Raw genomic sequence first — 56,848 nt, forward strand, 5'->3', positions numbered from 1 at the left:
AGCTCTCGACTGATCGTCGAGGCTGAGCGGCACAGCCGGCGCCCGATCTCTCGCACCCCGAGCCCGCTGTCGTGAAGCCGGGCGATCTCGTAGCGCTCGTCACGGCTGAGGTAGCGCTGGACCTGGCACGGTTCGAACTCCACCCCGCCAACCTCGGCGCGCCAACGCCCGATCGCCCGGGCCGACACGCCCGTGACCGACGCGGTCTGCTTCTGCGACCAGCCTCGAGCCAGCAACGCGAACACTCGCTGACGGACCCCCACTCCGAACGTCAACATCCACCTCCACCAATAGAGGCGTTGCAACGATCACGAGAACCCAACGAGGCCCTTCGACAGGCTCAGGGGGCGTTCGGCAGGCTCAGGGGGCGTTCGGCAGGCTCAGGCGGCGTCCGACCCCTCGCCTACAACCCCGCGCGCTCGAGGGCCTCGTCGTACAGCTCGAGGGCCTCGTCGGAGCTGACGCCCGCGGCGACGGCCTCGGTGTAGACCGACTCCAGCGTCGGGGCGACCTCGGCGTAGCGGGCGTCCCAGCGCTCGGAGTCGACGCGCCAGTAGCCGAGGGTGCAGGCGCGCGCGGTCGGCCAGCCGCGCACCTGGCGCAGGTGCTTGCGGACCGCTCGGGAGGCGCTCGCCTCGCCCGCGAACCACACGTACCCGGGTCCCTCCGGCGCCTCGAACCGTTCCACGGCCTCGGGCAGCAGGCTGGGTCCCGCGTCGTTGCCGCAGCCGACCAGCCAGGTCCAGCGCACGTCGGCCGCGCTCTCGACCTCGATCCGGTCGTCCGGTCCGGGGACCTCGACGACGGCGTACGCCTGCGCGCCGGCGGGCAGGGCCTCGACCGCGCGGGCGAGGGCGGGGAGCCCGGTGAGGTCGGCGACGAGGAGCTGCCACGCGGTGCCGGCCGGCGGCCGGTACCAGCCCATCGCCTCGGTCAGGTAGATCACGTCGCCCGGTGCGGCGGCCTGGGCCCACGTCGAGGCCACGCCGCCCTCGTGCACGACGAAGTCCACCGTCATCCGCAGGGCCTCCGCGTCCCACGCGCGGACCGTGTAGCTGCGCATCGGTGGCTGGTCGTCGGGGTCGGGGTAGTCCTGGGTGCCGTCCGGCATCGTCGTGGGCTCGGCCACCGCCGACGCGCCTGGAGCGGGCAGGACCAGGACCAGCCGTTCGTCGGGCACGCCGCTGGACGACCAGCCGCGCAGGCCCTCTCCGCCGAGCTCGATCCGCAGCAGGTGCGGCGTCAGCCGACGCGTCGAGACGACGACCGCCCGGTGGTAGACGTCGTAGTAGCCCATGCGCTCTCCGATGCTCGAGGTAAGGCGACCCTAACCTCTCCGCGCGCTGGTGCCTGCCGCCGGCGCCCCACCCGGACAGGCCCCTGGACCGTGGCGCCGCACCTGGACGGGACCGGCGCACCCTCCGGAGCGTCGAGGGCGACGTGCCCCCGACGGCAGGAGGACCGATGTCCACGCCCCAGCAGGTCGCCGAGGCCTTCTCCGGCCACCGCTTCGCCGAGGCGTACGACGCCCTGGCCCCCGACGTCACCTGGTCCTCGTCGGCGAGGGCACCGTCCTCGGGCGGGACGCCGTCGTCGAGGCCTGCGACGAGCTGACCGCCGAGCTCGAGGGGACGGCCGTGGAGACCCTGCGCAGCCTGAGCGTGGTCGGCGACGAGGCCGTGGCGGTGGACAGCGTCGTGGCCTACACCGGGCCCGACGGCTCCCGCAGCGTGGTGTCGTCCTGCGACGTGTACGAGCTCGACGCCGGCAGCGTCGTGCGGATCACGTCCTACAACGTCGAGCTGGACGACGCGGCCGTCGCAGGGGTCGTCGCAGGGTCGTAACGCGAACGACGCACCCCGGCCGTGGGCGACGTGCGAGACTGGACAGCGATGTCTGAAGCCGTCGACGACCACCTGCGCCGCGCCCGCATCGTCGCCGAGGTCGACGCCGTGCACGACCGCCTCGTCGCCATCCGCCGCGACATCCACGCGCACCCCGAGGTCGGCAACGCCGAGCACCGCACCACCGCCAAGGTGGTCGAGGTCCTCGAGTCGTGCGGCCTGGTGGCCAAGGTGCTGCCCATCGGCACGGGCGCGTGGTGCGACGTGCTCCCGTACGGCGACCCGTTCGACGACGCCGGCGCAGGGATGATCGGTCTCCGCGCCGACCTCGACGCCCTGCCGATCCCCGACGGCAGCGCCGTCGACTTCGCCTCCAGGGTGCCCGGCGTCGCGCACGCCTGCGGGCACGACGTGCACACGACGATCGTGCTCGGCGTGGGGATGGTGCTGGCCCGGCTGCGCGAGGACGGCCTGCTTCGTCGTGGGGTGCGGCTGATCTTCCAGCCCGCGGAGGAGACCAGCCCCGGCGGCGCGGTCGACGCCATCGACGGCGGCGTGCTCACCGACCTGTCCGAGATCTACGCGCTGCACTGCGACCCGCGCACCGACGCCGGCCAGATCGCGCTCAAGACCGGACCGGTCACCTCGGCGGTCAGCCAGATCAGCGTGACGCTCACCGGCAGCGGCGGGCACACCTCCCGCCCGCACCTCACGCAGGACGTCGTCGCGGCCCTCGGGGCGCTGGTGACCCAGACCCCGCTGGTCTTCTCCCGGCGCGTCGACCCGCGCAGCGGCGTCTCGATGATGTGGGGCAAGATCACCGCCGGCTCGGCCCCCAACGCGATCCCGAGCAGCGGCCAGGCGCTGGGCACGCTGCGTGCGCTCACCACGTCGGGCTGGGAGCAGGCCAAGGCGATGCTGCCCGAGGTCGCCACGCAGATCGTCGCCCCGTTCGGGGTCGACGCACGCGTGACGATCAACGAGGGCACGCCGGCGGCGGTCAACGCGCAGTCCGGCGTCGACCGGCTCGCCGCGGCCGGCGAGGCCATGCTCGGCCCCGGCGGCGTGACCGCCACCGAGCAGTCGCTGGGCGGCGAGGACTTCTCCTGGATGCTGCAGCAGGTGCCCGGCGCCATGGCCCGGCTCGGCGTGCGGACCCCGGGCAGCGCGTCCTGGCCCGACATCCACCACCCGAGCTTCCGGGTCGACGAGGCCTGCATCGACGTCGGCCTCAAGGTGCTCGCCGACGTGGCCAGCAGCCTCCCTGGCGACGTGGCCTCCGGCGCCCCGGTCCTGCTCTGACCGCGGCCGCCCTGCACCTGAGCCCGCGCGCCGACGCTCTCGACCTGGGCGGGCCCGCGGAACGGGCATGATCGGCCCGCCGTCGTCGTAACCCGATGGTGACCGCCAGGATTCGGGGTCGGGGGGTGGCGAGGCACTAGAGTGCTCTGCGCCGGGGTGACCCCCTGGCGGCGCGAGGTTTCCTCGCCGCGGCCCGTGCGGGCCGCACGATCTCTTGGCTCACGACGCAGGACCGAACGAGGAGACCCACCCGTGAAGAAGACCCTGACCCTGGTGGGGGCCCTGGCGGCCTCCGCCGCCCTCGCCCTGTCCGGCTGCGCGCAGGCGCCCGGCACCGACGCGGGCAGCTCCGGCAGCGCGGCAGCCCCCAGCGGTGGCGCCTCCTCCGGCGGCACGGACGCCTCCGGCTTCAAGGCCTGCATGGTCTCCGACTCGGGCGGCTTCGACGACAAGTCGTTCAACCAGACGGCGTACAAGGGCCTCACCGACGCCAAGACCGCGCTCGGCATCGAGACCGGCCAGGTCGAGTCGAACGCCGCCGCCGACTACGCCAAGAACGTGCAGTCGATGGTCGACGCCAAGTGCAGCATCATCGTGACCGTCGGCTTCGCCCTCAGCGACGACACCCTGGCCTCCGCCAAGGCCAACCCCGACATCAAGTACGCGATCGTCGACAACAACGACCCGAAGGCGTACCCCGCGGCCAAGAACCTCAAGCCGCTGGTCTTCAACACGGCGCAGTCGAGCTTCCTCGCCGGCTACGTCGCCGCGGGCATGAGCCAGACCGGCAAGGTCGGCACCTTCGGCGGCCAGAAGTTCCCGACCGTCACGATCTTCATGGACGGCTTCGCCCAGGGCGTCGAGTACTACAACAAGCAGAAGAGCAAGAACGTCTCGGTGCTCGGCTGGGACGAGGCCAAGCAGGACGGCCAGTTCGTCGGCAGCTTCGAGGACCAGAAGGGCGGCCAGCGCGTCGCCCAGGGCCTCGTCAGCCAGGGCGCGGACATCCTCTTCCCGGTGGCGGGCCCGGCGGGCCTCGGCGGCCTGCAGGCGGCCAAGGCCAGCGGCGGCAAGGTCAACGCGATCTGGGTCGACACCGACGGCTGCGTGAGCGCCGAGACCTACTGCTCGAACATCATCACGAGCGTCACGAAGGGCCTCGACGTCTCCGTCACCGACGCCATCAAGGCGGCCAAGGACGGCTCGTTCGACAACAGCCCGTACGTCGGCACCCTCGAGAACGGTGGCACCGGGCTGGCGCCGTTCCACGACTTCGACTCGAAGGTCCCGGCCGAGCTGAAGACCGAGGTCGACCAGCTCAAGGCCGACATCGTCTCGGGCAAGATCACCATCGAGTCCAAGTCGCAGCCGACCTCCTGACGTGAGCTCTCGCACCACCGAGGCCTCGGTGACCGAGGCCGACCCCGCAGCGCCGCCCGAGTCCGGGCTGGCGCTGCGGGGCATCACCAAGCGCTTCGGGTCGCTCGTCGCCAACGACCGGATCGACCTCGACATCCGGCCCGGTGAGATCCACTGCCTGCTCGGCGAGAACGGGGCCGGCAAGTCGACGCTGATGAACGTCCTCTACGGGCTGCTCACGCCCGACGAGGGCGGGATCTTCGTCGACGGGGCGCCGGTCCTGGTGCGCAACCCCAAGGAGGCCATCGCCGCCGGCATCGGCATGGTCCACCAGCACTTCATGCTGGTCGAGGTCTTCACGGTCGCGGAGAACCTCGTGCTCGGCCGCGAGGGCAGCGCCGGCTTCCTGAGCATGCGCAAGGCCCGCCGTACCGTGCGCGAGCTGAGCGAGCGCTACCGCTTCGACGTCGACCCGGACGCGGTCGTCGAGGAGCTGCCGGTCGGGGTCCAGCAGCGCGTCGAGATCCTCAAGGCGCTGGCCAACGACGCCAAGTTCCTGATCTTCGACGAGCCGACGGCCGTGCTCACGCCGCAGGAGATCGACGAGCTCATGGTCGTCATGCGCTCGCTGCGCGACGAGGGCAAGGCCGTCGTCTTCATCACCCACAAGCTCCGCGAGGTCCGCGAGATCGCCGACCGGATCACCGTGATCCGCCGCGGTGCGGTCGTCGGCACGGCCGACCCGACCGAGCCCGAGGGGCGGCTGGCCGAGCTCATGGTCGGGCGTGCGGTGAGCCTCGTGGTCGACAAGCAGCCGACCGAGCGCAGCGCGACGCCGCGCCTCTCCCTGCAGGGCGTGTCGGTGGCCAACGCCGGCGGCCAGGTCGTCGTCGAGGACCTCGACCTCGACGTGCACGGCGGCGAGATCGTCTGCGTCGCGGGCGTGCAGGGCAACGGGCAGAGCGAGCTGGCCGACGCGCTGCTCGGCACGCTCCCGGTCACGACGGGCACCGTCACCCTCGACGGCGCCCGGATCAGCGGGCGCTCGCCGAAGGAGATCATCGACGCGGGGCTCGGCTTCGTGCCGGAGGACCGCCAGCACGACGGCTTCGTCGGCAGCTTCACCGTGGCGGAGAACCTCGTGCTCAACCACTTCGACGAGACGCCGTTCGCCAGGGGCATCCGCCTCGACCTCGCCAGGATCCGTGGCAACGCCGACGAGCGGGTGGGGGAGTTCGACATCCGTACGCAGGGCATCGACACGCCCGTGAGCGCGCTGTCGGGCGGCAACCAGCAGAAGGTCGTCCTGGCCCGCGAGCTGTCCCGCCCGCTCGCCGCGCTCGTGGCCAGCCAGCCCACCCGCGGCGTCGACGTCGGCGCCATCGAGTTCCTGCACAAGCGCCTGGTCGCCGAGCGCGACCGCGGCACCGCCGTGCTCATCGTCTCCACCGAGCTCGACGAGGTGGCGGCGCTCGCCGACCGCATCGCCGTGATGTACCGAGGCCGGATCGTCGGCGTCGTGCCGCCCGACACCTCCCGCGAGGCGCTGGGGCTGATGATGGCCGGCGTGCCGACCGAGGAGGCGCTCGCCGCCGCCGCAGCCGCCCACCGGGGTGCGGCGGACGACGGCGTCCCCGCCGGAGAGGACCTGACGTGAGCACCGCGACCACACCGCCCGCCGGCCCCGGGGCCGGCGAGGAGGCGACCCCGCCGACCGGACCCGCCCCTGCGACGGGCGCACCCCGTACGGCGGCGGGCCCGGCGCGACGCTTCCCGTGGACCGACGTGGTCACCACGGTCGCCGCCTTCGTCCTGGCCTTCCTGGTCGGCGCGGTGCTGATGATCGTGTCGGACTCCGACGTGCGCTCGAAGTTCGCCTACTTCTTCGCCCGGCCCTCCGACGCGCTCGCGGCCTCGGCCGACAAGGTCGGGGGCGCGTACGGCGCGCTGCTGGCCGGCTCGCTCGGCGGCGTCGGGCCGATCACCGAGACCACCGCGCAGGCCGCGCCGCTGATCTGCGCCGGCCTCGGCGTGGCGCTGGCCTTCCGGGCCGGGCTGTTCAACATCGGCGGTCAGGGCCAGGCGATCCTCGGCGCGCTGCTCGCCGCGTACGTCGGGTTCACCCTGCACCTGCCGCCCGGCCTCCACCTGCTCGTCGCGATCGTCGCGGGCCTCGTCGGCGGCGCGCTGTGGGGCGGCCTCGTCGGCTGGCTCAAGGCCGTCGCCGGCGCGCACGAGGTCATCGTCACGATCATGCTCAACTACGTCGCGGCCGGCCTGCTCGCGTACCTGCTCACCACGACCGCCTTCCAGCGGCCCGGCCGCACCGATCCGATCTCGCCGATCGTGGACTGGAACGCGACGTTCCCGCGCCTGGCCGGCACGCAGCTGCACCTCGGGTTCGTGGTCGCCCTGCTCGCCGCCGTCGTCGTGTGGTGGCTGCTCGAGCGCTCGACCACCGGCTTCGCCATCCGCGCCGTCGGGGCCAACCCGCACGCGGCGGCGACCGCCGGCATGAGCGTGGCCCGGACGACGATCATCACCATGGCGCTCGCCGGCGCCCTCGCCGGCCTCGCCGGGGTCCAGGCCGCGCTCGGCCCGTCCGCCTCCGGGCTGCCGGTGCCGCTGTCGGCCGGCATCGTCGGCTCGATCGGCTTCGACGCGATCACCGTCGCCCTGCTCGGGCGCTCCACGCCGCTGGGCACGGTGCTCGCCGGGCTGCTGTTCGGCGCGCTGCACGCCGGCGGCCTGGCCATGCAGTCGGTCGCCCAGACGCCGCTCACGCTGACCACCGCCCTCCAGGCGCTGATCGTGCTGTTCGTCGCGGCCCCCGCGCTGGTCACCAAGCTCGTCCCCTTCGTCCGCACCCGCAAGGCCCACACCTCGGGGCCGGTCCCGCAGGGAGGACTCGCCTCGTGACCGCTCTCGACCCCGCACCCCGGACCGACGCCGTGGTGCCGACGACGACCGAGACCGTCGAGTCGCCGGAGAAGCGGCGGCAGCGACTGTCGACCGGCGTGCTGATCGCCGTGGTCGGCGTGCTCCTGCTGGTCTCCCTCGGCTCGACCACCGGCGTGGCGCGCTTCGCGCTGAGCGACGCCTTCGACGAGGTGCAGCTGGGGACCGTCCCGCTGCCCGGGCTGCCGACCGTCGCCGTGTGCGCGGTGCTCTGCCTGCTCGCCGCGGCCGCCTTCCTCAGCGGCCGGGTGCACGGCCGGCTCGCCGCGCTCGCCGCGACGGTGGCCGGGCTCGCCGTCGTCATCGGCTTCCTCACCTGGGCGGCCGCGGGCCGTGACCTGCCGTTCCCGGTCAGCAACCAGTTCGCCGGGACGCTCTCGCTGGCGACCCCGCTCGTCTTCGGCGCCCTGTGCGGCGTGATGTGCGAGCGGGCCGGTGTGGTGAACGTGAGCATCGAGGGGCAGTTCCTCGCGGCCGCGTTCGCCGCGGCCGTCGTCGGCAGCGTCACCCAGTCGGTGACGTGGGCGATCCTCGCGGCGGTCGTCGCCGGGGTGGCCATGGCCGCGCTGCTCGCGGTGTTCTCCATCAACTACCTGGTCAACCAGGTCGTCCTCGGCGTCGTGCTCAACCTGCTCGCCGTCGGCGTCACCGGCTTCCTCTTCGACCAGCTCGTCCAGCCCGCGGCGTCGACGTACAACAACGCCCCCGTGCTCGACTCGATCCCGATCCCGGGGCTGTCCTCGATCCCGTTCTTCGGGCGGGTGCTCTTCGACCAGAACATCCTGGCCTACATCGCCATCGTCGCCGTGGTCGTTGTGTCCGTCGTGCTCTACCGCACGACCTTCGGGCTGCGGGTCCGCTCCGTGGGCGAGCACCCGCAGGCCGCCGACACGGTCGGCATCAGCGTGCGAGGCGTGCGCTGGTCGGCGGTCCTCTTCGGCGGCGTCCTCGCCGGTCTGGGCGGGTCGTTCTTCACGCTGGCCTCGACGGGGCAGTTCACCAAGGAGTTCACGGTCGGCAACGGCTTCATCGCGCTGGCCGCGCTGATCATGGGCCGCTGGCGCCCGGTCCTGGCGACAGTGATGTGCCTGTTCTTCGGCTTCGTCACCCAGATGGCGTCGCAGCTGCAGACGCTGAGCACGCCGATGCCGAGCCAGCTGCTGCTGGTGCTGCCCTACATCGCCACGATCATCGCCGTCGCCGGGCTGGTGGGACGCGTACGCCCGCCCGCCGCCGACGGCGTGCCCTACGAGAAGTGAGCGGCAGCTTGCTCGACCTCAGCTTCCGCGCGAGCGGTAGGTTGCCGCGCGAATCCGAGCCCGAACGGTGCGGCAACCTACCGGTCGCGGGGGTCTGAGGGTGACGGACGAGATCGACTGGACGCCGCTGCGCGAACGGGCGCGGGCGATGATCGAGCGGGCGTACGCGCCGTACTCGGGCTACCCCGTGGGCGCGGCCGCCCTGGTCGACGACGGCCGTGTCGTCGCGGGCTGCAACGTGGAGAACGCGGGCTACGGCGTGACGCTGTGCGCCGAGTGCGGCCTGGTCTCCGACCTCGTCGCCGGCGGCGGCGGGCGTCTGGTCGCCTTCACCTGCTGCGACGCGAACGGCGCCAAGATCATGCCGTGCGGGAGATGCCGCCAGCTGCTGTGGGAGCACGGCGGCGCCGCGCTGCTCGTCGACACCCCGGAGGGCGTGCTGCCCATGACGGAGGTGCTGCCGCAGGCCTTCGGCCCCGAGGACCTGGCGCGCGTCGGTCCCCGGGACACTGGGTCGCATGACTGAGCTCGACCTCCACCGGATCCGCGCCCTGCCCAAGGTGTCCCTGCACGACCACCTCGACGGGGGCCTCCGCCCGGGAACGGTGCTCGAGCTGTCCCGCGAGAACGGGCACGCGCTGCCCGCCGGCAGCGACACCGACGCCGCGACGCTCGGGCGCTGGTTCGTCGAGGCGGCCGACTCGGGCTCGCTGGTGCGCTACCTGGAGACGTTCGACCACACGATCGCGGTCATGCAGACCACCGCGAACCTGCGCCGCGTCGCGCGCGAGTTCGTCGAGGACCTCGCCGCCGACGGCGTCGTCTACGGCGAGGCCCGCTGGGCGCCGGAGCAGCACACCCAGCAGGGGCTGACCCAGGCCGAGGCGGTCGCCGCCGTCGCCGCCGGGATCACCGACGGCATCGAGGCGAGCCGCGCCCGCGGGCACGTGATCGTCGTCCGCCAGCTGCTCACGTCCATGCGCCACGTCGAGCCCAACCTCACTGCCGCCGACCTCGTGCTCGACGACCGCAGCGGGACGGTCGCCGGCTTCGACATCGCCGGTGCCGAGGACGGCTTCCCGCCCGAACGCTTCCTGCCCGCCTTCGTCCACCTGCGGACGCACGGCCGGCCGTACACGATCCACGCCGGCGAGGCCGCCGGCGTCGACTCGATCGCCGGGGCGGTGCTCGCCTGCGGCGCGAACCGCGTCGGGCACGGCGTCCGGATCGTCGAGGACATCGAGGCCGGGCCCGAGGGTGACAGGCTCGGTGAGGTCGCCGCCTACGTCCGCGACCGCCGGGTGCCGCTCGAGCTGTGCCCGTCGAGCAACGTCCAGACCGGGGCGGCGGCCTCGGTGGCCGCGCACCCGATCCGTCGCCTCGACGAGCTCGGCTTCCTCGTCACCGTGAGCTGCGACAACCAGCTGATGAGCGGCACGAGCCTCAGCCGCGAGATGAGCCTGCTGGTCAGCGAGCTCGGCTACGACCTCGCCGGGCTGCGCCGGCTGACGGTCAACGCGGCCGAGAGCGCCTTCTGGTCCTACCCCGAGCGCCGTCGGCTGGTCGAGGACGTGATCCTCCCCGCGTACCGGTGAGCCGGGCGCCCCGGATCTACCCCTACCGGGTGTCCTACCGGCTCGCGCTCGGGCCCGACGGGTCGGTCTACCGCGTCGAGGACGTGATCAGCAAGCAGCCGCACCTGCTCGTCGTCTCCGCCGAGGACGAGCGGTCGGCGACCGACCGGGTGGCCGCGCGGCTCGCGGGGCTCGACCCGGACCTGGTGGTCCGCACGGGCGCCGGCCTGGACCAGCTCTGGGTCGCGCTCGTGCCGGAGGAGGAGCAGCGGGCGGTCGAGCTCGTCGGGCTGGGCGGAGTGCCCCCGCAGAACTGGCTGGCCGAGGCGCACGGCTGGCGCTCGCCGCACGCACGGTCCTGGGCGCTGGTCGGCCTCCGGACCCTGCTGGCGGTCGTCGTGCTGGGCGTGCTGCTCTGGGTCGCCCACCTGCTGCGGACCTGAACGTCCTGGTCGGGCTCGCGGCCCGACCGGCTCAGGCCACGCCCGCGCGCAGCAGGTCGACGAACACCTCGGCGGCGGTGACGACCTCGGCCAGCGGCACGGACTCGTCCGGCCCGTGCGCCAGGCGGACGTCACCGGGGCCGTAGTGCAGGGTCGGCACCCCGGCGGCGGCGTACTGGCGCAGGTCGCTGCCCCAGGGCGCGCCGACCTCGGGCGGCTGCGAGCCTCCCGTGACGCGTGCGTGCGCCGCCGCGACCTGGTGCCCGAACGGGTGCCCGGCGGGCAGGTGCCCGCCCCCGAAACGGCCCCCGGGCCAGGTGACGACCGGCGGGTGGTCGCGCAGCCACGGGTGCGCGGCGGCCGCCTCCGCGACGACCTCCTCGAGCTCGCGCCGCGCGGCGGCGGGGTCCTCCTCGACCCGCAGCCCGTAGCGGCCCTCCGCGACCAGCAGGTCGGGCACGCTGCTGGCCCAGTCGCCGGCGCGCACGCGCCCGACGGACAGCGGGTAGGGGACGGGCAGGTGGTCGAGCAGCGGCTCGCGCACCCGGTTGCGGCGCTCGGACAGCGCCGCCAGCGCGGCGTGCAGCGGCAGGTAGGCGTCGACCGCCGACACCCCCGCGTACGCCGTGCTGCCGTGCGTGGCCAGGCCCGGCACCTCGAGGCGGAAGGTCAGCGAGCCGGCATTCGCCGTGTTCAGCCGCAGGGCCGTCGGCTCGGGGATCACGCACGCGCGGCCCGTGTGACCACGGACGAGGGTCCCGTACGCGCCGAGGCCGCCGTCCTCCTCGCCGATGGTGCAGTGCACGGCGAACGGCGGCACCCGGCTGACGTCGGCGCCGAGCGCGGCGACCGCCGCCAGGCTCGCCGCGAGGCCGCCCTTCATGTCGCACGCGCCGCGACCGACCAGCTGGCCGTCGGCGACGACCGGGGTGAACGGCTCGCCGCTCCACGCCTCGAGGTCGCCGGGCGGGACGACGTCGACGTGGCTCGACAGGACGAGGCCGACGTCCTCGCCGGGGTGGCTCACGGCGACCAGGCCCCAGGCGGCCGTGCGCTCCACCTCCTCGCCCGGGTACGCGTCCTGCGCGCGCAGGGCGTCCAGGTCCAGCGGCCACAGGTCGACGCTCAGGCCGAGGTCGCCCAGCCGCTCGGCCAGCACGTGCTGCACGCGCAGCTCGTCGGCGGTGCCGCCCACGCTGGGCACCGCCACCAGGTCCTCGAGCGTGCGGACCAGGGCGTCGTGGTCGACGGTCACGGGCGGGCTCCTCGGCACGACGGTGGGCGCGCACGTGTGGTGTGCGCACTGGGGGTGATCGTGCACCACCACGGTGCAGGATCACCCCCGTTCTCGCGGCCGGGTCCCGGGCGGAGGTCAGCCCATCGTCTTCTGCCCGTCGATCGCCTCGCGGATGATGTCGGCGTGCCCGGAGTGCTGGGCGGTCTCGGCGAGCACGTGCGCGAGCACCCGCCGGTTGCTCCACGCCTCGCCGGGCGTGAACCAGGGGGCCTCCGGCAGCGGGTGCGCCAGGTCGAGGTCGACGCTGCGGGCGAGGGCGGCGGTGCGCGCGCCGACGGCGTCGTACGCCTCGAGCACCTCGGCGAGCGTCTCCTCCTCCAGCAGGCGGAAGCCGTTCGCGTACGCCTCGACCACGGCGGGGTCGGCGTCCTCCCAGCTCGTGCCCCCGCCCTCGGGGGCGCCGTGCTCCACGAAGTCGAGCCACGAGGCGACCGTCGCGGTCACGTGCTTGACCAGGCCGCCGAGGCTGAGCGCGCTGACGGTCGGGGTCAGGCGGGCCTGCTCGTCGGTGAGCCCGCGCACGGTGGTGAGCAGGAACCCTCGCTGCCGCTCGAGGACCGCGACGAGCTCGTCGCGCTCGGACAGACGGATCGGGGTGGGCTCGGTCATCTGCGGCTCCTTCGGCGGAGGTCTCGTCGGCGGTCGACGGGACGGGTCCCACGCTAGAGAGGACCTCTGACAGCTCCGTCCCCGCCGAAACCGGTCCGGCACCACCGCGGACGCCGACTAGGCTCGCCGGTCGTGGCTCGCATCCTGACCGCCGTCGCCTGGCCGTACGCCAACGGCCCCCGACACATCGGTCACGTCTCCGGTTTCGGTGTTCCCTCCGACGTGTTCAGCCGCTTCATGCGGATGAGCGGCCACGACGTCCTCATGGTCTCCGGCACCGACGAGCACGGCACGCCGATCGGGGTGCAGGCCGAGCGCGAAGGGCTGACGAACCGTGAGGCGGCCGACAAGTACAACCGGGTCATCGTCGAGGACCTGCAGGGCCTCGGGCTCTCGTACGACCTGTTCACCCGCACCACGACGCTGAACCACTACGCCGTCGTGCAGAACCTCTTCCTCGCGCTGCACCGCAACGGCTACGTGGTGCCGCGCGTGCAGATGGGCGCGATCAGCCCGTCGACGGGCCGGACGCTGCCCGACCGCTACATCGAGGGCACCTGCCCGATCTGCGGCTACGGCAGCGCGCGCGGCGACCAGTGCGACAACTGCGGCAACCAGCTGGACCCGATCGACCTCATCGACCCGCGCTCGCGGATCAACGGGGAGACGCCGGAGTTCGTCGAGACCGAGCACTTCTTCCTCGACCTGCCGTCGCTGGCGGGCTCGCTGAGCGCGTGGCTGCAGACGCGGACCGACTGGCGGCCGAACGTGCTCAAGTTCAGCGAGAACCTCATCGCCGAGCTCAAGCCGCGCGCGATCACCCGCGACATCGACTGGGGCGTCCCGATCCCGCTCGAGGGCTGGAGCGAGCAGCCGATGAAGCGGCTGTACGTGTGGTTCGACGCGGTGATCGGCTACCTCTCGGCCTCGATCGAGTGGGCGAAGCGTTCCGGCGACCCTGAAGCCTGGCGGAAGTGGTGGACCGTCGGCGACGAGTCGCAGGCCCGCGGCTACTACTTCATGGGCAAGGACAACATCGTCTTCCACTCGGTGATCTGGCCGGGGATCCTGCTCGGCCACAACGGGCAGGGCGACCACGGCGGGGAGCCGGGGGAGGAGTACGGCGTCCTCGACCTGCCGAGCGAGGTCGTCTCCAGCGAGTACCTGACGATGAGCGGTGCGAAGTTCTCGACGAGCCGCAACCAGGTGATCTACGTCGGCGACTTCCTGCGCGAGTTCGGTCCCGACGCGCTGCGCTACTTCATCGCCGTCGCCGGGCCCGAGACGACCGACTCGGACTTCACCTGGGACGAGTTCGTGCGCCGGACCAACTTCGAGCTGGCCAACGAGTGGGGCAACCTGGTCAACCGTTCGATCTCGTTGGCCTGGAAGAACAACGGGGCCATCCCGACACCGAACGCGCTGCAGGACGTCGACCGCGCGCTGCTCGAGACGGCCGCCAGGTCGTACGAGGTCGTCGGCGAGCTGCTCGGGCGCAACCGCTTCAAGGCCGCGATCAGCGAGGCGATGCGGCTGGTCCAGTCGGCCAACCGCTACCTCTCCGAGACCGAGCCGTGGAAGCTCAAGGACGACCCCGCCCGGCGCGACACCGTCCTGCACACCGCGCTGCAGGTCGTGTCCGACGCCAACACGCTGCTGACGCCGTTCCTGCCGCACGCGGCGCAGAAGGTGTTCGAGGCGCTCGGCGGCGAGGGCGTGTGGGCGGCCCAGCCGCAGATCCGTACGGTCTCGGAGGAGGGCGGGCCCGACTACCCGGTGCTCATGGGCGACTACGCGAACGAGCAGGCCGTCTGGGCCAGCCGGCCGATCGTCCCCGGGACGCCGCTGGTCAAGCCGACCCCGCTGTTCACCAAGCTGGACGAGGAGCTCGGCCGCACCGGGCCCTCCTGGGCCCGCATCGACGCCTGAGCCCCTCGGGTCCGTACGCGCCGCACCCCGGAACGGTCACGGCCTACGATCCCCGGCGTGAGCAGCGCTGCGCGGACCGACGCCGGACCCTCCACCGACGACCTCGACGAGGAGGCGCGCGGCATCGTCGAGGGCCTGTACGGCGACGGGATCGTCGCGCTCAAGAGCGCCTTCTCCGTCGAGTGGGTCGACCGGCTGAACGCCGACGTGCTCGCCGCCTTCCACGACGCCCGGCAGCGCGAGGGCGGGGCGGTCAGCCGCGGGCCGGAGCGCTGGTACGTCGAGGTCCATCCCGAGGAGCTCAGCGGGTTCGTCGACCTCGTGACCCACCCGTGGGTGACGAAGGTCTGCGAGACGGTCCTCGGGCCGGACTACCAGATCGTGGAGATCGGCTTCGACATCCCCTTCGCCGGTGCGAAGGACCAGCCCTGGCACCGCGACTTCCCGTCGCCGCCGGAGACGTACGAGCAGCACCGGCTCACCTCGCTGGCCTTCAACGTCACGACCGTCGACACGACGAAGGACATGGGGCCCTTCAACATCGCGCTCGGCACGCAGTTCGAGAGCGGCCTGGAGTTCGACCACCAGCAGTTCCCGGACCGTTCCGAGTGGCCGCGCTACGCGGCCGCCAGCGTCTACAAGACGCCGCAGCGCGGCGACGTCTCGGCCCGGTCGGCGCTCACGATCCACCGGGGCACCGCGAACCGCTCCGAGCTCGCCCGCCCCGTCGTCGTCCTCGGCGTCGACGCGCCGGGTGCCGGGCACGACGCGCTGCACGACCTGATGGTGACGCGGGCCTACCACGACTCCCTGCCCGAGGACCTCCGGCGGCACCTGCACGCGCGGGTCGTCGACGAGCTCGTGCCGATCGTGCAGAGGCACGACATCGAGGGCCTGGTGATGGGCTGAGCCGCCGCGCCTAGGGGTCGGCAGGTAGAACTGCGCCGTGACCCTTCCTGACGACCTGCTCGCGCTCCTGCGCGGCGCCGCGCCCTGCTTCGTGGCCACCGTGATGCCCGACGGCTCGCCCCAGCTCACCGAGACCTGGGTCGACACCGACGGCGAGCACGTGGTGATCAACACCGTCGAGGGCTTCCAGAAGGTCCGCAACCTGCGCCGCGACCCCCGCGTCTCGCTGAACGTCTGCGACCCGGCCGACGTGACGCGCTACTTCGAGGTCCGCGGCCGTGTCGTCGGCATCACCGAGGAGGGCGGCTGGGAGCACATCGAGGCGCTGTCGCAGCGCTACACCGGGGGTCCCTACCGCAACTACGGCGGTCGCCCGAGCACCCGCCTGGTCGTGACCATCGCCGCCGACAAGGTCCGCTCGCCCTGGTGACCGGCTCGCCCGCGACGACCGCGCGCCCCCGGGGGTGACGCCCGCGCCCTCGGGGTCGTGCCGGGGGTCGTCCAGGGTCGGCACCGGCGGGACGCAGGGCCGGGTGCTCAGTTAGCCCTTCTATGCTCTTGCCGTGTCCACCGAACCGCGGTCGAGCACCTCTGCTGCCCGTGGAGTCCGGGGACCGCGGTGAGCGGCCGGACCAGCGTCGTCCCCGGGCTCCTGCCCGACGACCTGCCCGCGGCCCAGCGGCCGGCCGGAACGGTGCCGCCCGACCTGGTCGAGGAACGGCGCGCCGTGTACGCCCGGATGCTCGCGGCCGGACGCGCGCCCGGGGGCCGGCTGGTCGTCGTCGGCGAGCCCGGCCTCGGCAAGTCGCGGCTGGTGGACGCCGTCGTACGGACGCTGCACGACGAGCGGCACGTGCTGTTCCTCCGCGGCGATCCCGCGCCGACGCCCGACCACGCCGCGCTCGGCGCCCTCGTCGCGGACCTGCCGTCGCCCGCCGCCGTACGGGTCCGTCGCGCGCTCGCCACCGCGCACGGGCCGGCCGGCCGGCCGGGTCTCTCCGCAGCCCTCGAGCGTGACGTCGCCGAGGTCCTCGCCGGGCTCGCCCCGGGCGTCACGCTGGTCGTCGACGAGTGGCAGTGGCTCGACGAGGCCTCGATCGGGGTCCTCCAGCGCGTTCTGGGCGGCACCGCGCTCGGCGACGTCGTCTCCGTCGTGCTGGCGGGCCGGCGCCCGACCACCGGGGGAGCGCGGGGCTTCTTCCGTCCCGACCAGGTCGTGCGGCTCGAACCGCTCGGTCCGGCCTCCATCGCCGCCGTGCTCGACCGGGCCGGGCTCGGAGCGCTCCCGGCCGCGACGGTCGCGGCGGTCACGCAGGACAGCGGCGGCAACCCGCTCTGGGCGCTGGCCCTCGCGAGCGCCCGGGTGACGGGCGACCCGAGGTCGGCGTCGGCGGCGTCGGCGGCCTCTCCGACGCTCGGGCCGCTTGTCACCACCCGGGCTCCGGAGCCGGCGCCCGAGGTCCCGCCGTCCCGGCCGCACGCGGGGCCGGACCCGCTGCCGGACCCGCTGCCGAGCACCCCGCGGGATGCCCTGCCGGACCCGCTGCCCGCGACGCTGCGTGCGGTGCTCGCCACCGTCGCGTTGATGGGAGGTGCCCGCCTCGACGAGCTCGTCCGCGTCGTGCCCGGGGCGGAGGGGGCGGCCTGCGACGGGCTGGGCCGCGGCCTCCTGCGCCTCGACGACGAGGTCCTGACCGCGACCGACCCCGACGTCGCCCGCCGAGCCGTCGACGCGCTGGACCCCGTCGCCCGGCGCGCGCTGCACCGGGCGGTCGCCGCGCTGCCGCTACCGCGCACGCAGCGCGTCGAGCACCTCGACCTGGCGGCGCCGCCCGGTCCCGACGAGGAGCTCGCCGCCGACCTGGTCCTCGCGGCCCGCCGGGCCCGGCGGACCGAGACGTCGGCCGTCGCCCTGCGCCTGGCCCGGCGGGCGCTGCAGCGGACGCCGGAGGAGAGCGGGCGGTTCGCGGAACGGGCGGTCGAGGCCGCCGAGGACGCGCTGGCGTCCGGCGACGCGGCCCTCGTTCCGGAGCTGCTCCGACCGCTCGACGCCTCGGCGCTCTCCGTGGCCGTCTTCGACCGGGCCGCCTGCGTGCTGGCCGAGAGCACCGCGCGGACCGGCGGCCTGGCGGCGGTGGCCCGCTTCTTCGCCGCCGTGCAGCGCTCGCTCGTGCCGGGCAGCCCGCAGCAGCGGGTCGCCGAGGCGCACCGCCGGCTCGCCCTGCCGGGGACCGATCTCGAGGGCCTCGCCGCGAGCCTGCCGTCGCCCCTCGGCCCCGACGGCGCGCCGCACACCTCGGCACGCGTCCTCACGGCCCAGGCGCGGGCGCGGCTGGACGCGGGCGGCGGCGTCGACGACGCCCGCCTGGACCGGGTCCGCGACCTCGACGCGGGGACCGGGCCCCTCGAGACCTCGGCCGACGCGCTCGCGGCGGGCTGGGCCTACCAGGCCGACGACCTGGCACGGTCGCGCGCGGGCCTCGCGGGAGCGGTCCGGGCGGCCACCCGCGCGGGCGAGCCGTACGCCGCCGTCGACGCGCTCGCGCACGCGGCCGCCGTCGAGGTGCTGGCCGGGCGTCCGGGCACCGCCGAGGCGCTGCTGGCCGAGGCGGCCGAACGTTCCGTCGCGCTGGAGACGCTGCCGACTGCCCTGCACCGGGCCCGCGGCCTGCTGGCCGTGGCCCGCCACGACCGGGCGGCCCGCGACCACGTCCTCGCCGGCCCGCTCGACCCGGAGGCACCGGCCGAGGCGGAGCTCCTGCGCGCGGCGATCAGCGGCCTCGACGACGCGGCCTCGGGCGCCTGGGCGGAGGCGGCCTCGACGCTGCGCCGGGCCCGCGCGGCCGCCGAGGCGCAGGGGATCGCCGAGCCCGGGCGCCGGCTCTGGATCGACGTCGAGCTCGTCCGCGCGCTGATCCAGCTCGGTCGCCTGTCCGAGGCCGGTGAGGTCGTCGACGCGGTCGCCGCGGTCGGGTCCAGGCCGGGCCGGGTGCACGCACGCGGCCAGGGCCGGCGCCTGCGCGCGCTGCTCGCGTGGCGTTCCGGCGACCTGCCCACCGCGCTGCGGCTCTCGGAACGTGCGCTCGGCGACCTGGAGGCCGGCGGCCACCGCCCTCAGCTGGTCCGGGCGCAGCTCGAGCGGGTGTCGATGCTGGAGGAGGACGGCCGGGTGCCGCAGGCCCGCGCCCTGCTGACCAGGGCGACCGCGCTGGCGGAGGACGTCGGCGACCCCCGCCTGCTCGCCGGGGCGCGCCGGCTCGCCCCGAGCGTGGCCGCCGGCGCCCTGCCGGTGGCCGGGCGTGACGCGCTCACGCCGTCCGAGCTGCGGGTGGCGCGAGCCGTCGCCGGGGGCGCGAGCAACCGGGCGATCGCGACCGACCTCGTCGTCAGCGTCCGCACCGTCGAGACCCACCTGGCCAACGCCTACCGCAAGCTCGGCGTCCACAGCCGTACGCAGCTGGCCCTGAGCCTGAACGACCTGCCGCTGGTCAGCACGGCGCCCTCGCGCCAGTCCCCGTAGCGCTCGCCCCCGTCCGCGACCCCGCGACCCCGACCCGTTCCTGCCGAGCGGTAGGTTGCCGCGCCGCCGGCACGACGTGTCGGCGCGGCAACCCACCTCTCGGCGAGGGAGAGGGGGGACGAGCGGCGAACGCTCGGGCCTGATGGGCACGCGATCTCCGTAGCGCTACTGATGTCTGGTGGTCCGGGCCGGAACAGCCTGGGTCCATGACCGTCCCGCACCTCCTCCTGCTGTCCCTCGCCCTTCTCGCCGCTGCCGGTGGCGCCGTCCTGTGGGTCTGCGCCGTCGTCAGCGTGCTCCGCACCGCGACCGCGCTGCGCGCCGCCGTCTGGGTCGTGCTGACCCTCGCCTTCCCGGTCGTCGGCCCCGTCGCGTGGTTCCTCGTGGGCCACGACCACGAGCAGCGCCTCTCCGCGGACGGCTCCGCGGCCGGCCCCGCCGCGCTCGCGCACTGAACCCGCCCGTCGACGCCCCGCACCCACCCGCCACCAGCCCTCCCAGGAACCGAGCCATGACCACCACGCCCACCCGTCCCCAGACCCTCCTCGCCCGTCCCGGCGAACCGGCCTACGTCGAGGCCACCGCGACCTACAACCTCGCCGCCCCCCTGCACCCCGCCGCGGCGGTCGTCGCCCGCTCCAGCGCCGACGTCGTCGCCGCCGTCCGGGCCGCCCGCGAGGCGGGGCTGGCCGTCCGGTCGCAGACCACCGGGCACGGCGCCGGCGCCCAGGCGTCGCTGGCCGACACGCTGCTGGTCCGCACCGCCTTCGACGCCCCCGTCCGGGTCGACCCGGCCGCGCGGACCGCCCGCGTCCCCGCGGGGACCACCTGGGCCGCCGTCGTCGCCGCCGCGGAACCGTACGGGCTCGCCGCGCTGCACGGTTCCAGCCCGACCGTCGGCGTCGTCGGCTACCTGCTCGGCGGCGGGCTCAGCTTCTACGGCCGCCGCTTCGGCGTGGCCGCCAACCACGTCCGCTCGATCACGGTCGTCCTGGCCGACGGCCGCGAGGTCGAGACGAGCGCCGAGGTCGAGCCCGCGCTCTTCTGGGCGCTGCGCGGGGGCGGCGGCGGCTTCGGCGTCGTCACCGAGGTCGAGGTCGAGCTCGTGGAGATGAACCTGGTCGTCACGGGTGGCACCTTCTGGGACGCGGCTGACGCCGCCGTCGTGGCGCCGCTGTGGGAGGCCTGGACCACGACCGCGCCGCCGGAGGTCGCGACGTCGCTGCGCCTGATGAACCTGCCCCCGCTGCCCGGCGTGCCGCCGGTCCTCGTCGGGCGCCAGGTGCTCGTCCTCGACGGCGCCGCGCAGGCCCCGACGGTCGACGACGTCGAGCGGGCCCAGGCCGTTGCGCACGACCTGCTGGACCCGCTCCGGTCGGTCGCGACGCCGCTGCTCGACACCTGGCACCCGGCGCCGCCGAGCGCGCTGACCCTCACCCACCTCGACCCGCCCGACCCGATGCCGTACGCCGGCGAGAGCGCCCTGCTGCGTACGCTCGGCGCGGCCGGCGTCGCCGGCTTCCTCGAGGCGGCCGGGCCGGGCTCCGGGACGACCATCGTCGCCGCGGAGCTGCGCCAGCTCGGCGGGGCCTTCGGCGCGCCCGACCGCACGGGCGGGGCGTTCGACCGCACCGACGCGGCCTTCGCCTACCAGGGGCTCGGGCTGGCCACGCCCGAGACCGCCGAGGACCTGGACCGGATCACGACGGCCACCGCGCCGTGGCGCACCGGCTTCACCGCCCCGAGCTTCGTCGAGGGGCGCCGGCAGCAGCAGCGGACGTCCGACGACGCGACCGTCGCCCGGGTCGAGGCCGTGCGGCGCGCGGTCGACCCCGACGGGGTCTTCGCCGGCGGCGTCGCGCCGGTGCTCGACCGGCCCGCCCGGGCGTGAGCGCCCTGCTCGCCCCGCGGTCGGCCGGCCCGGCCGCGGGCGTGGCGAAGGGCCGCCTCGTCGCCCCCGGCACGCGGGCCCTGCTGCTGACCTTTGCCGTGCTGACCCTGGTGGCGACGAACCAGCTGTTCGTCCTCGCCGCGGACACCGACCGCTGGTTCGCCTGGACGATCCAGCCGCCGCTCACGGCGGCGTTCGTCGGCGCGGGGTACGCGGCCGGCTTCCTGCTGGTCGTGCTCGTGCTGCGGACCCGGGTGTGGGCGGAGGCCCGGCTCACCCTGGTCAGCGTGCTGGTCTTCGCCACGGCCAGCCTGGTCGCCACCCTGCTGCACACCGACCGCTTCCACTTCGGCGCGCCCGAGCCGGTCGCCAGGTTCGCGGCCTGGTTCTGGCTGGCGGTCTACGTGGTCGTGCCCGTGGGGCTCGCCGTGGTCGTGGTGCGGTCGCACCGCGCGCCCGGCGCCGACCCGCCCCGCTCGGTGCGGCTGCCCGTCGCGCTCAAGGGGGCGCTGGTCCTGCACGCCGTGGTCCTGCTGCCGGTGGCCGTCGCGCTGCTGGTGTCACCGGGGACCGCGGCCGTGCTCTGGCCGTGGGCGCTGACGCCGCTGACCGCCCAGATGGTCGGCGGCTGGCTGCTCGCCTTCGGCGTCGTGGCCGTCGGCGCGCTGCTCGAGGACGACCTGCACCGGCTCTCCGGCCCGGCCCTCGCGTACGCCGTGTTCGGGCTGCTCCAGCTGCTCGCGCTCGCGCTCCACGGGGAGGCGGTGCGCTGGGGCTCGCCGCAGGCCGCCGCGTACCTCGGCGTGCTGGTCACCGTCCCGGTCGTGGGGCTCGCCGGGTGGCTGGCCGCACGGCGCCACCCGCGCTGACCTGAGCAGGACGGAGCTCGTCGGACCACCCCACCGCTCGCGCTGTGCCGCACCTGTGCGCTACTATTTACATAGCAGTGCTAATGAATGTCGGTCGCGAGGCCGGCACCTCCGGGCGAGGTGGGCCGGGGGAGAGGTGACGAGGGCCGCGCGGAGCGGCGGAAGAGGCAGACGTCGAGTGGCCAGCCGAACGACGACGGGCGTGGAGACGCCCACGAGCATCCTGCACCAGCCGAAGTCCGTGTGGGCCGTGGCCTTCGCGTGCGTGATCGCCTTCATGGGCATCGGCCTGGTGGACCCGATCCTGCCCGCCATCAGCGCCGAGCTGGGCGCCACGACGGCGGAGACCGAGCTGCTCTTCACGAGCTACCTGCTCGTCACCGGCCTCGCCATGTTCTTCACCAGCTTCGTCTCCAGCCGCATCGGCGCCAAGCCCACGCTGCTCGTCGGGCTCGCCCTCATCGTCGTGTTCGCCGCGCTCGCCGGGGCGAGCGGCTCGGTCAACGAGGTGATCGGGTTCCGCGCCGGCTGGGGCCTGGGCAACGCGCTGTTCATCTCCACCGCGCTCGCCACCATCGTCGGTGCCGCGAGCGGTGGTGCCGACCGCGCCATCATCCTGTACGAGGCCGCGCTCGGCCTCGGCATCGCCGTCGGCCCGCTGCTGGGCGGCGCGCTGGGCAGCATCAGCTGGCGCGGCCCGTTCTTCGGCACCGCGGTCCTCATGGCCATCGGTCTCGTCGCGATCCTCGCGCTGCTCGGCCGGATGCCGGCGCCGACGACCCGCGTCCCGCTGTCGGCGACGTTCCGGGCGCTGCGCCACCGCGCCCTGCTGACGCTCGGCCTCGCCGCCCTGTTCTACAACTTCGGCTTCTTCTCCCTGCTCGCCTACACGCCCTTCCCGCTCGAGACCGCGGCCAGGGCCTCGGGCTACGCCGACTTCGGCGCCCACGAGCTCGGCCTGATCTTCTGCGGCTGGGGGCTGTGCGTGGCGATCACCTCGGTGTTCGCGGCGCCGCGGCTGACGGCGCGGTTCGGTCGCCGGAACACGCTCTACGCGATGCTCGTCCTCCTGGCGATCGACCTCGGCGCGATGGCGCTGCTCGTCGACCGCTTCTGGGTGCTGGTCGGCTGCACGATCGGCGGGGGGCTGTTCCTCGGGGTCATGAACACCGTGCTCACCGAGTCGGTGATGGAGGCGACCGAGCTGCCGCGCGCCGTCGCGTCGTCCACCTACTCCGGCATCCGCTTCGTGGGCGGCGCCATCGCCCCGGCCCTCGCCGGCGTGCTGGCCGCGGCCCTGAGCCCCGCCGCCCCGTACGTGGTCGGTGCGGTCGCGCTCGTCGTCGCGATCGGCGTCCTGCTCCTCGGGCGGCACCACCTGGCGCACCTCGACGAGGACGAGGCCGAGCCCGAGACCGTCGCCGAGCAGGCCGTCGTCCTCACCGCCGCCGACAGCTGAGGGCTTCCCGCGACCAGGTGGGCGTGCGCGGTGCGGGTGCGCACGCCCACCCCTCGCGGGCGCCGGCTACGACCGGCGGAACCCCGTCACCACGGCGGCCATGTCGTCCGCGCCGTGGCCCTCGTCGGCCGCGGCGTCGAAGCAGGCCAGCACCGCGTCGGTCAGCGTCGTCGCGGTGCCCGAGCGGCGCTCGGCCTCGGCGATGAGCCCGAAGTCCTTGCGGACCCCGTCGAGCGCGAACGACGGCGGGTAGTCGCCGTCGATCATCATCGCGCCCTTGACGTGCACGTAGGGGGAGTCGCTCGCCCCGCCGTCCAGTGCCTCCAGGAACAGGCGTGGGTCGATGCCGAGCTGGCCGGCCAGCGCGACCGACTGCCCCACGGCCGCGGTGAGGGTGCCCACGAAGGCGTTGCAGGCCAGCTTGAGCGCCGACCCGCGGCCCGGCTCCTCGCCCACCCAGATCGTCTTGGAGCCCATGGCCTCGAAGGCCGGTGCCACCCGCTCCCGCAGCTCCTCGGCCCCGGCCGCGAGGAAGACGAGCGCGCCCTGCTCCGCCGGCTGCTTGGTGCCCAGCACGGGCGCGTCGACGAAGGGCGCACCGAAGCGGCTGGCCAGGTCGGCCGCGGCCTCGGTCCCGTCGAGCCCGATGGTGCTCGACTGCACCCACACCGGCCCGTGCTCGGCGGCCGGCAGCGCCTCGGCCATCACCGCGAGCACCGCCTCGGTGTCGAAGAGCATGAGCACGACGAGGTCCGCGTCGCCCACCGCCTCGGCGGCGCTCGTGCAGACCCGCGCGCCGTCGGCCGCGAGCGGCTCGGCCTTGTCGGGCGAGCGGTTCCACGCGTTCACCTCGAGGCCGGCGCGCCGCAGCGACCGGACCATCCCCGTACCCATGACCCCTGTCCCCAGGACCGCGACGCGCATGCGGGCATCCTGTCAGGGACCGAGGGCGGCGATGTGCGCGGAACGGCCGCAAGCCTCTCAGGTTCTCCTTAGGGTGTGCGTGCGTGAGGCGGGGAGCCTCACCCGACCCGAGGAGTACTTCGTGACCGACGCCGTCCTGGCCGCCGCCGACCAGGCGGCGCTGCAGCGCCGCCGCTTCCTGCGCGGGGGAGCGCTCCTGGCTGCGGCCGCGGGCGGGGCCGTGGCCGCGAGCGCCACCGGCGCCACCCCGGCCCAGGCAGCTGAGACCGACGTCTCGACCCTCACCGTCGGCCTGCCGCCGGCGCGCTTCCTCGACACCCGCACGAGCGACGGCCGCGAGCTCATCGTCGGCTCTTCCTCGTCCGCCTTCGACGCCAAGCACCGCCTGAAGAAGGGCGCCTGGATCGACGTCGCGGTCTTCCCGACCGACGCGGAGGGCATCGGGATCTTCTCGGTCTTCGTCAACCTCGGCAGCCGGGCCTCGACGAAGAAGGGGACGCTCCTGGTCACCGAGCCCGACGGGGGCAGGTCGGACGCCTGGACGCTGCACTACGGCAAGGGCGCAGAGGTCAACAACTCCGCCATCGTCGGGGTGGGCGTCGACGACTCCGAGAGCTACTACACGGTCCGGATCTACGCGGGTTCGGTCACGCACGTGGTGCTGGACCTCACCGGCGTCTCCGCCCTGGTGGCGTCGGACCCGGTCGAGGAGCTCAGGACCGCCCGGACCTCGCAGCGGACCAGCCTCGCCCGGGTGGTCGCCGCGGCGAAGTCGATGCGGCGCTGAACCGCGCCGGGCAGGCGCCGCGGCGCGACGCCTGCCCGGAGTCCGGCCCTCGAGGCCCGGAGGCCACCGTTCCCGACGAAGGGCCCCCGGAACCTTGCCCCTCTTCGTAGGCTGGTCCCCGTGCCGATGAACCATCGCGAGACCGCCGGGCTGGTCGCCTCGACCAGTCGCGGCGGGCCGGGGCGCTGAGCGCCCGACGCGGGCCCGTGGGGGCTGGCCACGCGAAGCAGGTCGACCAGGACAAGACGTGCGCGAGCTGCGGACGTCGCATCGAGTGGCGCCGTTCGCTGGCGAAGAGCTGGGACGACGTCCGCTACTGCAGCGACGCGTGCCGCCGACGCAAGATCACGGCGGTCGACCGCCGGCTCGAGGAGCTGCTGCGCGCCCTCCTCGAACGTTCCGGCCGCAACGGCGTGAACCCCGAGGACGTGACGCACTGCGTCGACCCGGCGGGGTGGAAGGAGCTGCGCGAGCCGGCCCGCCGGGCGGCCCGTCGGTTGGTCGCGGCCGGCGTCGCCGAGATGGTCCAGCAGGGCCGGGTCGTCGACCCGTCCACCGCGCGGGGTGACGTCCTCCTCCGCAAGGTCTGACCCGGACCCGGCGCGCGCTGCCGGGGCAGGGCGGCGGCCGATGCTTGCGGCGGCGTGGTAAAACGTTCAAGAGACCAGTCGACCGCGTCGTACGGGTCTCGGGCGGCCGGCTGCGACGACGACGACGTGGGCCCCGGCCCCGGAGCCCGAGCTGATCGAGACCCACCACGTCCTCCCTGCGCCTGCCCACGTCCCTGCCCCTCGGCCTGGTGTGGCGCGACCGGTTCCACCGGTCCGCGCTGCTGGCCCTGTTCTTCTCGGGCATGGCGACGTCGGTCGCGATGCCGCAGCTCACGACGTTCTTCGTCACCGACCTCGGCGCGACCCTGCCGCAGGCGGGGCTCTACTACCTGACGAACGTCACCGCGCCCGTCGTCGGCTTCGCCCTCGGCCGGCTGTCGGACCGGCAGGACGACCGCCTGACGCTGTTCCGGGTCGGGGCCGTGGTCGGCGCGGTCGGCTGGCTCGCCATGGGCCTGTCGACGCAGCTGTGGATGCCGTTCGTCGTCAGCGTGCTCGCGCTCGGCGTCGCCGGGGCGGCGGGGGCGCAGGTGTACGCGGCCGTGCGCGACGAGCTGAGCCGACGCCCCTCGAGCGGCGACGCCGAGGTCATCTCGACGGTGCGGATGGGCTTCACCTTCGGCTGGGTCGTGGGGCCGGTGCTCGGCAGCGTTGTCGGCGGGGCGTTCGGGCTCCGCACGGTGCTCTTCGTGACCGCGGCCCTCGCGGCGCTGCAGCTGGTGCCGATGATCGGCGTCAAGGCCCCGCGGCACGTGCGCGAGGCCGTCTCGGGCGCCCCGCCGGTCGCGGCACTGAGCCGACGGGCGTCGCGCCGCGCGCTCCTGCCGCTGCTGGCCTTCTGCGGGCTGGGCATGGTGGCCTGCTCGGGCGACACCGTGAAGTTCGCCTACCTGCCGCTCTACATGAGCGAGCAGCTCCACCTGCCCGCGCTCACCCGGGGCGCCGTCATCGGCCTGCAACCGGTCTGCGAGCTGCTGCTGATGCCGCTCGCGGCCGCTCTCGCGGCCCGCTACGGCGGGATGCGGGTGGTCATGGTCGGCACCGTCTGCTCGGTCCTCGCGCACCTGGCGTACGCGACCAGCACGAGCGTCGTCGGCCTGATCGTCGCGCAGCTGCTGCTCTCGGCCATGTGGGCCGCGCTCGCCGGGCTCGGGGTCACCGTGGCGCAGGACCTCTACCCCGAGGGCGTCGGGCTCGCCTCGTCGACCTTCATGAGCTCGATCGTCTTCGCCTCCACCGTCGGCGGCCTGGTCGGCAGCGCGTTCGTGGCGCGGCTCGGGGTCCCGCACGTCTTCGTGGTCCCCGCCGTGCTGAGCGCACTCGCCCTGGTCGGGATGGCGGTGCTCGCCCGGCGCATCGCCCGCCGCACGGTGGCGCTGCCCGTCGAGGAGCCGGCCGCCGCGAGCGCCTAGGCCGGGCTGGGCACGCCCCGCACGACGGCGAGGGCCTCGCGCAGGCTCACCGGCCGGCAGCCGCTGGCCAGGGCGCGGCGGCGCAGCGCCGGCTCCGCGCGGAACAGCGCCACCCCGCGGCGCAGCAGCACGGGCAGGGGCTTGCGGTGCTCCGACACGTCGCGGACGAAGCGGAACAGCATCGTCTGCGCCCGCGGCCGGTCGAGGTAGAGCGCGTCCATGTCGATCCCCGCGGCGCGCGCGGCCGGCACGACGTCCGGCGCGAACAGCCCCTCCGCGACGAACGTCGGCGCTCCGCCCAGGTCGACGGTGCGGGTCCCCGTACGCCGGCTCGTCGCGATGTCGTACGTCGGCACCTCGGCCCGGCCGGTGGTGCACAGCGCGACGAGCGCCGCGAGCGCGGCGTCGGCGTCCCAGCTGCCGACGTCGTCCCAGTCGACCGCCGGCTCCTCGCCGGCGCCGACCGTGGTCGTCGTCCGCGGGTTCGCCGGGTCGTCCTCGTCGCGGTAGAAGTCGTCGAGGTTCACCTGCGGGCACCGGGCCATCGCCACCAGCCGCGACTTCCCGCTCCCCGACGGCCCGGCCAGCAGGACGAGTCGCGCGCGTGAGGAGACGTCCCCCGAGCCCGAGGAGACGCTCCCTCCGACGGGCTCGGGGAGCGTGGGGGAGCCGCTAATACCCGCCGCCGCCGGAGAGGGAGAGCGCGCCGGTCGGGTGCCAGACGGTCTTGATCTCGAGGAACGCGCGCAGCCGGGCGAGGCCGGGCTCGGCGGACCAGTCGGGCGCGGTGCGGGGCACGAAGACGCGCTTGACCGTGTCGGCTGCTGCCCGCTCGAGCTCGACGCGGAGCTCGGCGGGGGCGCCGGTGAGGTCGAGGGCGTCGACGTCGCCGTGCGCCGCGAGCACGGGGGCCAGCTCGGCCACGGAACCCGTCAGCACGTTGACCACGCCGTCCGGCACGTCGGAGGTGGCGAGCACCTCGGCGAAGGCGATCGCGACGCACGCGTCCGGCTGCGCCGCGACGACCACCGACGCGTTGCCCGTGGCCAGCACGGGCGCCAGCACCGACACCAGGCCCAGCAGCGGCGACCCGGTCGGGGCGAGCACGCCGACGACGCCGGTGGGCTCGGGCGCGGAGTAGGAGAAGTAGGGCGCGGAGACCGGGTTCGTCGAGCCGAGGACGGAGGCGAGCTTGTCGGTCCAGCCGGCGTGGTGGACCAGCCGGTCGATGCTCGCGTCGACCTCGGCGAGGGCCGCGTCGCGGTCGGCGCCGCCCGTGACGAGCAGGTCGGCGAAGTCCGAGCGCCGCCCGTCGAGCATCTCGGCGACCCGGTAGACGACCTGGCCGCGGTTGTACGGCGTCGCCTTCGCCCACGCCCTGGCGCCCTTGCGTGCGGCGACGACCGCGTCGCGGACGTCCTTGCGCGAGGCCAGCGCGGCGTTGGCCCAGAAGCCGCCCTCGGCGTCGCGCACCGCGTACGTGCGGCCCGACTCCGAGCGCGGGAAGGCTCCGCCGACGTAGAGCTTGTACGTCTTCGGGACGCCCAGACGGCTCCCGTCGGTGTTCGCCGCCGACGCGCTCTTGCCGATCCTCACGACTGGTCCTCCAGGTAGGCGGCCATCCCGGCGCGGCCGCCCTCGCGGCCGAAGCCCGACTCGCCGTAGCCGCCGAACGACGCGGCCGGGTCGAAGCGGTTGAACGTGTTGTCCCACACGACGCCGACCTTGAGCGCCCCGGCCATCGCCATCGCGCGCGAACCCTTCTCGGTCCAGACGCCGGCCGACAGCCCGTACGGGGTGTTGTTGGCCTTGGCGACCGCCTCGTCGGGCGTGCGGAACGTCTCCACGGTCAGCACGGGGCCGAAGATCTCCTCGCGCACGACGCGCATCGACCCCGCGGTGTGCGACAGGATCGTCGGCGCGACGTACCAGCCGCGCTCGGGCACCGGGCACGACGAGCGCCACACCTGCGCGCCCTCGGCGACACCGGACCCGACGAGCTCGTCGATCTTGGCCTTCTGGGTGGGGGAGTTGATCGCCCCGACGTCGGTGTTCTTGTCGAGCGGGTCCCCGATGCGCAGCGTCTGCGCCCGCGCCTCGAGCTTGGCCAGCACCTCCTCGGCGACCGGCTCCTGCACGAGCAGCCGCGAGCCCGCGCAGCAGACCTGGCCGGCGTTGAAGAAGATCCCGTTGACGATGCCCTCGACGGCCTGGTCGAGCGCGGCGTCGTCGAAGACGATGTTCGCTCCCTTGCCGCCCAGCTCGAGGGTGACGCGGCGGCCGGTCCCGGCGAGCGAGCGCTGGATCTCCCGTCCCACGGCCGTCGAGCCGGTGAAGGCGACCTTGTCGACGCCCGGGTGGTTGACCAGGGCCGAGCCGATGTCGCCGGCGCCGGTGACGACGTTGACCACGCCCGGCGGCAGGCCCGCGTCGGCGATGACCTCGGCCAGGACGAGCACCGACAGCGGCGTCGTCTCGGCCGGCTTGATGACGACCGTGTTGCCGGCGGCCAGGGCCGGCGCGATCTTCCACGCGGCCATGAGGAGCGGGAAGTTCCACGGGATCACCTGCGCGGCGACGCCGAGCGGCCGCGGGGCCGCCCCGAGGCCGAGGTGCTGGAGCTTGTCGGCCCACCCTGCGTGGTAGAAGAAGTGCTGCGCCGCCGTCGGCACGTCGAAGTCGCGGGTCTCGCGGATGGGCTTGCCGTTGTCGAGGCTCTCCAGCACGGCCAGCTCGCGGGCCCGCTCGGCCAGGCCCCGCGCGATCCGGAACAGGTAGCGACCGCGCTCGGCGCCGCTCATCGGGCCCCAGACCTCGTCGTACGCCCGCCGGGCCGCGGCCACCGCGGTGTCGACGTCGTCGGTCGTGCTCTGCGAGACGGTGGCGAGGACCTCCGCGGTCCCCGGGTTGAAGGTCTCGGCGTCCTCGCCGCGGCCCTCGACGAAGCCGCCGTCGACGAAGGGCAGGTAGCGGTCCTTGACGGCGGCGATGGCGGCGTTCTCCGGGGCGGGGGCGTAGGTCCAGCCGGCGCTGAGCGGGGCCGGACGGTCCGTGGTCTGGGTGGTCACGTGGCTGCTTCCTGGCTCAGTCGAGCGCGACGGTGTCGGGGTCGGCGTAGTGCCCGTCGAGCTGCGCCCGGCGTTGCAGCACCAGGTCGTCCAGCAGCGACGAGGCGCCGAAGCGGAACCAGTGCGGGTCGAGCCACTCGGGCCCCGCGACCTCGTTCACGGCGACGAGATGGCGGATCGCGTCCTTGGTCGTGCGGATGCCGCCGGCCGGCTTCACCGCGACCTGCTGACCCGTCTGGTCGCGCCAGTCGCGCACGGCCTGCAGCAGCACCTGCACGAGCGGCAGCGTCGCGGCCGGGTTGACCTTGCCGGTCGAGGTCTTGAGGAAGTCCCCACCGCCGAGCAGCGCGAGCCAGCAGGCCCGGCGCACGTTGTCGTACGTCGCCAGCTCGCCGGTCTCGAGGATGACCTTGAGCCGCGCGCGTCCCGCGCACTCGGCCTTGACCGCGCGGATCTGCTCGAGCACCAGGCCGTACTGCCCGGCGAGGAACGCGCCGCGGTCGATGACCATGTCGATCTCGTCGGCCCCGGACTCCAGCGCGAGGCGGGTGTCGGCGAGCTTGACCTCGAGGCTGGAGCGCCCGCTCGGGAACGCGGTGGCCACGCTGGCGACCTTGACGTCGCTGCCGGCGAGCTCGTCGGCGGCCGTCGCGACCCGGTCGGGGTAGACGCAGACGGCGGCGACCTGCGGGGTGCCGGGACGGGCGGGGTCGGGGGCCAGCGCCTTGCGGGCGAGGTTGCGGACCTTGCCCGGGGTGTCGGCGCCCTCGAGCGTGGTCAGGTCGACCATCGAGATCGCGAGGTCGATCGCGGCGAGCTTGGAGGCCTTCTTGATCGAGCGGGTGGCGAGCGTGGCGGAGCGCTGCTCCAGCCCGACGGGGTCGACGGCCGGGAGTCCGAAGAGGAAGCGTCGCAGCGTCGCCTCGTCCGCCGTGGCACCCGCCAGGTGGGACGGCAGCGCGGGTGGCGCAGGGGTCGCGGTGGCGGTGCTCGGTGGCGCGGCGGGCGCCGTCTCCGGCGCCTGGTCGGGCCGAGCGGCGTACGTCGTCATGGCCCCACCTTATGCCGGGACGACCTGCGGCCCGCGGTCCCGCGGTGCCCCCGGGAGATGCCCCGAGCCGAGGCGGCGACCCCTCCACGCGCCAGGGGGGAGGGCACGGAGGGGCCGCCTCCTCCAGTGTTACCCCGAGATGCGGGCGACGGACCGTTCCAGCGCGCCGACGGCCTCGTCGATCTCGTCGGTGGTGACGACCAGCGCCGGCCGGAAGCGGATGGACCGCTCGCCGCAGGGCAGCGCGACGACGTGCTCGCGCTCGAAGAGGTCGACGATCACCGAGTCGCGGGTGGTGCGGTCGGCGAGGTCGACCGCGGCGAACAGGCCACGCCCCCGCGCGTTGTCGACGACGTCCGAGCCGGCCTCGACGCGCTGCAGGCCCTCGAGCAGGTGCTCGCCCATGGCCCGGGCGTGCGAGAACAGGTCCTCCGACTCGATGATCTCCAGCATCTTGCGGGAACGGACCATGTCGACCAGGCCGCCGCCCCAGGTGGAGTTGATCCGGCCCTGCACGACGAAGACGTTCTGCTCGACCTCGTCGACGCGGCCGCCGGCCATGACCCCGCCGACCTGGGCCTTCTTGGCGAAGGCGACGACGTCGGGGGTGACACCCAGCTGCTGGTACGCCCACGCGGTGCCGGTCGTGCCGACGCCGGTCTGCACCTCGTCGAAGATCATCAGCGCGTCGTGGTGGTGGACGAGCTGCTTCATCTTCGCGAAGAACTCGCCCCGCACGTGGTTGTCGCCGCCCTCGCCCTGGACCGGCTCGGCGATGAACGCGGCGATGTCGTGCGGGTGCGCGGCGAAGGCGCGCTCGGCCTGCTCCAGGGCTCGGGCCTCGGCGTCCTCGACCGCGCGCAGGTGCTTCTCGAGCGGGAAGCGGACGGCCGGGACCTCGATGCGCGGCCAGTCGAACTTCGGGAAGCGGTCGGTCTTGTTCGGCTCGGTGTTGGTGAGCGACAGGGTGTAGCCGCTGCGGCCGTGGAACGCCCGCGTGAAGTGCATGATCTTGGTGCCGAGGTCGCGGCTGCGGCCGGCGGTCTCGTTCTGCCGGCTCTTCCAGTCGAAGGCGACCTTGAGCGCGTTCTCGACGGCGAGCGCGCCACCCTCGACGAAGAACAGGTGCGGCAGCGCCGGGTCGCCGAGCACGCGGGCGAACGTCGCGACGAAGTCCGCGTACGCCGTGGTGTAGACGTCCGGGTTGGCGGGCTTGTGCAGCGCGACCTGGCCCAGCTCGGCGACGAAGGTCGGGTCGTCGGTCAGGCCGGGGTGGTTGAAGCCCAGCGGCGAGGACGCGAAGAACGTGTAGAGGTCGAGGTAGCGGGTGCCCGTCCGCGCGTCAACGATGCGCGAGCCGCGGCTGCGCTCCAGGTCGGCGACCAGCGCCGCGGAGTCGGTCAGGAGGTGCGACGCCAGCACCTCGTGCACCTCGTCAGGGGTGAGTCGGGTGTTCTCGGCCATGGTTGCCTCCTCGGGTTCGGGTCAGACGGCGATCAGCAGTGCTGACAGGAAGATATCCTGCCAGAACCCGACGCTGAGGAAGAAACGACGGCGACTCCGCGACTCAGGTCGAGATCGTCCGTCCGACCCAGGAGGGCCACGGGGTCCGGGCGGGGGGCAGGCACCGGCCGAGCAGGATGAGCGCCTCCTCGACGGTGGGACGGGAGGCCGGGTCGGGTTCCGTGAGCCGCGCGACGACACCGGGCACCGCCGACCGGCGCCACGAGGGCAGGCGCCGGGCCCACGCGTCGCGGAGCACGGCGCCCACGCCGTAGACGTCCATCGTGGCGCTGACCGGCGCGCACGCCTCCATCTCGGGGCTGGTCCAGCCGAGGGTGCCGACGGGCCGCCCGGCCGGCTGGCGGCTGCCGAGTGGGCGGGAGCTGCCGAGGTCGACGAGGACCGCGCGGCCCTCGCGCAGCACGACGTTGCCCGGCTTGACGTCGAGGTGGGCAACGCCGCGCCCGTGCAGCGCGGCGAGCGCGGCGAGCAGCGCGACGCCGAGCAGTGCGACGCCCGTGGCGGTCGTACGCCGGCGCGCGAGCAGGTCCTCCAGGTCGGGGCCGTCGACGTGCTCCTCGACGACGTGGGCCAGGTCCGCGTCGAGGTCGTGGCGGTAGAGCCGGGGGAGGTGCGGGTGGAGGACGCCGTCGAGCGCGCGCACCTCGCGGGCGAGCGACGCGCGGGCGCGCGGGTGGTCGACCTGGTGCGGACGCGGCAGCTTGACGACGACGGGGGCCCACAGGCGGGCGTCCCAGCCGAGCCAGGTCTCGCAGCGCCCTCCGACGCCGAGGCGCTCCCAGGCCTGGATGCCGGGGACGAGCGGGGCGCCCTCCGCGAACGCCCAGACCGGGTCGCCGTCCTCGTCGAGGTCGTCCGCGGTGTGGGGGGCGGGGCGGGGGAGGGAGAGGGTCATCGGTGGCGTCCTCGGTTCGTCGCGGGTCGAGCAGACCGCAGGTCTGCGTGGACCGGGACGGGCCGCCCGGAGGGGGGAGCGGCCCGTCCGGCTCGGTCAGTAGCGCGAGCGGCTCCGGCTGTAGCTCCGGCTGCGGCTCCGGCTCCGGGAGCGGCCGTGCTTGCGGTCGGCCACCAGGCCCTTGATGCGGATGATGATCATGCGGGTTCCACCTCCTTACGGGTCTCGGGTCGGGCGGCCGCACCGGTCGGTGCCGCCGAGGACGGGATGACGTGCACGACCCGGTCGGCGAGCTGCGCCAGCGCCGGGTCGTGCGTCACGAGGAGGGTGGTGCGCCGGGTCGTGGCGGCGCGGACGGCCTCGACGACGTGGGCCGCGGAGACGGCGTCCAGCGACGCCGTCGGTTCGTCGAGCAGCACCAGGTCGGCGGGCGAGACCGCGGCCCGCGCGAGGGCGACGCGGCGGCGCTGGCCGCCCGAGAGGCGCGCGCCACCCTCGCCGAGGGGCGTGTCGTGGCGCAGCGGCAGCCGGTCGACGAACTCGTCGACGTGGGTCCGCGCGCACGCCTCCAGCACCTGCGCGCGGGTCGCGTCGCGCGAGCCGAAGGCGACGTTCTGCGCGAGGGTCGCGTCGAGCAGCCACGGGTCCTGCGGCACGTACGCGATCCGCTCCCGCACGCTCTGCCGCGTGAAGCGGCGCAGGTCGACGCCGTCGTGGCGGAGCGTCCCGGCGTCGGGGTCCCACAGGCGCAGCAGCAGCAGGAGCACCGTGCTCTTGCCCGCGCCGCTCGGGCCGAAGAGGCACACGGTCTCGCCCGGTCGGAGAACGAGGTCGAGGTCGCGCAGCACGGGTCGCCCGGGCTCGTAGCCGAACGTCACGCCCCGCAGCTCCACCGTGCCGCGCAGCGGCGGGGCGGCCGTCGCCCCTGGGGCGTCCGGGCCCTCCGGCTCGGCGTCGAGCACGTCGGCGACCCGTTCCGCGCTCGCGCCGGCCCGGGCCCAGACGCCGGACAGGCGGGTCAGCGCGCGGACGGGGGAGTAGAGGTCGCGCAGGTAGCCGAGCACCACCAGCAGCCCGCCGGTGGTGAGCGTCCCGGCGCCCACCTGCAGGCCCCCCGCGACGAGCACGAGGGCGGCGCCGAGCGCGAGCACGACGTCGGCGTACGGGGTCCAGCGCGTCTCGACGTCGACGGCGGTCGAGCTGGTCCGGAGCACCTCGGCGTTCGCGGTGCCGAACTCGGCCACGGCCCGGTCGAGCCGGCCGAAGGCCTGGACGGCGCCGACGTTGCGCAGGAGGTCCGCCGCGGTAGTGCTGAGCCGTCCGCCGGCGGCCCGGGCGACACCCTGGCTGGCCCGTACGTGTCGGCGCTGACGCAGCGAGAGCGCCGCCAGGACCGGGACGACGAGCAGCCCGAGCAGGGCCAGCCACGGGTCGAGGACGAGGAGCACGACGACGACGCCCACGAGCATCAGCGCGTCGGGGACGAGCGTGAGCGTGGTGGCGGTGACCGCGTCGAGGACGCGGCCGACGTCGGAGGTCAGCCGGGAGACGAGCTCGGCGCTGCGGGTGCCGGCGTGCCAGCGCAGCGAGAGCCGCAGGCTGTGGGCGAAGACGGTGCGCCGCAGGTCCGCGCCGAGACGTTCCGCGGTGCGCTCCGCGGTGCGCGTCGCGCCCAGGTCGAGCAGGCTGACCACGCCGCTGGTCACCAGGGTCGCCGACCCCGCCGCGACGAGCAGCAGCGCGGGCGGGACGGCGGCGAGGGCGTCCGGGACGCCGTCACGGTCGATCGCCCAGTCGACGGCGAGGGCCAGCGGCCAGGGCCGGGCGAGCTCCGCGCCCACCTGCAGCACCGACAGCGCGCAGGAGACGGCCAGCGCACGGCGGTGCGTCCGGGCCGGCTCCGCGACGAGGCGGAGGAGGGAGGAGGTGCTCACGGCCACCACGCTGCGGCGGCCGGGGTCGCAGCGGCAACGCGACGATGGTGCTAGCGCCAACGTCGCGTCCCGCGGGAGGCCTGCGGAAACTACGCTCTCGACCATGCGCGCCCCGGGTCCCCGCCGCCCCCGCGTCGAGGAGTCGCGGCCGGTGTCGGTGACGGGGCTGGTGGTCCGCTTCAGCCTGGCCGGGCTGGTCGTCATGGTGCTGCTGGGCACGGTCCTGGCCGTCCTCGCCCGGCAGGCGGGCACCGCGCAGGCCGTCGACTCCGCACGCCAGGTCGCCTGGGTGACGGGCCGCGGTATCGCCGAACCCCGGCTGGGCGACGCGCTGCTGGCCGGGGACCCGCAGGCGCTGGCCGCCTTCGACGCGGACATGCACCGATACGTGCTGCAGGGTTCGCTCGTGCGCGTCAAGCTCTGGGACCCCGACGGCCGGGTCCTCTACTCCGACGAGGCCCGGCTGGTGGGCCAGACCTTCGGGCTCGGCGAGGACGAGCGCGAAGCGCTGGAGGACGGCAGCACGGACTCCGAGATCAGCGACCTGTCGGCGCCCGAGAACGTCTACGAGCGCCCGTTCGGCAAGCTGCTCGAGGTCTACGTGGGGCTCACCTCCGCCGACGGGCGGCCGCTGCTCTTCGAGGCCTACTTCCGCTACGACGCCGTGGTGACCGCGGCGACCGCCGAGTGGCGCAAGTACGCCCCGCCCACCCTGGCGGGCCTGCTGGCCCTCCAGCTGGTCCAGATCCCCTTCGCCTGGTCGCTCGCGCGCCGGCTGCAGCGTCAGCAGCGCGACCGGCAGCGGCTCCTGCAGCGCGCGGTCGACGCGTCGCAGGTCGAGCGCCGCCGCATCGCCGCCGACCTCCACGACGGGGTCGTGCAGGACCTGACCGGGCTGACGTACGCGCTCGACGCCGCGCGGCTCGGCCCCGACGACCCCGAGGGGCAGCGTGAGCTGGTCGGCCGCAGCGCCGCCCAGCTGCGCGCGAGCGTGGCCGACCTGCGCACGCTGCTCGTCGAGATCTACCCGCCCGACCTGGCCGAGGAGGGGCTCCCCGCCGCGCTGACCGACCTCGCCGCCGGGCTCGAGCGCGCCGGCCTGAGCGTGGAGGTCGACGTCGACGACGCGGCCGGCCTGCCGCTGGACGTCTCCTCGGTGCTCTTCCGCAGCGGGCAGGAGGTGCTGCGCAACGTCGTCGCCCACAGCGACGCCCGCCACGTCGCTCTGCGCGCGGCGGTCCGCGACGGCATCGCCAGCCTCGTGGTCGACGACGACGGCCGCGGCTTCGACGCGGGCGACCTCGACCGGCGCTTCGAGGAGGGCCACATCGGCCTGCGCTCCCTGGGCGACCTCATCGACGACTCCGGCGGAACGCTCACGGTCCGCTCGGCGCCGGGCCAGGGCACCCGGGTCGAGATCCTGGTGCCCGTCGGATGATGCTTCCGTGACCGCAGGAGCTGCCAGGCCCCAGGAACCGCCCGCGACGATCGACGTCCTCATCGTCGACGACCACGCCATCGTGCGCGGCGGGCTGCGCGCGCTGCTCGGCACCACGAGCGACCTGCGCGTGGTCGGCGAGGCGGCGGACGCCGCGGAGGCCGTGCGGCAGGCGGACGAGCTGCGGCCCGACGTCGTGCTCATGGACCTGTCGATGCCCGGCACCGACGGCGTGCGGGCGACGACGGCCGTGCTGGCCGCCCATCCCGAGGCGCACGTGCTGGTGCTCACCTCGCTGGCCGAGCAGCGCTGGATCCTCGACGCGCTCGAGGCGGGCGCCGAGGGCTACCTGCTCAAGCACAGCGAGCCCGAGGTGATCCTCTCCGGCATCCGGGAGGTCGTGGCCGGCGGTTCGCCGCTCGACCCCAAGGCGGCCCGCACGCTCCTCACCAGCCGGCGGGGGAGCCCGGCGCCCAGCGCGTCCGGCTCGGGCTCGCCGCTGAGCGAGCGCGAGGAGGAGGTGCTGGCCATGGTCGCGGAGGGGTTGCCCAACAAGACGATCGGGCGCCGGCTCGGCATCAGCGAACGGACCGTCAAGGCGCACCTGACCAACGTGTTCGCACGCCTCGGCGTGGCCGACCGGACCCAGGCTGCGCTGTGGTTCGAGCGGCGCGCCACCCACTCCTGACGCCTGGTCGTACGACCTTCGTCCGAGAGACAGCGCGTCCCGCGCCCGCGACCCTGGTGGGGTGAGCAGCCCCGCCGACGACCTCGACCCGGTCGACCGGGCCCCCGACGTCCGCGGCCGCACCGTCGTCTGGTCCGCCGGGTCGCGCGTCGCCCGCAGCCGTGGGCGGGGGCGGGCGGTGGGGCGCTGGTCGGCGTTCGTGGTCCTCGCGGCGGTGGCCGCCTTCGTGCTCGCGTACGCGGTGCACGCGTACGTCGTCCTCGCGCCGCCGGCGACCGGCCCGTCGGCGCCGCTCTGGCTGCCCGAGCGGCTGCCCGCCGACGTCCCGGACGTGCAGGCCGCCTCGAGCACCCCGGCACCGACCCGCGGCCCGGCGGCCGGCGACGACGGGCACGGACGCCCGGCGGCGGACGACCACCCCGCCGCGAGCTCGTCGGCCACGCGGCGTGTCGCGGCGGTCGAGCGCCCGGTCCCGGTCCGCCGGTCGAACGTCCGGTCGCGGTCGGGCTCCGGCCCGCACGACGGTTCTGCGGCCCACTCGCGCTCCGGGGGTGACGACCACCCGACGGGCTCGGGCGGGCACCCGTCTGGAGGCTCGAGCGCCCCGACCCGTCCCACCACCGGCGAGCACCACGGCTCGGGGGGCACGAGCGGTTCGTCGGGCAGCGGTTCGTCGGGCAGCGGTTCGTCGGGCGGCAGCTCTCCAGGCGGCGGTTCGGGGCACGGCTCTGATGGTGGGTCCCACGGCGGCAAGGGCTCCGGCGGCGGGGACGACGGCAAGGGCTCAGGCTCCGGCAAGGGCTCCGGTGGCGGGGACGACGGCGGCAAGGGCAGCGGCAAGGACAGCGGGTCGGACGACGGCACGGGCAGCGGCAAGGACAGCGGTTCGGACGACGGCAAGGGCAGCGGCAAGGACGGCTCCGGCTCCTGAACCGTCCCCCAGGTCCTAGCCCGATCGTCCGATGGCGGCTACGACCTGAGAATCCTCAGGCTGGTGCCCGTCGTCGAGACCTCGGCGACCGACCCCCCGAGTCCAGGAGCTCTCGTGCCCCTCGCCCGCCCCACCTCCCCTTCCGCCGGACGCAACCCCGGTCGTACGGCCGGCCGCACCGCCGGCCGAACGGCGCTGGTCGCCGCCGCGCTCGCCACGGCCGCCGCCTCGCTGCTCGCCGCACCCGCCGCGTCGGCCAAGGCCGCGCCGACCGGCGACTTCGCCGTGGTCGTCAACGGGACCACCTACAACCCCGCCGCGGGCAGGGACGTCAAGCTCCAGGACGTCACCGCGAACGGCCGCATCGCCGTGCGCGGCGTGAACGTGCGCTTCGACCTCGACGTCGCGACCTTCGGCGTCTACGACTACACGCTCACCGGCGCGCCGTCGGCCGACCGCATGGTGACCAGCCCGACCGTCGTGTTCGCCTCCAAGGTCCCGACGCTGACCTCGGCCCAGCGCGCCGGCGCGCGGCTCTCGCAGCTCGAGGTCAAGGACGACACCCTCACCGCGATCCTGTCGACGTCGGCGGGCAAGCTCAAGGTGCAGGCCAAGGACGCCCCGGCCGGCGGCATCTTCCAGATGGAGCCGGAGTTCGCCGGACCGGTCACCCTGACCCACGTCCTCGGTCCGGACCTCTTCTACTTCGTCAACCCGTTCACCGGCAAGATCAACTTCGGCGACGGGCTCGACCCGGTGACCTCGGGGGCGGGCGCGCACCAGATGCTGCTGGGCAAGGACAGCCCGCAGGTCGCGACGAAGACGAGCCAGACCGGCACGACCACGACCTGGGTCGTGCAGCCCGGCGGCCGCCTCGGCGGCGTCCTCGGCGAGGACGCCATCGAGCTCTCGGCGGGGGCGACCAGCTGCACCAGCCAGTGCCAGGCCGAGAACCAGGTCCGCGGCTCGCTGCCCATCCCGCCGCTCCCGACCGACCCGACCCCGATCGGCGGTTAGCCCAGCCCCAGCGCCTCCGTCATCTCCTGCCGCAGGCGGGCCAGCGTCTCGCCGGCCCGCCTGCGGTCGTCGGCGAGGCCGGCGGCCTGCTCGAGCGGGACGCGGGCCTCGAGGTAGGCCTTGAGCTTGGGCTCGGTGCCGGAGGGCCGGACGACGACGCGCACGGTCGGCCCCTCCAGGCGCACGGCGTCGGTGGGCGGCAGCCCCTCGATCCCGGGCCCGAGGTCGGACACCTCGACGGGCTCGCCGACCAGGGAGGCGGGAGGCCGGGCCCGCAGCCGGGCCATGGCGTCGCCGATCTGCGACAGGTCGTCCACCCGCGCCGACAGCTGGCCGGTCAGCGTGACCCCGTACGTCGTCGCGATCTCGTCGAGGCGCTCGGCCACCGTGGAACCGTCGGCCTTCAGCTGCGCGACGAGCGCGAGCACGCGGACGAGCGCCGTCATGCCGTCCTTGTCGTGCACGGCCTCGGGGTCGACGCAGTAGCCGATCGCCTCCTCGTAGCCGAAGGCCAGCCCCGGCACCCGTCCGATCCACTTGAAGCCGGTCAGCGTGGCGGCGAAGGGCTGCCCGTGGGCGGCGGCTACCCGCGCGAGCTCGGTGCTGGAGACGACCGAGCAGGCGTACGTGCCCCGCACCCCGCGGCGCAGCGCGTCCTCGCCGAGCAGGACGCCGAGCTCGTCGCCGGTGAGCATCCGCCAGCCGCCGTCCGGGAACCGCGCCGCCACGGCGCACCGGTCGGCGTCCGGGTCGTTGGCCACGACCACGTCGGCGTCGACCTCCTCGCCGAGGGCGAGCGCACGGTCGATCGCGCCGGGCTCCTCCGGGTTGGGGAAGGCGACGGTGGGGAAGTCGGGGTCCGGCTCGGCCTGCTCGGCGACCACGGCCGGGGCGGGGAAGCCGGCGCGGGCCACGAGGTCGAGGACGAGCCCGCCGCCGACGCCGTGCATCGGCGTGTACGCCCAGCGCAGGTCCCTCGGGCCCCCGGCCGGGGCGAGGGAGGCTGCGCGGGCGGCGTACGCGTCGAGCAGGTGGGGTCCGGCGTGGCGCCAGGCGTCGCTGCGCTGGACGTGGTCCAGCGGGCGCCGCGCCACCTCGTCGATGCGCGCGGCGATCTCCGCGTCGGCCGGCGGGACGATCTGGGAACCGTCGCCGAGGTAGACCTTGTAGCCGTTGTCGCGGGCCGGGTTGTGCGAGGCGGTCACCACGACACCGGCCTCGCAGCCGAGGTGGAGGATCCCGAAGGCGACGACCGGGGTCGGTACGGGTCCGTCAGTCAGCACGGCGTCGAAGCCGGCGGCCGCGAGGACCTTCACGGTGTCGAGCGCGAACCGTTCCGACCCGTGCCGGGCGTCGTGGCCGACGAGCACCGTGCTGCCGTGGGCCTGGCGCAGCGCCACCTGGTCGCGCAGGTACGCGGCCAGGCCGGCCGCGGCCTGGGTCACGACGACGCGGTTCATCCGGTTCGGGCCCGGTCCGAGCGCACCGCGCAGCCCGGCCGTCCCGAAGGCGAGCCGACCGGTGAACGCGTCCACCAGCCCGGCGTGCGCCTGCTCGTCGCCCGCGTCGGCCGCCTCGAGCAGCCGCTGGGCCTCCGCCCGCGTCGCGGGGTCCGGGTCCTGGGCGACCCAGGCCTCGACGGTTCCGCGGAGCTCGGGTGTCACAGCCATCGTCGAGCCCTACAGCGCCGCGACGATGCCGGCCAGGAGGCTGCGAAGGCGGGGGGCCGCGGCCTCCCCGGCCTCGAGGACCTCCAGGTGGTGGAGCGGGGTGGGGGAGATGCCGGCGGCGAGGTTGGTGACGAGGCTCAGGCCCAGCACCTCGGCGCCCAGCTCGCGGGCGGCGATGGTCTCGAGGCCGGTCGACATCCCGACCAGGTCGGCGCCCAGGACGCCGGCCATCCGGACCTCGGCGGGCGTCTCGAAGGAGGGGCCGTGGAACTGCGCGTACACGCCCTCGGTGAGGTCGGGGTCGACGCCGCGGGCGACCTTCCGCAGCCGCTTCGAGTAGGCCTCGGTCATGTCGATGAAGCGTGCGCCGATCAGCGGGTTCGCACCGGTGAGGTTGATGTGGTCGCGCAGCACCACGACGGTTCCGGCGGGCTTGTCGACGTCGAGCCCGCCGCAGCCGTTCGTCAGGACGACCGTGGTGGCGCCGGCCTTGACCGCGGTCCGGACGCCGTGCACGACCGGCGCGACACCGCGCCCCTCGTAGTAGTGGGTGCGGCCGGTCAGCACCGCAGCGGTCTTGCCGCCCGCCGTCCGCACCACGCGGAACTGCCCGCCGTGGCCCTGCACGACCGGGGCGCTGAAGCCCGGCAGCTCGCCGATCGGGCAGCTGCCGATCTCCTCGCCGAGGTCCTCCGACGCGGCCGACCACCCCGACCCGAGGGTCAGGGCGATGTCGATCCCGTCGATCCCGAACCTCTCGCGCACGGCCTGGGCGGCCTCCTCGGCGAGCGTGTACGGGTCGGGTCGGGTCGGCAGCGGCATGGTGCCGACCCTAACGAGGGCCCTCCCCGACCCCACCACCTGCCCGCACCGGCACCGCCGTGCCCGCCCCGGCGACATGCACCCGGGGAGCCCGCCCAGCGTCTCCGCGAACCGCTGAGGGACGACGGCGCCGGAGGCGACCGGGGTGGCGGGCGTCAGCGGTTCGTCGGCGGCCGGTCAGGCGAACGCGTCCACGTCCGTCAGGTCGGCGGAGAGCTCCCACAGCCAGGCGGCCTGCTGCGGGTCGATCGCGTACGGGCGCACGCCCGGTGCGTCGTCGGTCGAGACCTCGGCGACGTCGCAGTCGACGCAGTAGACGCCGCCGAGCCCGTCGAGCTGCCGGCTGGTCGCCGCCCACACCGTGGTCGCCGCGCCCTGCTCGGGGGTCTTGAAGTTCACCAGCGGGCGGCCCTGGTCGTCGACCCACCCCAGCGCCACCTGCTCCTCGAGGGGCAGGTGCCGCTGGAGCGGCGTGAGGATCCCGCCGGGGTGCAGCGAGAACGCGCGCACGCCCGCGTCGGCGCCGAGCTCGTCGAGCCGGACGGCGAACAGGACGTTCGCGGTCTTGGCCTGTCCGTACGCCTCCCACTTGTCGTAACCGGTCGTGAACATCGGGTCGTCCCAGCGGATCGGGCTGCGCCGGTGCCCGGCCGAGGAGACGGAGACGACCCGTCCGCCGCCGTCCGCGAGCAGCGGCCAGAGCCGGTTGACCAGGGCGAAGTGGCCGAGGTGGTTCGTCGCGAGCTGGGCCTCCCAGCCCGGGCCGACGCGGGTCTCGGGCGTGGCCATGATCCCGGCGTTGTCGATCATCAGGTCGACCGGGCGGCCCGCGGCGAGCACGCCGTCGGCGAAGGCCGCGACGCTCACCAGGTCGCCGAGGTCGAGGGTGCCGACGTCCGTGCGCTCGAGGCCCTCCAGCTCCTCACGAGCGCGGTCCGGGCGGCGGGCCGGGACGAGGACGTCGGCGCCCGCGGCCACGAGGGCCCGGGTCGTCTCCAGCCCGATGCCGGAGTAGCCGCCGGTGACGACGGCGTACCGGCCGGTGAGGTCGACGCCGTCGAGCACCTCGACGGCCGTCGTCGTGGCTCCGAAGCCGGAGCCGAGGGGTTCCTGAGGGGTGCGCGTCCAGGTGGTCACGCTCCGACGGTAGGCCCGCTCGTCAATGGAGCGGTTCTGACCGGTCAGACGCGGTCGGAACCGCTCCGACGGCCGGTCCGGGTCACCAGCCGCTGCGGCAGGGCCGGGTGCGCAGCTCGGTCAGGTAGTCCGCCGGCGCGCCCGCGACCTCCGCGGCGTCGGCGAGGATGCCGAGGGTCCGGGCGCTGGGCAGGCCGCCCTCGAAGTCGTCGAGGACGTAGACCCAGGCGGTCTTGATGCCGTCGAGCGTCTCGACGCGGACGCGGACCTTGGAGTAGAGGCCGGAGTCGGCGCTCTCCCAGGCGTCCAGCGCGGTCTCGTCGGCGTCGGTGACGTCGTAGACGGACACGAAGACGTGCTGCTCGCGCTCGGCGTCGGCCGCCTCGACCACCGTCGGGAGGGCGCCGTCGAAGCCGTCGCCGCCGAAGGTCAGCCGCCACCCGGGGATCCAGCCGGTCCAGCGCAGCGGGCTGTGCGGGCAGCGCTCGCCCATCTGCGCGGGATCGAGGTTGCTCCCGTAGGCGGCGTACAGCACGCACGGAGGTTAGCCGAACCCGTGCGCCCGACGGCCCGCGACGAGCCCACCGGGACGCGGGGCTGGTCCGCCCTGCGACCATGGGGGCGTGGACCAGGTGGTGATCGTCGGCGGTGGGCCGGGTGGCTACGAGGCCGCGCTCGTGGCGAGCCAGCTCGGGGGCTCCGTCACGCTCGTCGAGGACGAGGGGCTGGGCGGGTCGGCCGTGCTCACGGGCACCGTCCCGTCCAAGACGCTGATCGCGACCGCGGACGTGATGACCGAGGTGCGCGAGTCCGCCGAGCTCGGCGTCCGGCTCGACGCCGCGGGCTGCGCGGACGACGACCCCGACCACGGCGTCGCCGTCGACCTGTCCGCGGTGAACGCGCGGGTGCTCGACCTCGCCACCACGCAGTCGGCCGACATCGCCGAACGGCTGCGGGCCGAGCACGTCACGATCCTCGACGGCCGCGCGCGACTCGACGGTCCCGAGCGGGTCGTCGCCACGCTCAAGGACGGCACCGAGCAGGCCCTCGACGCCGACATCGTGCTGATCGCGACCGGTTCACGCCCCCGCGAGCTGGCGACGGCGCCCCTCGACGGCGAGCGCATCCTCAGCTGGCGCCACCTGTACGCGCTGACCGAGCTGCCCGAGCGGCTGATCGTCGTGGGCTCGGGCGTGACCGGCGCGGAGTTCGCCAGCGCGTACGACGCCCTCGGCTCCGACGTCGTGCTCGTCTCCTCCCGCGACCGGGTGCTGCCCGGCGAGGACGCCGACGCCGCGCAGGTGCTCGAGGACGTCTTCACCCGCCGGGGCATGACCGTGCTGTCCCGCTCGCGGGCCGCGTCGGTGGTGCGCTCCGGCGACGGCGTCGTCGTGACCCTCGCCGACGGCCGCACGGTCGAGGGGTCCCACTGCCTGCTCGCCGTCGGCTCGATCCCCAACACCGAGGGCCTCGGGCTGGAGACGACCCGGGTCGAGACCGACCGGAACGGTTCCATCGTCGTCGACCGGGTCTCACGGACCAAGGCGCGCGGCGTGTACGCGGCGGGCGACTGCACCGGCGTCCTGCCGCTGGCCTCGGTGGCCGCCATGCAGGGCCGCATCGCCATGTGGCACGCGCTCGGCGACGCCGTCGCCCCGCTCGACCTGCTGACCGTGTCCTCGAACGTCTTCACCACCCCCGAGATCGCCACCGTCGGCGTCAGCCAGCAGCAGGTCGACGACCACGTCGTGCCCGCCCGCCAGGTCGTGCTGCGGCTGCGCGGCAACCCCCGCGCCAAGATGCAGGGCAACCGGGACGGCTTCGTCAAGCTGTTCTGCCGCAGCGTGACCGGCATCGTCATCGGCGGCGTCGTCGTCGCCCCGCGGGCGAGCGAGCTCATCTACCCGATCTCGCTGGCCATCTCGCAGCGGCTGACCGTCGACCAGCTGTCGGCGTCGTTCACCGTCTACCCGTCGCTGTCGGGGTCCATCGCCGAGGCGGCCCGGCGGCTGCACGGGACCCGCTCGATCACCTGACGGGCGTCGGGACCATGCGCGAGGGCGTCGAGCACACCGAGGACGGGCGGTTCGTCGTCGTCGACGGCCGCCGCTGGCGCGCCACCGACCCGCTGATCCCCGACGAGCGGCGCGCGGAACTGCAGCGCGTGCTGATGGCCTGGCGCCGCGACGTCCGGCGGACGAAGGGCACCGACGAGGAGCGCACGTCCCGCGACGGCGTCCAGGCCGCGAAGGTCGCCCTCGGCGAGCGGGGGACGCCCTGGTGGGAGCAGTCCGAGGAGGAGCGTCGCGCGCGCTGGGAGGCGGAGCTCGGTGAACCCGGTGTGGGACGCTGAGCCATGACCACGACCGCCATCCAACGCTTCGGAGGCCGTGCCGCGTAGGCCGCCCCACCGGCTCCGCGCCTCGGCGCCGCCACGTCGTTCGGCGACCCTCCGCGGGGTCCCGGACGTCACCGCGCACGCGCTGGACCGCCTCGAGCACCCGTACCTGAGCTCGGCGGTGGTCGTCGACGCCCTGCGGGAGTGGGCCGAGGTCGTGGGCCGGTCGGAGGCCGAGCTGAGCGCGCCGCACAACGACTGGGCCGAGCTGGTCGGGCCGTCGGCGCGCGAGGTGCTCGAGGACGCGCTGCACGCGCTCCCGCGGCGGGCGTCCCGGCCGCTGCGCGCGGAGGTCGCCCGGCTCGATGCCGTCTTCGAGCGCAAGACGAGCCCCAACCCCTTCGCCGACCCGTCACGCCGCTGGTGGGCCCGTCGGTGGTGGCACTGAGGAGCGCCGCCGGCGCAGCCCGACGACGAACAGCGGCAGCCCGACGACCAGCAGCAGCAGGCCGATCCACACGGTGAGGTCGCCGCTGCCGAGCAGCAGGCCGACGACGAGGAGGGCCGCGCCCAGGACGAGCAGGGTCTGCCCTGTCTGCACGAGCAGGTTGGTGCGCGGCTGGCGTTCGGGTCGGCGCGGGCTCACGGGCGGCCGGCCTCCAGCGCGTCGGCCAGGCCGTTCAGGTCGTCGACCTGCAGGTCGAACTCGCCGTCCCGCGCCGGCTCCTCCTCCGGCCGCCGGACGAAGCAGGTGCGCATCCCGGTGCGTGCGGCGGCCCGCAGGTCCCAGGCGTGGGCGGCGACCATCATCAGCGCGCCCGGATCGAGCTCGAGCGCGTCGACGGCCACCGCGTACGCGCGCGGGTCCGGCTTGAACGCCCGCGACGGCGACGTCGACAGCGCGAGGTGCCAGGCGAGCCCGCCGTGGAGCGAGAAGCCGGCGATCTCGGCGGCGTCGGCGTTGGACAGGGCGACGACGAGGTGGTCGGCGCGCAGCCGGGTCAGCGCGGCCGCCGAGTCCGGCCACGCCTCGAAACGGTGGACGACCCCGGAGAGCTCGTCCTCCTCGTCCTGCGTCAGCGGGGCCAGGCCCGCCGCCTCGACGGCCTCCCGCAGGGCGGAGCGCCGCAGCTCGCGGTGCGGCGCCCAGGACCGGTCGCCGGCGCTGACCTCGTCGAGCAGCTCCTTCAGCCGAGCGGCGCTGCGGGCGGCCACGTCGAGCGCCGCCTGCTCGTCGACGCCCCGGCGTCCGAGCACCTGCCGGGCCGACCGGCGTACGCCGCCGCGGTCGTCCACGACGGTGCCCATGACGTCGAAGACCAGCGCGCGGGGAGGGGTGGTCATGCGCTCATGCTGCCAGCGGGGCCCCTCGCCGGACCGGGTGGGGCGTGGGCGGGCGCGGGTACTCTCGCGGCGTGGCGGCGGCACCGGCGGAGGCGACGGCCCCCGACCTCGCGCGCGACGAGGGCGACCTCGCCGCAGGCGTCGAGGCGTTCGCCGAGCTGCTGGCGGGACGGACCTGGACCGTGCTGTCCGGCGCCGGCATGAGCACCGACAGCGGGATCCCCGACTACCGCGGGCCGACGTCGGTGCGGGCCACGCCGATGCTCTACGCCGAGTTCGTCCGCTCGGTCGACAACCGCCGCCGCTACTGGGCCCGCTCGTACCAGGGCTGGTCCCGCATGGGCCACGCGGAGCCGAACGCCGGTCACCGCGCGCTCGTCGACCTCGAGCCGTCCGGCCTGATCGGCGTCGTCACCCAGAACGTCGACGGCCTCCACCAGCGCGCCGGCAGCTCGCCGGTCATCCCGCTGCACGGGTCGATCGCCGACGTCGTCTGCCTCGGCTGCGGCCGCGTCACGGGGCGCCGGGAGATGCAGGACCGCCTGGCCCTGCTCAACCCCGACGTCGGTGCGCCCCGCGTGCTCGAGCACGCGGAGCTCCGTCCCGACGGCGACGCCGTCGTCGACGAGTGGGGCGACTTCGTCCTCGCCGACTGCCTCGCCTGCGGCGGCGTCCTCAAGCCCGACGTGGTCTTCTTCGGGGAGACGGTCCCGCGCGACCGCGTCGACCAGGCGTACGCCCTCGTCGACGGTGCCGACGTCCTCGTCGTCCTCGGCTCGTCGCTGACGGTGATGTCGGGGCTGCGGTTCGTGCGGCACAACGTGAAGCACGAGCGCGACGTCGTCATCGTCAACCGCGGCACCACCCGCGGCGACGACCTCGCGACCCTCAAGCTCGCGCTCGGCTGCACCGAGACCCTCGAGGGCCTGCTCGACCTGCACCGTTCCTAGCCCCGGGAGCCGCGCCCAACCGGTCCGTCCCGGCTGCCCGAACCGCTGACCTCGGACGGAGCATCGGCGGGCTCGCGGGTCGAGGCTCAGCGGTTCGTCAGACCTGACAGCGTCGAGCACCCCCGCCGAGTGACGCGCCGACGTCTGGACGACCAGACGATGACGCCGCCGCGCGACGTCGGCCGGAGCGGAGCCGCCGGCGTCAGCGGGCGGGAGGAAGACGTCGGATCAGAGCGTCACGAGCGTCGGAGCGAAGCGGAGACAGAAGGCTCGGAGACCTAATCTCCGAAGAAGTCGCCGATCCCGTCGAACATGCTGCCGATCCCGTCACCGATCGACTCGAACCCGTCGCCGATTCCCTCGCCCAGGCCGCCGAGCCCGGCGCCGATGCCGCCGAACACGTTGCCGCCGCCGAAGAGCATGCTGCCGATCAGGACGCCGGAGAGCATGTCGCTGCCGCTCCAGCGGCCGTAGTAGCCCTGCGCCCAGGGCGCGTACCCGGGGCCGCCCTCCCAGTAGGGCACGCGCTGCGCGCCGACCTGGACGGTGCGGATGTACGGGTCGGCGCCGGCGAGCACGCGCTCGGCGTCGGCTGGGCAGGCCGGGACCGAGCGGACCGCGCCGCCCGGGGGAGCCCAGTCGACGTTCTGCGACGAGGGGCCGTGGGAGGGGTTGAAGAAGCACGGCGGCCGCTTCTGCGGCAGCGGGCGACCGTTCACGCGCGCCTTGACGCAGGCCACGGCGTACCGGCCGTCCTCGAGGATCTCGGTGACGTGGCGGATCTCGTCGGGCTTGGTGACGGCGTCGAGGGAGCTCTTGGCGTCCTCGTACGCGTCCAGGGCGCGCTGGTAGTCCTGCTGCATCGCCTCGTCGAGCGGGTGGCCGGCGACGTCGACGTCGAGGCGCTGGAGCTCCTCGCCGAACTTGGTCACGTCTTCGTCCGCCGCCCGCCGCGAGGTGGAGAGCTGGCTCTCGAGGGCGGCCTGCTCGGCCTGCTGACGCTGGGCGACGGCGTGCCGACGGTAGAGCCCGACACCCCCGAGGACTGCCGCCACCACGAGCAGCAGAAGGAGGAGATCCATGCCTCAAGGATGCCTCCCGGCCTCAAGGGCACCCGCCGTCGTGGGCCGGTTCTTACCCACTTCTTGTGGCCCTGCTGTCGCACTCGTTCCTTGTCCGGACAAATTGCGGGCGGCGGAAGCCCGTGCATCCCACGACAGCGTGAGATGGACGGGCTTGTCCAGCTCTGCAGAGCCGGACCAGCACGAGGAACCTCGGACGAGCGACGCCCGAGGAAGAGGCGGGCCTACGAGCAGCGCCCGCGCGGGGAACCGACCTCCGAGCGGCGGCGAACCCTCGCCTGCGGACTGCGGGACCCGCTCAGGCGTCGACGATCTCGCAGAGCACCGAGCCCGACGTGACGGTCGCCCCGATCTCGGCGGCGAGGCCGCTGACCGTGCCCGCCCGGTGCGCCGTGAGAGGCTGCTCCATCTTCATCGCCTCGAGCACGACGACCAGGTCGCCGGCCTCGACGTGGTCGCCGTCGGCGACGGCCACCTTGACGATGGTGCCCTGCATCGGCGAGGTCAGGGCGTTGCCGCTCGGCGCGCTCGCCGCGGCCGTCTTGCGGCGCGACGGCTTGGCCTTGGGTCCGCCGCCGTTCGACGCCGTCCGTACGGCCCCCGCGCCGAGCCCGGCGGGCAGGACGACCTCGAGGCGGCGGCCGCCGACCTCGACGACGACCCGCTCGCGCTCGCCCTCCTCGCTCGCCTCGGCGGTGGCGCCGTGCCAGGGCTGGATCTGGTTGTCGAACTCCGTCTCGATCCAGCGGGTGTGCACGCCGAACGTCCCGTCGGCGGCCGTGAACGCCGGGTCGTCGAGCACGACGCGGTCGAACGGCACCACGGTCGGCATCCCGTCCAGCTGCAGCTCGGCGAGGGCGCGCCGCGACCGGGCCAGCGCCTGCTCGCGGTCCGCGCCGGTGACGATGATCTTGGCGACGAGGGAGTCGAAGCTGCCGGGGACCGTCATGCCCGCGCGGTAGCCCTCGTCGACGCGCACGCCCGGGCCGTTCGGCGGCACCCAGGTCGTGAGCGTGCCGGGAGCCGGCAGGAAGCCGCGGCCCGGGTCCTCGGCGTTGATGCGGAACTCGATCGAGTGCCCGCGCGTGACCGGGTCGTCGTAGCCCAGCGCCTCGCCGTCGGCGACCCGGAACATCTCGCGCACGAGGTCGAGGCCGGTCACCTCCTCCGAGACCGGGTGCTCGACCTGGAGCCGGGTGTTGACCTCGAGGAAGGAGATCGTCCCGTCCTGCCCGACGAGGAACTCGCAGGTCCCGGCACCGACGTAACCGGCCTCGCGCAGGATCGCCTTGGACGACGTGTACAACCGGTCCATCTGCTCGGCGCTGAGGAACGGCGCGGGCGCCTCCTCCACGAGCTTCTGGTGGCGCCGCTGCAGCGAGCAGTCGCGGGTGGAGACGACGACGACGTTGCCGTGCGTGTCGGCGATGCACTGGGTCTCGACGTGGCGGGGGCGGTCGAGGTAGCGCTCGACGAAGCACTCGCCGCGCCCGAACGCCCCGACGGCCTCGCGGACGGCCGACTCGTACAGCTCGGGGATCTCCTCGAGCGTGCGGGCGACCTTGAGCCCGCGGCCGCCGCCGCCGAAGGCGGCCTTGATCGCCACCGGCAGCCCGAACTCGCGCGCGAACGCGACGACCTCGTCGGCGTCGGCGACCGGGTCGGCCGTGCCGGGGACCAGGGGGGCGCCGACCTTCTGCGCGATGTGGCGGGCCTGGACCTTGTCGCCCAGGGCGGTGATCGCCGCGGGCGGCGGGCCGATCCAGGTGAGCCCTGCCTCGGTCACCGCGGTGGCGAAGTCGGCGTTCTCGGCCAGGAAGCCGTAGCCGGGGTGCACGGCGTCGGCACCGGAACGGGCGGCGACGTCGAGGATCTTGGCGATGTCGAGGTACGTCTGCGCCGGCGTCGCCCCGCCGAGGGCGTACGCCTCGTCGGCCAGGGTGACGAAGAGCCCGTCGGCGTCGGCGTCGGCGTAGACCGCGACGCTGGCCAGGCCGGCGTCGGCCGCCGCCCGGATGACGCGGACCGCGATCTCGCCGCGGTTGGCCACGAGGACCTTGCTGATGCGTCCCGGGGTGGTGCGTCCCGAACGGCTCGCCTCTGGCACGTGGCTCTTCCTCCCGCGGTGGCGCCCTCGGCTCCCGCGTCGGAGGAGTCTAGTGGTCGGGCGCCCGCACGGTGCCGGGCGCACCGGGCGCTGACCGCCGGTGGTGCGACGGGGGCCGTCCCGGTCGGCGCGACCTGTGCGAGGCTGCACCCGTGGCCCGAGACGACGCGCCCAGCGAGCAGGACGGCGACCAGGACGGGGCGGCGACGCCCGACGACAAGGACTGGACCTGGGTCCTGCAGCGACGCTGCGACGAGTGCGGCGCAGAGGTCTCGACCGTGGGCCGCGACGAGCTCGGGGAACGCTTCTTCGTCGCCGCGGAGGAGTGGGTGGCGATCCTCGAGGAGAACCCGGCCGTCGAGGTCCGCCCCGCGCCGGGCGTCTGGTCGCCGCTGGAGTACGGCGCGCACGTCCGCGACGTCTACGCGATGACGAGCGAGCGCCTCGACCTGCTCCTGACCGCCGACGACCCGGTCTTCGCGAACTGGGACCAGGACGAGGCCGCGCGCGAGGGCCGCTACGCCGAGCAGGACCCCGAGCAGGTCGCCGACGAGCTCGAGGCGGCGGCGCAGCGGCTCGTGAGCGAGATCGCCGAGATCGAGCCCGGGGCCTGGGGGCGTACGGGTACGCGGTCGAACGGCTCGCCCTTCACGGTGGAGACGCTGCTGCAGTACGTCCTGCACGACGTGGTCCACCACCTGTGGGACGTCACCGGCCAGCAGGACGCGGCAGCCTCGCTCCAGCTGGGCTGACCTGCAGCGGGGACCGACGTACGGCTGGGCCGACCCGCCCCGACCGGTCCGGCTCAGCCCGCTGCGGCGGCCTCGAGCGCGGCGACGTCCAGCTTCTTCATGCCGAGCATCGCCCGCATGGCCCGGCTCGCGCGGGCGGGGTCCGGGTCGGCGAGCAGCTCGTTCAGGACCCGGGGCACGACCTGCCACGACACGCCGAACTTGTCGCGGCACCACCCGCACTGGCTCTCCTCGCCGCCGTCGCCGACGAAGGTGTCCCAGTAGCGGTCGACCTCCGCCTGGTCGGCGCAGTCGACCTGCAGCGAGAAGGCCTCGTCGAGCGTGAACTCGGGCCCGCCGTTCAGGAAGGTGTACGGGCGCCCGTCCAGCACGAGCTCGACGGTCAGCACCTGGCCCTCGCGGTCGGGGTTCTCCGCGCCCCAGCGGCTGAGGCTGGTGATCCTGCTGTCGGGGAACAGCGCGACGTAGAAGTTCGCGGCGTCCTCGCCCTGGGTGTCGAACCACAGGCACGGCGTGATGGCACTCATCGGTCCTCCTCGGGATGGCGGGTCATCAGGTACGACCTCGCCGCGTCGGGTCACTCATCGGCGCCCGGCAAATTGCCTGGCGCCCACGTGACCGGCGCGGTTCGCTGGGGCGGTGCTGCCCACCACCTGGACGCCGTACCGGCGCGCGGAGGACGACGAGCTGCTCGGCCACCTCGAGGACCGCGGGGACGGCGTCGTCCCGCTGACCCTCTTCGGGGCGCCGCTGGCTGCGCCGGGCACCCGCGCCGAGGCCGAGGCCGTGCTGGACGCGCGGGGGCTGGCCAGCCTCGCCGAGCCCTGGCTGCTCCGGCAGGCCGATGGCGTGGAGGTCCGGGTGGCGGTCGTGGCCGCGTACCCGGACCGGGTGCTTGTGGTGCCCGCGCCGTACGGGTACGCCGACCCCGCCGAGCGGACGGTGGTCGTCGCCGCCGAGGACGGAGCGGTCCTGCTCAGGCCGTACGCCTGAGCAGGGCCGCTCGTCGAGATCGCCGGCCAGGGGCCTCAGCGGGCGCCGACCAGCTCCCTGCTGCGGTCGTCCGGCGCCGGGGCCGGGGCGGTGCCGTGGTCGTCGACGAGGTTGGCCTCGTCGAAGGGGAGCTCGCCGGCGAAGACCCGGCGGGCCCGGTCGGCGTCGAAGCTGCGGGTCCAGCGCCCGACGATCAGGGTGGCGACGGCGTTGCCGGAGAAGTTCGTCACCGCGCGGGCCTCGGACATGAAGCGGTCGATGCCCACGATGAGCCCGACCCCGTCGACCAGGTCGGGGCGGTGCGAGGCGAGGCCGCCGGCCAGGGTGGCCAGCCCGGCGCCGGTGACGCCCGCGGCGCCCTTGGACGCGATCATCATGAACACCAGCAGCGAGATCTGCTCGCCCGCACCCAGCGGGCTGCCCTGCGCGCTGGCCACGAACAGCGAGGCCATCGTCAGGTAGATCGCGGTGCCGTCGAGGTTGAAGGAGTAGCCCGTCGGCACGACGACGCCGACCGTGGAGCGCGAGACGCCGAGATGTTCCATCTTGGCGATCAGGCGGGGCAGCGCCGACTCCGAGGAGGAGGTCGACACGATCAGCAGGTACTCGCGGCCCAGGTAGCGCAGCAGCGAGAAGATGCTGACGCCGGTGATCGCCTTGAGCAGCAGGCCCAGCACGACGAACACGAAGAGCGCGCAGGCGATGTAGAAGGCGATCATGAGCACGGCCAGGCTCTTGAGCGCGGCCACCCCGGTGCTGCCGACCACCGCGGCGATGGCGCCGAAGGCCCCGATCGGCGCGAGCCACATGATCATGGACAGGATCCGGAACACGAGCTTCTGCAGGTGGCCGATGCCGCGCAGCACCGGCTCGCCCGCGGCGCCCATGCCCTGCAGCGCGAAGCCGACCAGCAGCGCGACGAGGAGCGTCTGCAGCACGGTCTCGGTGGTGAAGGCCGAGAACAGCGTGGTGGGGATGATGTTGAGGATGAACTCGGCGGTGCTGAGCTTCTCCGCCGGTGCCTGCGCCGCGCCGACCTTGGCCGCGGCGTCGGTGAGGCGGAGCCCCTCCCCGGGGTGGATGATGTTGCCGACCGCGAGGCCGATGGCCAGCGCGAAGGTCGACATCACGAGGAAGTAGGCGAGCGCGAGGCCGCCGGCCTTGCCGACCTGCGACGCCTTGCGGACCGAGCCGATGCCCAGCACGATCGTGCAGAAGATCACCGGCGCGATCATCATCTTGATCAGCGCGACGAAGCCGGTGCCGAGCGGCTTGAGCGCCTTGCCGAGGTCCGGGGCCACGAAGCCCACGAGGATGCCGAGCCCGACCGCGACGATCACGGCGATGTAGAGGAAGTGGGTGCGGTCGCGCTTCGTCGCCGGCGCCTGCGGCTCCCCGGCGGCCTCCAGGGCGTCGCGGGTGTCGGACGGCGGCGGCGAGGACGGTCCCGTGGACGCGCTCATGGGTGCTCCTGGTCAGCTCTGACGGGTGCGCCGGGTGGCGTGGGTCTGATCCTGGGACGGGCCTGCGACGCGCCGCCCCCTTGCGTTCGTTGAGTTCACGAGCGCGCGCGTCCCTTCCTCGCGGGCGCCCGGCGCGGGCACACTGACCGTCGTGAGCCGGTCGTACGCGTCGTGAGCAGGCCGTGAACCTGCGGGCGCGCCTCGCGGCGCAGAGCGTGGCCGTGCAGATCCTGCTGCTGCAGGTCGTCGTCGTGGCGGCCGTCGTCAGCGTCGGGTCCGCCCTCGCCCTGGCCGACGCGCGCGGCGACCAGCGCCGTGAGGCGGAGACGGCCACGCTGCTCGTCGCCCACACCGTCGCCACCACCCCCGACGTCGTCGACGCCGTGGCCGACGCCGACCCGACCGTCGCGCTGCAGCCGTACGCGCTCGCCGTGCAGCGCCAGACCGGCACCGACTTCATCGTGATCATGTCGACGGCCGGACGGCGCTGGACCCACCCGGACCCCGCGCAGATCGGCGGGACGTTCCGCGGGACGATCGCGGGCGCGGTCGAGGGGCGCGACGTCACCGAGGAGTACGCCGGCACGCTCGGCCCGTCGGTCCGCTCCGTGGTGCCCGTGCGTCGCGACGGGCAGGTCGTCGCGCTCGTCGGCGTCGGGATCACGACCGAGCGGCTGAGCCGCTCGTTCTGGCCCAGCCTGCTGCCCATCGGCCTGGCCGCGCTCGCCGTCCTCGCGGTCGGGACCATCGGCGCCGCGCTGGTCAGCCGCCGCGTACGCCGCCAGACCGGCGGCCTGCCCGAGCAGGAGCTGGCCCGCATGCTCGACTACCACGACGCGGTCCTGCACTCGGTGCGCGAGGGCATCGTCCTGGTGGGGCTCGACCACCGCGTGCGCCTGGTCAACGACGAGGCGCGGCGGCTCCTGGGCGCCGACCCCGAGGTCGGCCAGCCGGTCGGGCCGGAGCTCCCGGAGGCGCTCGCCGCGACCATGGCCTCGCCGCGCGACGTGCGCGACGAGTGGCACCTCGTCGGCGACCGGATCCTCGTGGTCAACCACACGACGGCCCGCTGGCGCGGCCGGGCGCTCGGCACGGTGACCACGCTGCGCGACCGCACCGAGCTCCAGGCCGCGACCCGCGAGCTCGACTCGGTGCGGGGCCTCGCCGACGCGCTGCACGCCCAGGTGCACGAGTCCGGCAACCGGATGCACACCGTGGTCTCGCTCATGGAGCTCGGCCGGACCGACGAGGCGATCGGCTTCGCGACGGGCGAGCTCGAGCGCGGCGGCCGGCTCGACGCCGAGATCGCCGAGCAGGTGGGCGACCCCGTCGTGGCCGCGCTGCTGCTGGGCAAGACCGCCCAGGCGACCGAGCGGGGCGCCGAGCTCCGTCTCGGCGCCGGCTCGCGGGTGGAGGCGCACACGTTCGACGAGCACGACCTGCTGACGCTGCTCGGCAACCTCGTCGACAACGCGCTCGACGCCGCCCTCGGCACGGCCGACCGGCGACCCGCCGTGGTGCAGGTCGACCTGCAGCTCCACGGACCGGTTCTGCGGCTCGCCGTGGAGGACAGCGGCGGCGGCGTGGACCCGGCCGACCGCGACCAGATCGTGCGGCGGGGGTGGTCCACCAAGTCGACCGACTCCGTCGCCGGCCGCGGGCTCGGGCTCGCGCTCGTCCTGCAGACCGTGCGCCGGCTCGGCGGGCGGCTGGAGATCGGCGAGAGCCCGCTCGGCGGGGCACGGTTCGTCGTGGTCGTGGGGGAGCGCTGATGGTCTACCGGGCCGTCGTCGTCGAGGACGAGGAGACCGCCGGGGCGGCGCACGCGGCGTACCTGGAACGTCTCGGCTTCGAGGTCGTCGGGGTCGCCCGCTCGGGCCGGGACGCGGTGCGGACCCTCGCCCGCCACACCGACGTCGACCTCGTGCTGCTCGACCTCAAGCTCCCCGACACCCACGGGCTGCAGCTGCTCGCGCACCTCCGCGTCGCGGGGGTGGACGCCGACGTGATCGCCGTGACCTCGGTGCGCGAGGTGGAGGCCGTGCGGCAGGCGGTCTCGCAGGGCGTGGTGGCGTACCTGATCAAGCCGTTCAGCTTCGCCGCGTTCAAGACCAAGATCGAGCAGTACGTCGCCTACCGCGACCAGCTCGACGCGCAGCCGACGTCGGTGGCGCAGTCGGACGTGGACGCGATGCTGCGCACCCTGCGCCCGCACCGCAGCGCCGAGGCGCTGCCCAAGGGGCTGAGCCCCGAGACCGTCGGGCTCGTCGTCCGCGCCGTGCAGGACGGCGGGCCGCTCTCGGCCGGCGAGGCGGCCGAGCGGGTCGGGACCTCGCGCGTCACCGCCCGGCGCTACCTCGAGCACCTGGTCGACACCGGCGTCGCCGAGCGCAGGACGCGGCACGGCGGGTCGGGGCGTCCGGAGATCGAATACGTCTGGCGGTGACGGCCCGCGGGGTGGTGGGGTGACGGGGTGAGCGACGCACCAAGGCTGCTGGAGAGCACCCGCCGAGCCCTCGACCACCGCCTCGCCCGGGCCCAGGCGGAGGGACGGGCGCCGAGCCTGGCCGCCGGCCTGGTCCGCGACGGTTCCCTCGTCTGGACCGGGGCCGCCGGTTCCGTCGACGGGGCCCCGCCGACCCCGGACACGCAGTACCGGATCGGCTCGATCACCAAGACGTTCGTCGC

General features: G+C 74.5%; 56 protein-coding genes (1 of these 56 cut by a window edge). 34 read left to right on the top strand and 22 right to left on the bottom strand.

Going from position 1 to position 56,848, the window contains the following annotated elements; translation table 11 throughout:
- Positions 1–245, bottom strand: a 245-nt coding sequence (locus BMY04_RS23660) for a helix-turn-helix domain-containing protein (protein WP_170853994.1), incomplete at its 3' end; no start/stop codon positions are given.
- Between the two features lie 158 nt (positions 246–403).
- The gene (locus tag BMY04_RS04355) at positions 404–1,297 is read right to left on the bottom strand and encodes a siderophore-interacting protein (RefSeq protein WP_091177956.1); all 894 of its coding nucleotides are present in this window, start codon (positions 1,295–1,297) and stop codon (positions 404–406) included.
- 167 nt (positions 1,298–1,464) lie between these two features.
- Here BMY04_RS04355 and BMY04_RS23015 point away from each other — a divergent pair, with 167 nt between their 5' ends.
- From BMY04_RS23015 to BMY04_RS04400, 10 genes are all read left to right on the top strand, one after another.
- A complete protein-coding gene (locus tag BMY04_RS23015) occupies positions 1,465–1,614 on the top strand; it encodes a hypothetical protein (RefSeq protein ID WP_198409940.1) in 150 nt (49 codons plus the stop codon).
- A gap of 23 nt (positions 1,615–1,637) precedes the next feature.
- Positions 1,638–1,844, top strand: coding sequence for a nuclear transport factor 2-like protein (locus tag BMY04_RS23020; RefSeq protein ID WP_198409941.1), 207 nt, complete (start codon positions 1,638–1,640; stop codon positions 1,842–1,844).
- A gap of 48 nt (positions 1,845–1,892) precedes the next feature.
- Positions 1,893–3,146: an amidohydrolase gene (locus BMY04_RS04365; protein WP_091177957.1), complete on the top strand. Its 1,254-nt coding sequence runs from the start codon at positions 1,893–1,895 to the stop codon at positions 3,144–3,146.
- Between the two features lie 252 nt (positions 3,147–3,398).
- Positions 3,399–4,526, top strand: a complete 1,128-nt coding sequence (locus tag BMY04_RS04370; protein WP_170853995.1) for a BMP family lipoprotein — start codon at positions 3,399–3,401, stop codon at positions 4,524–4,526.
- A 1-nt stretch (position 4,527) separates the two neighbouring features.
- Positions 4,528–6,162: an ABC transporter ATP-binding protein gene (locus tag BMY04_RS04375; RefSeq protein WP_408630438.1), complete on the top strand. Its 1,635-nt coding sequence runs from the start codon at positions 4,528–4,530 to the stop codon at positions 6,160–6,162.
- A complete protein-coding gene (locus BMY04_RS04380; protein WP_408630439.1) occupies positions 6,159–7,424 on the top strand; it encodes an ABC transporter permease in 1,266 nt (421 codons plus the stop codon). Before BMY04_RS04375 ends, BMY04_RS04380 begins: the two co-directional genes overlap by 4 nt.
- The gene (locus tag BMY04_RS04385; protein WP_091177958.1) at positions 7,421–8,722 is read left to right on the top strand and encodes an ABC transporter permease; all 1,302 of its coding nucleotides are present in this window, start codon (positions 7,421–7,423) and stop codon (positions 8,720–8,722) included. Before BMY04_RS04380 ends, BMY04_RS04385 begins: the two co-directional genes overlap by 4 nt.
- A 100-nt stretch (positions 8,723–8,822) precedes the next feature.
- Positions 8,823–9,248 (top strand): cytidine deaminase, encoded by a 426-nt coding sequence (locus tag BMY04_RS04390; protein WP_091177959.1) that lies wholly within the window; start codon positions 8,823–8,825, stop codon positions 9,246–9,248.
- A complete protein-coding gene (locus BMY04_RS04395; RefSeq protein WP_091177960.1) occupies positions 9,241–10,317 on the top strand; it encodes an adenosine deaminase in 1,077 nt (358 codons plus the stop codon). The genes BMY04_RS04390 and BMY04_RS04395 overlap by 8 nt, the downstream gene beginning before the upstream one ends.
- Positions 10,314–10,739 (top strand): hypothetical protein, encoded by a 426-nt coding sequence (locus BMY04_RS04400; RefSeq protein ID WP_091177961.1) that lies wholly within the window; start codon positions 10,314–10,316, stop codon positions 10,737–10,739. The genes BMY04_RS04395 and BMY04_RS04400 overlap by 4 nt, the downstream gene beginning before the upstream one ends.
- Positions 10,740–10,770: 31 nt before the next feature.
- On the opposite strand, the gene BMY04_RS04405 is transcribed toward BMY04_RS04400, so the two are convergent.
- Together BMY04_RS04405 and BMY04_RS04410 are read right to left on the bottom strand one after the other, a co-directional pair.
- Positions 10,771–11,994 (bottom strand): ArgE/DapE family deacylase, encoded by a 1,224-nt coding sequence (locus BMY04_RS04405; protein WP_232506108.1) that lies wholly within the window; start codon positions 11,992–11,994, stop codon positions 10,771–10,773.
- 117 nt (positions 11,995–12,111) lie between these two features.
- Complete coding sequence (locus tag BMY04_RS04410; RefSeq protein WP_091177963.1) at positions 12,112–12,645, bottom strand: DinB family protein; 534 nt, start codon at positions 12,643–12,645, stop codon at positions 12,112–12,114.
- 132 nt (positions 12,646–12,777) lie between these two features.
- On the opposite strand from BMY04_RS04410, the gene metG reads away from it, so the two are divergent.
- The 8 genes from metG to BMY04_RS04450 all read left to right on the top strand — a co-directional run bounded on the left by metG (position 12,778) and on the right by BMY04_RS04450 (position 23,222).
- Positions 12,778–14,574: a methionine--tRNA ligase gene (gene metG, locus BMY04_RS04415; protein WP_408630440.1), complete on the top strand. Its 1,797-nt coding sequence runs from the start codon at positions 12,778–12,780 to the stop codon at positions 14,572–14,574.
- A 57-nt stretch (positions 14,575–14,631) separates the two neighbouring features.
- Positions 14,632–15,483 (top strand): phytanoyl-CoA dioxygenase family protein, encoded by an 852-nt coding sequence (locus BMY04_RS04420; protein ID WP_091177964.1) that lies wholly within the window; start codon positions 14,632–14,634, stop codon positions 15,481–15,483.
- 37 nt (positions 15,484–15,520) lie between these two features.
- Positions 15,521–15,913, top strand: a complete 393-nt coding sequence (locus BMY04_RS04425) for a PPOX class F420-dependent oxidoreductase (RefSeq protein WP_091177965.1) — start codon at positions 15,521–15,523, stop codon at positions 15,911–15,913.
- Between the two features lie 189 nt (positions 15,914–16,102).
- Complete coding sequence (locus tag BMY04_RS04430; protein WP_091177966.1) at positions 16,103–19,003, top strand: helix-turn-helix domain-containing protein; 2,901 nt, start codon at positions 16,103–16,105, stop codon at positions 19,001–19,003.
- Between the two features lie 206 nt (positions 19,004–19,209).
- Complete coding sequence (locus BMY04_RS04435; RefSeq protein ID WP_091177967.1) at positions 19,210–19,458, top strand: PLD nuclease N-terminal domain-containing protein; 249 nt, start codon at positions 19,210–19,212, stop codon at positions 19,456–19,458.
- A gap of 56 nt (positions 19,459–19,514) precedes the next feature.
- Positions 19,515–20,894 carry an FAD-binding protein gene (locus BMY04_RS04440; protein ID WP_091177968.1) on the top strand — a complete coding sequence of 460 codons (1,380 nt, stop codon included), beginning with the start codon at positions 19,515–19,517 and terminating at the stop codon, positions 20,892–20,894.
- A complete protein-coding gene (locus tag BMY04_RS04445) occupies positions 20,891–21,763 on the top strand; it encodes a hypothetical protein (protein WP_091177969.1) in 873 nt (290 codons plus the stop codon). The genes BMY04_RS04440 and BMY04_RS04445 overlap by 4 nt, the downstream gene beginning before the upstream one ends.
- 202 nt (positions 21,764–21,965) lie before the next feature.
- Entirely contained in the window at positions 21,966–23,222 is a 1,257-nt protein-coding gene (locus BMY04_RS04450; protein WP_269766195.1) for an MFS transporter, read from the top strand.
- 66 nt (positions 23,223–23,288) lie between these two features.
- Here the strand turns inward: BMY04_RS04450 and BMY04_RS04455 are convergent, their stop codons facing one another.
- Positions 23,289–24,146, bottom strand: coding sequence for an NAD(P)-dependent oxidoreductase (locus tag BMY04_RS04455; protein ID WP_091177971.1), 858 nt, complete (start codon positions 24,144–24,146; stop codon positions 23,289–23,291).
- Between the two features lie 121 nt (positions 24,147–24,267).
- Here BMY04_RS04455 and BMY04_RS04460 point away from each other — a divergent pair, with 121 nt between their 5' ends.
- The 3 genes from BMY04_RS04460 (at position 24,268) to BMY04_RS04470 (ending at position 26,956) form a co-directional block, all read left to right on the top strand.
- Positions 24,268–24,933 (top strand): hypothetical protein, encoded by a 666-nt coding sequence (locus tag BMY04_RS04460; protein WP_139209746.1) that lies wholly within the window; start codon positions 24,268–24,270, stop codon positions 24,931–24,933.
- Between the two features lie 206 nt (positions 24,934–25,139).
- Positions 25,140–25,523, top strand: coding sequence for a DUF2256 domain-containing protein (locus BMY04_RS04465; protein WP_091177973.1), 384 nt, complete (start codon positions 25,140–25,142; stop codon positions 25,521–25,523).
- Positions 25,524–25,732: 209 nt separating this feature from the next.
- Positions 25,733–26,956: an MFS transporter gene (locus BMY04_RS04470; RefSeq protein WP_091177974.1), complete on the top strand. Its 1,224-nt coding sequence runs from the start codon at positions 25,733–25,735 to the stop codon at positions 26,954–26,956.
- Here the strand turns inward: BMY04_RS04470 and BMY04_RS04475 are convergent.
- From BMY04_RS04475 to BMY04_RS22240, 7 genes are all read right to left on the bottom strand, one after another.
- Entirely contained in the window at positions 26,953–27,501 is a 549-nt protein-coding gene (locus BMY04_RS04475; protein ID WP_091178497.1) for a hypothetical protein, read from the bottom strand. The two genes, BMY04_RS04470 and BMY04_RS04475, sit on opposite strands and share 4 nt — an antisense overlap.
- A gap of 127 nt (positions 27,502–27,628) precedes the next feature.
- Positions 27,629–28,552 carry an aldehyde dehydrogenase family protein gene (locus tag BMY04_RS04480; protein ID WP_232506109.1) on the bottom strand — a complete coding sequence of 308 codons (924 nt, stop codon included), beginning with the start codon at positions 28,550–28,552 and terminating at the stop codon, positions 27,629–27,631.
- Positions 28,549–30,024, bottom strand: coding sequence for an aldehyde dehydrogenase family protein (locus BMY04_RS04485; protein WP_091177975.1), 1,476 nt, complete (start codon positions 30,022–30,024; stop codon positions 28,549–28,551). The genes BMY04_RS04480 and BMY04_RS04485 overlap by 4 nt, the downstream gene beginning before the upstream one ends.
- Before the next feature lie 16 nt (positions 30,025–30,040).
- Positions 30,041–31,075, bottom strand: a complete 1,035-nt coding sequence (gene deoC, locus BMY04_RS04490; protein ID WP_091177976.1) for a deoxyribose-phosphate aldolase — start codon at positions 31,073–31,075, stop codon at positions 30,041–30,043.
- Between the two features lie 129 nt (positions 31,076–31,204).
- On the bottom strand, positions 31,205–32,539 hold the full coding sequence (gene lat / locus BMY04_RS04495; RefSeq protein WP_091177977.1) for an L-lysine 6-transaminase: 1,335 nt from the start codon (positions 32,537–32,539) through the stop codon (positions 31,205–31,207).
- A gap of 103 nt (positions 32,540–32,642) precedes the next feature.
- Positions 32,643–33,494: a protein kinase domain-containing protein gene (locus BMY04_RS04500; protein WP_091177978.1), complete on the bottom strand. Its 852-nt coding sequence runs from the start codon at positions 33,492–33,494 to the stop codon at positions 32,643–32,645.
- Between the two features lie 197 nt (positions 33,495–33,691).
- Positions 33,692–35,428 (bottom strand): ABC transporter ATP-binding protein, encoded by a 1,737-nt coding sequence (locus BMY04_RS22240; RefSeq protein ID WP_170853996.1) that lies wholly within the window; start codon positions 35,426–35,428, stop codon positions 33,692–33,694.
- A 103-nt stretch (positions 35,429–35,531) separates the two neighbouring features.
- Between BMY04_RS22240 and BMY04_RS04510 the strand changes: the two genes are divergently transcribed.
- The 4 genes from BMY04_RS04510 to BMY04_RS04525 all read left to right on the top strand — a co-directional run bounded on the left by BMY04_RS04510 (position 35,532) and on the right by BMY04_RS04525 (position 39,502).
- A complete protein-coding gene (locus BMY04_RS04510) occupies positions 35,532–36,866 on the top strand; it encodes a sensor histidine kinase (RefSeq protein WP_091177979.1) in 1,335 nt (444 codons plus the stop codon).
- A gap of 7 nt (positions 36,867–36,873) precedes the next feature.
- Positions 36,874–37,554 carry a response regulator gene (locus tag BMY04_RS04515; protein WP_091177980.1) on the top strand — a complete coding sequence of 227 codons (681 nt, stop codon included), beginning with the start codon at positions 36,874–36,876 and terminating at the stop codon, positions 37,552–37,554.
- A 61-nt stretch (positions 37,555–37,615) separates the two neighbouring features.
- Positions 37,616–38,485 carry a hypothetical protein gene (locus BMY04_RS04520; protein WP_091177981.1) on the top strand — a complete coding sequence of 290 codons (870 nt, stop codon included), beginning with the start codon at positions 37,616–37,618 and terminating at the stop codon, positions 38,483–38,485.
- A 114-nt stretch (positions 38,486–38,599) separates the two neighbouring features.
- Positions 38,600–39,502 carry a hypothetical protein gene (locus BMY04_RS04525; protein WP_091177982.1) on the top strand — a complete coding sequence of 301 codons (903 nt, stop codon included), beginning with the start codon at positions 38,600–38,602 and terminating at the stop codon, positions 39,500–39,502.
- On the opposite strand, the gene BMY04_RS04530 is transcribed toward BMY04_RS04525, so the two are convergent.
- The 4 genes from BMY04_RS04530 to BMY04_RS04545 all read right to left on the bottom strand — a co-directional run bounded on the left by BMY04_RS04530 (position 39,499) and on the right by BMY04_RS04545 (position 43,666).
- Positions 39,499–41,172, bottom strand: a complete 1,674-nt coding sequence (locus tag BMY04_RS04530) for a phospho-sugar mutase (protein WP_091177983.1) — start codon at positions 41,170–41,172, stop codon at positions 39,499–39,501. The two genes, BMY04_RS04525 and BMY04_RS04530, sit on opposite strands and share 4 nt — an antisense overlap.
- A 9-nt stretch (positions 41,173–41,181) precedes the next feature.
- A complete protein-coding gene (locus tag BMY04_RS04535; RefSeq protein WP_091177984.1) occupies positions 41,182–41,994 on the bottom strand; it encodes a purine-nucleoside phosphorylase in 813 nt (270 codons plus the stop codon).
- Between the two features lie 177 nt (positions 41,995–42,171).
- A complete protein-coding gene (locus BMY04_RS04540) occupies positions 42,172–43,131 on the bottom strand; it encodes an SDR family NAD(P)-dependent oxidoreductase (protein ID WP_091177985.1) in 960 nt (319 codons plus the stop codon).
- 82 nt (positions 43,132–43,213) lie between these two features.
- Positions 43,214–43,666, bottom strand: coding sequence for a gamma-glutamylcyclotransferase family protein (locus tag BMY04_RS04545; protein WP_091177986.1), 453 nt, complete (start codon positions 43,664–43,666; stop codon positions 43,214–43,216).
- 88 nt (positions 43,667–43,754) lie between these two features.
- On the opposite strand from BMY04_RS04545, the gene BMY04_RS04550 reads away from it, so the two are divergent.
- From BMY04_RS04550 to BMY04_RS04560, 3 genes are read left to right on the top strand one after another with little or no spacing between them, the layout of a single operon-like run.
- On the top strand, positions 43,755–45,167 hold the full coding sequence (locus tag BMY04_RS04550; RefSeq protein WP_091177987.1) for an NAD(P)H-quinone dehydrogenase: 1,413 nt from the start codon (positions 43,755–43,757) through the stop codon (positions 45,165–45,167).
- 14 nt (positions 45,168–45,181) lie between these two features.
- Entirely contained in the window at positions 45,182–45,484 is a 303-nt protein-coding gene (locus BMY04_RS04555; RefSeq protein WP_091177988.1) for a hypothetical protein, read from the top strand.
- A 37-nt stretch (positions 45,485–45,521) separates the two neighbouring features.
- Positions 45,522–45,917, top strand: a complete 396-nt coding sequence (locus tag BMY04_RS04560; protein ID WP_091177989.1) for a hypothetical protein — start codon at positions 45,522–45,524, stop codon at positions 45,915–45,917.
- Here the strand turns inward: BMY04_RS04560 and BMY04_RS04565 are convergent.
- Both BMY04_RS04565 and BMY04_RS04570 read right to left on the bottom strand, forming a co-directional pair.
- Entirely contained in the window at positions 45,882–46,115 is a 234-nt protein-coding gene (locus tag BMY04_RS04565) for a hypothetical protein (RefSeq protein WP_091177990.1), read from the bottom strand. The two genes, BMY04_RS04560 and BMY04_RS04565, sit on opposite strands and share 36 nt — an antisense overlap.
- Positions 46,112–46,813: a haloacid dehalogenase type II gene (locus BMY04_RS04570; RefSeq protein WP_091177991.1), complete on the bottom strand. Its 702-nt coding sequence runs from the start codon at positions 46,811–46,813 to the stop codon at positions 46,112–46,114. Before BMY04_RS04570 ends, BMY04_RS04565 begins: the two co-directional genes overlap by 4 nt.
- A 71-nt stretch (positions 46,814–46,884) precedes the next feature.
- Here BMY04_RS04570 and BMY04_RS04575 point away from each other — a divergent pair, with 71 nt between their 5' ends.
- Complete coding sequence (locus BMY04_RS04575; protein WP_232506110.1) at positions 46,885–47,763, top strand: Sir2 family NAD-dependent protein deacetylase; 879 nt, start codon at positions 46,885–46,887, stop codon at positions 47,761–47,763.
- A gap of 278 nt (positions 47,764–48,041) precedes the next feature.
- On the opposite strand, the gene BMY04_RS04580 is transcribed toward BMY04_RS04575, so the two are convergent.
- Positions 48,042–48,845: a hypothetical protein gene (locus tag BMY04_RS04580; protein ID WP_091177992.1), complete on the bottom strand. Its 804-nt coding sequence runs from the start codon at positions 48,843–48,845 to the stop codon at positions 48,042–48,044.
- A gap of 298 nt (positions 48,846–49,143) precedes the next feature.
- On the bottom strand, positions 49,144–50,952 hold the full coding sequence (locus tag BMY04_RS04585) for an acetyl/propionyl/methylcrotonyl-CoA carboxylase subunit alpha (protein WP_232506111.1): 1,809 nt from the start codon (positions 50,950–50,952) through the stop codon (positions 49,144–49,146).
- 152 nt (positions 50,953–51,104) lie between these two features.
- Here BMY04_RS04585 and BMY04_RS04590 point away from each other — a divergent pair, with 152 nt between their 5' ends.
- Positions 51,105–51,704 carry a DinB family protein gene (locus BMY04_RS04590; protein ID WP_091177993.1) on the top strand — a complete coding sequence of 200 codons (600 nt, stop codon included), beginning with the start codon at positions 51,105–51,107 and terminating at the stop codon, positions 51,702–51,704.
- A 53-nt stretch (positions 51,705–51,757) separates the two neighbouring features.
- Here the strand turns inward: BMY04_RS04590 and BMY04_RS04595 are convergent, their stop codons facing one another.
- Positions 51,758–52,231 (bottom strand): VOC family protein, encoded by a 474-nt coding sequence (locus BMY04_RS04595; RefSeq protein WP_091177994.1) that lies wholly within the window; start codon positions 52,229–52,231, stop codon positions 51,758–51,760.
- 112 nt (positions 52,232–52,343) lie between these two features.
- On the opposite strand from BMY04_RS04595, the gene BMY04_RS04600 reads away from it, so the two are divergent.
- Positions 52,344–52,697, top strand: a complete 354-nt coding sequence (locus BMY04_RS04600; protein WP_198409942.1) for a hypothetical protein — start codon at positions 52,344–52,346, stop codon at positions 52,695–52,697.
- A gap of 35 nt (positions 52,698–52,732) precedes the next feature.
- Here the strand turns inward: BMY04_RS04600 and BMY04_RS04605 are convergent, their stop codons facing one another.
- Entirely contained in the window at positions 52,733–54,160 is a 1,428-nt protein-coding gene (locus BMY04_RS04605) for a cation:dicarboxylate symporter family transporter (protein ID WP_091177995.1), read from the bottom strand.
- 182 nt (positions 54,161–54,342) lie between these two features.
- Between BMY04_RS04605 and BMY04_RS04610 the strand changes: the two genes are divergently transcribed.
- The 3 genes in view from BMY04_RS04610 to BMY04_RS04620 are tightly spaced (at most 27 nt apart) and all read left to right on the top strand, a layout consistent with a single transcriptional unit that may run on beyond the window.
- Positions 54,343–55,932, top strand: coding sequence for a sensor histidine kinase (locus tag BMY04_RS04610; RefSeq protein ID WP_091177996.1), 1,590 nt, complete (start codon positions 54,343–54,345; stop codon positions 55,930–55,932).
- On the top strand, positions 55,932–56,606 hold the full coding sequence (locus BMY04_RS04615) for a response regulator (RefSeq protein WP_091177997.1): 675 nt from the start codon (positions 55,932–55,934) through the stop codon (positions 56,604–56,606). The genes BMY04_RS04610 and BMY04_RS04615 overlap by 1 nt, the downstream gene beginning before the upstream one ends.
- 27 nt (positions 56,607–56,633) lie before the next feature.
- Positions 56,634–56,848, top strand: the 5' end (the start) of a protein-coding gene (locus BMY04_RS04620) for a serine hydrolase domain-containing protein (protein WP_091177998.1). The gene runs 1,183 nt beyond the window's last position; the window shows 215 of its 1,398 coding nt (coding positions 1–215); its start codon is at positions 56,634–56,636; its stop codon lies beyond the right edge, outside the window.

Origin of the sequence: Microlunatus flavus, from assembly GCF_900110855.1 — a bacterium.
Classification (GTDB): Bacteria; Actinomycetota; Actinomycetes; order Propionibacteriales; family Propionibacteriaceae; genus Microlunatus; species Microlunatus flavus.

Excerpts from the sequence above, each read along its gene's own strand:
- BMY04_RS04355 (WP_091177956.1), bottom strand. The coding sequence starts at position 1,297 with ATGGGCTACTACGACGTCTACCACCGGGCGGTCGTCGTCTCGACGCGT.
- BMY04_RS23015 (WP_198409940.1), top strand. The coding sequence starts at position 1,465 with ATGTCCACGCCCCAGCAGGTCGCCGAGGCCTTCTCCGGCCACCGCTTC.
- BMY04_RS04365 (WP_091177957.1), top strand. The coding sequence starts at position 1,893 with ATGTCTGAAGCCGTCGACGACCACCTGCGCCGCGCCCGCATCGTCGCC.
- BMY04_RS04395 (WP_091177960.1), top strand. The coding sequence starts at position 9,241 with ATGACTGAGCTCGACCTCCACCGGATCCGCGCCCTGCCCAAGGTGTCC.
- BMY04_RS04410 (WP_091177963.1), bottom strand. The coding sequence starts at position 12,645 with ATGACCGAGCCCACCCCGATCCGTCTGTCCGAGCGCGACGAGCTCGTC.
- BMY04_RS04435 (WP_091177967.1), top strand. The coding sequence starts at position 19,210 with ATGACCGTCCCGCACCTCCTCCTGCTGTCCCTCGCCCTTCTCGCCGCT.
- BMY04_RS04440 (WP_091177968.1), top strand. The coding sequence starts at position 19,515 with ATGACCACCACGCCCACCCGTCCCCAGACCCTCCTCGCCCGTCCCGGC.
- BMY04_RS04455 (WP_091177971.1), bottom strand. The coding sequence starts at position 24,146 with ATGCGCGTCGCGGTCCTGGGGACAGGGGTCATGGGTACGGGGATGGTC.
- BMY04_RS04475 (WP_091178497.1), bottom strand. The coding sequence starts at position 27,501 with ATGGCCCGGTGCCCGCAGGTGAACCTCGACGACTTCTACCGCGACGAG.
- deoC (WP_091177976.1), bottom strand. The coding sequence starts at position 31,075 with ATGACGACGTACGCCGCTCGGCCCGACCAGGCGCCGGAGACGGCGCCC.
- lat (WP_091177977.1), bottom strand. The coding sequence starts at position 32,539 with ATGGCCGAGAACACCCGACTCACCCCTGACGAGGTGCACGAGGTGCTG.
- BMY04_RS04500 (WP_091177978.1), bottom strand. The coding sequence starts at position 33,494 with ATGACCCTCTCCCTCCCCCGCCCCGCCCCCCACACCGCGGACGACCTC.
- BMY04_RS04510 (WP_091177979.1), top strand. The coding sequence starts at position 35,532 with ATGCGCGCCCCGGGTCCCCGCCGCCCCCGCGTCGAGGAGTCGCGGCCG.
- BMY04_RS04530 (WP_091177983.1), bottom strand. The coding sequence starts at position 41,172 with ATGGCTGTGACACCCGAGCTCCGCGGAACCGTCGAGGCCTGGGTCGCC.
- BMY04_RS04535 (WP_091177984.1), bottom strand. The coding sequence starts at position 41,994 with ATGCCGCTGCCGACCCGACCCGACCCGTACACGCTCGCCGAGGAGGCC.
- BMY04_RS04555 (WP_091177988.1), top strand. The coding sequence starts at position 45,182 with ATGCGCGAGGGCGTCGAGCACACCGAGGACGGGCGGTTCGTCGTCGTC.
- BMY04_RS04570 (WP_091177991.1), bottom strand. The coding sequence starts at position 46,813 with ATGACCACCCCTCCCCGCGCGCTGGTCTTCGACGTCATGGGCACCGTC.
- BMY04_RS04580 (WP_091177992.1), bottom strand. The coding sequence starts at position 48,845 with ATGGATCTCCTCCTTCTGCTGCTCGTGGTGGCGGCAGTCCTCGGGGGT.
- BMY04_RS04595 (WP_091177994.1), bottom strand. The coding sequence starts at position 52,231 with ATGAGTGCCATCACGCCGTGCCTGTGGTTCGACACCCAGGGCGAGGAC.
- BMY04_RS04605 (WP_091177995.1), bottom strand. The coding sequence starts at position 54,160 with ATGAGCGCGTCCACGGGACCGTCCTCGCCGCCGCCGTCCGACACCCGC.
- BMY04_RS04615 (WP_091177997.1), top strand. The coding sequence starts at position 55,932 with ATGGTCTACCGGGCCGTCGTCGTCGAGGACGAGGAGACCGCCGGGGCG.